Genomic DNA, 57,671 nt, shown 5'->3' on the forward strand with positions numbered 1-57,671 from the left:
AGAGAAGCCATACGTGATCGCTCATCAGGCCTGGAGGGAAGAAGTAAGGACATCGAAGTGGATCGCCCTCGAATGGCTCATAGGGCATCGAGGAGATCCAAGACGGCGCGGGCACGACCCAAGATCCCGGCGAACCACCTCGGTGGGGCATGGGGCGCTCGGCGAATTTGCGCTAGTTCGCAAACCGCCATGCCCCAAAAAAAATGCCGCTCGCCCCCCGGAGAGCGGCATCAAGCCATCGCGCTACGGGGAGTAACGCAATGGGATCCTATGTCGCCAAAGAGTGCTGGCGACGGATCGGAGCTAGGCGCTCTACCATTCGACGTGGCGGAGCATGAAGTACAGTGCTTTCGCCCCAGGTGACGCGATAACAATGGCGGGCCTCCCGGGAATCAGACGCGGCCTCACCGATTTATGAGTCCGCCGCGCTAACCACACATGAACTAGAGGCCCGTGAACTGGGGCAAGAGGCATTTTTTCATTACACCCTGCCTGCTTCAATCGGACTTTTCTTAAATTCCATCACGCTTGTTCAACGCGTCGTCCGCGCGACGTCTGACAGCGCGTTACGCGCGCAACCGACGCGGCGACAAATTGAAGCCGACAGAATGAGTTTTGCGGAACAGGTAGGATTTTGCTGAACAGAAAATCGGCAACAATCGGGAATCAAAAACCGCCGAAAGCCTGATGGCGGAAAGCAGCCGGAGTCGAACCGACCTGGGAGCGACTGACGCCCCCAACCGGGTTTGAAGCCCGGCCGCATCACCGGATACGGATGCCTTCCTTTAGACGAAGCAATTTCACTTGCTCGATGATGACGCAGGCTCGCCTGCATTGCACAGACTACCTGACGATTGCGCTGCGACCGACTTACGCCGCCTCCCACTCCACACCGGGACGCCGCACATGCAAATCGCCAACGCGGCGAGTATATCCCGCACGATCGAAGAACTCCAGAATCTGAATCGCACGCTTGCGTCCCAACCCCGTGGCATCGCGAAACGCGCCCGCTTCGACCTTGCCGTCTGCGCCGGCAATCATGCCCGCCAACCGCTGCACACAGGTGGCGTCGTAAAACAGATCCTTGACGATCTGATGTACACGCCCTTGCCGCGCAAGCTTGCGCAACACCGACCGCACCCGGTCTTCCGGAACGTTCAGCTCGCGCCCCATATCGCGCACCCAGGGCGGATCGAAACCGCCCTGCACCACACGAGGCAGCAACGCCTCGGCCAGTGCATTCTCCTCATCCGTCATTTCGACGCGATGCGTCGGCAAATGCAGCCACGCCCCGGTATGTGCCAGCGCGCCTTCGCCTAACATCGTCCGCACCGCAACGCGCCAGCGCGACGCCTCCAGCGACGGCCAAGTCATACGGCCCAGACGCGCAGCATCGAGACCCGGTTCGTCCGGCACGCGGGCGTGATAGTCGCGCAACGCGTCAAGCACGCGGCCGCGAATGTCGTCCCACGCCCGTGGTGCAAACGCGAGCGACGCATCGGCCGTTTCCGCCAGCACTACCGCGTCCGCCGGCCACTGCCATCGCCCGCTCGGCAATCCGGTGAGCGCCACCACTTGCGCACTCGTCAGCCCGAATGCCGACTGCGCCAGAAGCGCATCGAGGCCGTCGCCGTCCAGATATTGCTCGACAGCGTCGAGCCATGCCAATCGCGCCGCCGACCGACGCTTGCGCTGCGGTGCCGCAGGGTCGAGCACGCGTCCCCCACCGACCGTGGCTGTCGCCTGCGGATTGCGAACGATGAAGCGGTCGCCCGGCAGCGTGCAAACCGGAGTGACGAAGACCAACTGCACACGCATCGTGCCGCCGGGCGCCAACGTATCGCCCCCGAGAAGCACCGCGTGCGCCTGCACATGTGTCGTGCCCAGATGAACGTGCAGCGGAAACCATTGCGTCAGCGGGGCGCCGCCTTCGAGCCAATGCAGGTCGACATCCACGTGCGTCGATGGTGCCGACACTCCATCGGCAACGATCCAGTCGCCTCGCCCAAGCTGATCGCGTTCGATGCCCGTCAGATTCAGCGCGCAGCGCTCTCCGGCCACGCCCGCTTCCACCGGCCGGTTCTGCGCATGGATGCTACGCACACGCACCGACAACCCCTGCGGCATCACGGTAAGGGTGTCTCCCACACGCACGGTGCCGGCGAACGCCGTGCCGGTCACGACCGTGCCGTGACCGGCGAGCGTAAAAACGCGATCCACCGCCAGCCGGAACAAGGCGTCGTTGCGGCGTGCTGCATTGCCTGAGTCGCGCAACGCTTGCGCCGCCTGCGTCAACGACTCGCGCAATGCCAACACGCCGGCGTCGCCCGGTGTCGTGGCCGACACCGGTATCACGTCGGCCTGCGCGAGTGGCGTGTTCGCGAGCCATTGCGAAATCTCCAGCGTCACCGCGGCCAGACGCGCCGTATCGACGCGATCCGCCTTCGACAACGCCACCACGCCGCGCCGCACGCCCAACAGGGTGAGAATGGCCAGATGTTCGCGCGTCTGCGGCATGATGCCGTCGTCCGCCGCGATCACCAGCAAGGCGAAGTCGATGCCAACAGCACCTGCCGCCATCGTGTGAATCAACTTCTCGTGACCGGGAACATCGATGAACCCCAACACCTCGCCATCCGGCAGCGGCGTGTACGCGTACCCCAATTCAATGGAAATGCCGCGAGCCTTTTCTTCCTTCAGCCGATCGGTGTCAACACCGGTCAACGCGCGAACGAGGCTCGTCTTGCCGTGGTCGATGTGACCTGCCGTGCCCACGATCATGCGCGCAACTCCGCAAATTGCAGCGCGAGGCGTGCTTCCTCCTCGGCTTCGAGACAACGCAGGTCGAGCCATAGCGTCTGATCGGCAATGCGGCCAATCACCGGATACGGCAACGCGCGCAACGCAGTTTCGAGTTTGGCGAGCGCACGGCCACTGCCGCGCTTGCCACCACCCGCAGGCGCAATCGCCAGCCCATAGCTCGGAAGCTGCTCGACGGGCAAGGCACCGCTGCCGATCTGACTCACCATTGGCGCTGCGGCGACGGTATAAGCATCACCCAGCGACTGCGCGAGCACTGGCGCGAGACGCTCCGCCTGTGCGGCCATGTCGGCGCGAGCTCGCGTGAGCAAGCGCAACGTGGTGAGCCGCTCGGGCAGATGATCGGGGTCGCGGTAAAGGCGTAGCACCGGCTCCAGCGCCGCCAGCGTGAGCTTGCCGACACGCAGCGCGCGCTTGAGCGGATGCTTTTTGATTTTAGCGATGAGGTCCTTGCGTCCGACGATCATGCCCGCCTGTGGGCCACCCAGCAGTTTGTCGCCGGAGAAGGTGACGAGATCGGCGCCCGCCGCAATCGTCTCCTGCACCGTGGTTTCGTGGGGCAAGCCCCAGCGTTCGAGCGGCGCGAGTGTGCCGCTGCCAAGATCCACCGCGACAGGCACACCGTGCGGTCTGGCAATCTGCACGACCTCGGCAACGTCGACACTCTTGGTGAAGCCCGAGACTTCGTAGTTGCTGCAATGCACCTTCATCAGCAACGCGGTCTTGTCACCCATGGCGTTGCGATAGTCAGCCGCATGCGTGCGGTTGGTGGTGCCGACTTCGACGAGCTTTGCGCCCGCGTGCGTCATGATGTCGGGGATGCGAAACGCGCCACCGATCTCCACCAACTCACCACGCGAGACCACGACCTCACGACGTTTCGCGAGTGTCGCCAGCATCAGCAGCACCGCCGCTGCGTTGTTGTTCACCACGGTCGCCGCTTCGCCACCGGTCAGTTCGCACAGCAAGGGCGCCACGAGATCATCACGGTCGCCGCGCCCGCCCGTCGCGAGATCGAATTCGAGGTTGGCCGGCGCGGTGAGGGCCTGCATGACCGCCTCGACGGCGGCCTCCGGCAGTAACGCCCGGCCAAGGTTCGTGTGCAGCACCGTGCCGGTGAGATTGAAGACGGGACGCAGCGTCCCCTGATTCCGCTCGGTCAACGCGCGTGTCACTCGCGCGCCGAACGCCGCCGGGGTCAGCGTGTCATGCATGAGTGCTCCCGCGAGCGCCGCCGCGCGGCATTCGTCGAGATCACGGCGCAAGGCGGCAGTGACCTGCGTGCGCCCGAAATCGGCCAACGCCGACGCAAACGCCGGCGTTCCCAACAGGCGATCGAGCGACGGCAAATCCGCGACCCTCGCCGCCCCCGTGAGCCCACGATCTTGCTCGGTCATCCCCGTCCCCTCAGGCGTCTTCGGCGTTCTGCCAGAGCAACGGATTCCCGTTGGCTCGCGCGTATCCCGCTTCGCCCATCAGTACGTCGAGGGCAAGGCTCGCAAGGTCATCGGCCACCGGCTCGACGAACGGGTCTTTGTCCTGATAGAAAATCTTGCGATAGCTGTGGCAGTCGTCACACGACTCTGCCCGGATCGGCGATGACGCGACGCGCTTGGCAGCCTCATCGAGTGTCGGCCGCCCGTCGGCACGTTTGGCGACATCGCCCCCGGCATCCGCCGCCGTCAATACTTCCGCGCCGGAGACCGCCGCATCGCCCGCCTTGTCGACGACGTGATACGCCACATGCTCGCTCGCTTCGCAATGCGTGCACTTCACGCGAACCATATGCCACTCGGTCGAGCAAAGTCCGCACGCCAGATAACGATAGCCCTCATGCGCGCCGCCAATGCGAACGACGCTCGCCACCGGCAGCGTGCCGCACACGGGGCAGACGTTGGGGACATCGAGCATCGGCACTTCGCCGGCGTCGAACGTGCTTGCCACGCCTGTCCAGAGCACCTGCAACGCGGCCATCAGGAATGGCGCACTCGCGGCGTCCACCCCCTTGCCATGCCCGGCGAGCAACGATTGCGCTCCGGCCTCGAGTGTGGCCGGATCGGCCGCACGCACCCGGTCGAGCACGCCGCGTACCGCTGCGGGCAAGTCCGGCTGCGCCGCCACGGCGTCGAGCAACGGCGTCAGCAGCGGTTGCCAACGACCGGCATCGTATCCGCCGGTGGCGGGCACGAGCGGCATGCAGTGCTGTTGCGCCTGCTCGATCGATTCCGCAGACGGACGTTCCGCCTGGAAGTTGTCGAGCACACGTTGCTGTGCGTCGACCAGTGCGGCCATTAGCCGCAGGTAGTCGCCAAGCGGATGACCGTCGGCGAGTTGACGCAAGCGCGCCGCGCGCGCCGAGAAGACCTCGGCACGTTGCGGCATGCGTAGACGGGGAATGGAAGTGCGATCGAGCGACTCGATCTGTCCGGGTTCAAGAATGCGTTGCAAGGTGGCCGGCCTCGTAGGAGCGTCCGGCCACCTGGGCCGGACTCATTTGTTGAGTTGCTTGTACCAGGCGCGATGATGTTTCCACGCCCAGCCGCGGGTGACGGTCCCGCGCGTCATGGCGCGCACGGAACCCTTGATCCAGATCGCCGCGTAGATGTGCGTAATGATGCCGCAAATCAACACGAATGCACACACCGCGTGTACATCGGATGCCAGACGAATCACCCAGATCGGGAAATAGAACGCGAAGTACGCGCGCCAGATCACGATGCCCGAGAGCAGCAGTCCAATCATGCACAGCACCATCACGTAGAAAAGCAGCTTCTGCCCGGCGTTGTAGCGCCCGACTTCCGGCAGATTTTCTTCGCGGTTGTTGAGCACGTCGCCGATCTTCTTCATCCACTCCGTGTCGCGCGACTCGAACTTGTTGTAGCGGGCAAGCCGCAGCGCGAGCCACACGAAGGCGACGAACATCACCAACCCGACGAACGGATGCAGAATCCGTGTCCAGGGCCCGCCACCGAACAGGTTGGTGAGCCAGAACATCGACGGATGGAACAGCGCCAGCCCCGAGAGCGCGAGCAGAATGAACGTGCCCGCGACAATCCAGTGGTTGATCCGCTCCGCAGCGTTGTAACGCTCGATCAGATCGTCCTTGCGATCGCTTGGTTCATGCGACATGGTCAGACCTCCTCGTGCGTGACGGCGCCCTTCTGCCCATCGGGACCCTCCCCCTTGCGGGATGCATCGTACCGGCGGGCTTCGTCTTCATCCGCTTCGGTCGTCTCGTTCGGACCGGTCTTGATGTAGTGGAAGAAGCCCGCAATCGCGGTGAACGCCATGGCGGCCACACCGAGCGGCTTGGCGATGCCTTTCCAGAACGTCACCATCGGACTGATGCGCGGGTTATCCGGCAGGCCGTGATACAGCGACGGCTTGTCGGCATGGTGCAGCACATACATCACATGTGTACCGCCCACTCCCGCCGGATCGTACAGCCCCGCGTTGTCGAAGCCCCGCGACTTCAGGTCTTCGATACGCTCGGCCGCCTGATCCTTCATGTCGTCTTTGGTACCGAACATGATCGCGCCCGTCGGACACGTCTTCACGCACGCCGGCTCCAGCCCGACGGACACGCGGTCGGAACACAAGGTGCACTTGTAGGCCTTGTGGTCCTTCTGCGAGATACGCGGAATGTTGAACGGGCACCCGGTAATGCAGTACCCGCAACCGATGCAGTTCTCTTCGTGAAAATCGACGATACCGTTGGCGTACTGCACGATCGCCCCGGGCGATGGACAGGCCTTCAGGCAGCCCGGGTCCTCGCAATGCATGCAGCCATCCTTGCGGATGAGCCACTCGAGGTCGCCCTTCGGGTTCTCGTACTCGGTAAAGCGCATGAGCGTCCACGAGTCCGCCGTCAGATCGCGCGGGTTGTCGTACACCCCCACGTTCTCGCCGACCTCGTCGCGCAAGTCGTTCCACTCCATGCATGCCGTCTGGCATGCCTTGCAGCCGATGCATTTCGAGACGTCGATGAGCTTGGCAACGTCGCCCGTGTGCGCCTCGCGCACCGAGGGCGATGGCAAGGTCGTTGCCGAGCGCCGTTTGATATCAAGTGATTGCAATGCCATGGCGCCTCCCTATGCCTTCTCGACTTTCACCAGGAACGACTTGAACTCGGGGGTCTGCGAATTGCCATCGCCAACGATCGGCGTAAGCGTGTTCGCGAGGAACCCGGGTTTGGCCACCCCCTTGAAGCCCCAGTGAATCGGAATGCCCACATGGTGAATCGTCTTGCCGTCCACCTTGAGCGCCCGAATGCGTTTGGTCACGACAGCCTTGGCCTTGATGAAGCCCCGGTTGGACGACACCTTGACCGTGTCGCCCGCCACAATGCCGATTTCCTTCGCGAGCGCTTCGCCGATCTCGACGAACTGCTCCGGCTGGATGATCGAATTGAGCAACGCGTGCTTGGTCCAGTAGTGGAAGTGCTCGGTCAGACGGTAAGTCGTTGCCACGTAGGGGAATTTATCCGCCGTACCCATCGTTGCCAGATCGTCCGGAAAGACGCGGGCGCCCGGATTGCTGGTGGCCTTGGGCTGCTTCGGATGCAACGGGTTGTAGCCCAGCGGCGTCTCGAACGGCTCGTAGTGCTCGGGGAACGGCCCTTCGGCCATACCCGCCTTCGCGAAGAAGCGCGCCACGCCTTCGGGGTTCATGATGAACGGGCCCATGCCGCCGGCCGGATCTTCATCCACCTTGAAGTCGGGCACATCGGAACCCACCCACGCGCGGCCGTTCCACGAAATGAGCTTGTGCTTCGGGTTGAACGGCTTGCCCGCTACGTCGGCCGAGGCGCGGTTGTACAGAATGCGCCGGTTGGCCGGCCAGGCCCAGGCCCAGTTCAGCGTCTGGCCGATGCCGGTCGGATCGCTGTTGTCGCGCCGGGCCATCTGGTTACCCGCCTGCGTCCATGCCCCTGCGAAGATCCAGCAACCCGACGACGTGCTGCCGTCGTCCTTGAGTTCCGCGAAACCGGACAATTGCTCGCCGGCCTTGCGCGTGACCTTGGTCGGGTCCTTCGGATCGACGATGTCCTTGAGTGCTCGGCCGTTGTATTCCTTGGCGATTTCCTCCGGCGACGGGCTCGCCGGCTGTGCATACGGCCACGAGAGGTTGACGATCGGGTCGGGATACTTGCCGCCCTGCGTCTTGTACATCTCGCGCAGGCGCAGGAACAGCCCGCTCATGATCTCGATGTCGGTGCGCGCTTCGCCCGGCGGCTCAGCCCCCTTCCAGTGCCATTGCAACCAGCGGCCGGAGTTGACCAGTGCACCGTCTTCCTCGGCGAAGCAGGTCGTCGGCAGGCGGAAGACTTCCGTCTGAATCTTGCTGGAGTCGACGTTGTTGTGCTCGCCGAAATTCTTCCAGAACTCCGACGTTTCGGTCGCCAGCGGATCCATGACGACGAGGAACTTGAGCTTGGCAAGCGCCTGATCCCACTTGAACTTGCCCGGTGCAGCGGCGATCGGGTTGAAGCCCTGCGCGATGTAGCCGGTCATCTTCCCCTGGTTCATCAACTCGAGCACCTGCAGCAGGTCATACGGCTTGTCGAGCTTGGGGAGATAGTCGTAGCCCCAGTGGTTCTCGGCAGTCGCCGCATCGCCCCACCACGCCTTCATCAGGCTCACGTAGAACTTCGGATAGTTCTGCCAATAGCTGAGCTGGTTCGGACGTAACGGCTTTTGCGTGCGTGCCGTCAGATATTGCTCAACGCTCTGCTCGGCCTGCTTCGGCAAGGACATGTAGCCCGGCAACAGGTCGGTCATCAACCCCAGATCGGTCAGACCCTGGATGTTGGAGTGACCGCGCAGCGCATTCATGCCGCCGCCGGCCACACCGATGTTGCCCAACAGCAGTTGCACCATCGCGCCGGTGCGAATCATCTGCGAGCCGATGGAGTGCTGCGTCCAGCCCAACGCGTACATGATGGTCATGGTGCGCGTAGGCGTGGAGCACTCGGCAATCTGCTTGAAGATGTACTCGACCTTGTCTGCCGGTGTGCCGCACACCCGCTCGACCATATCGATCGTGTAGCGCGAGTAGTGCTGCTTCATCAACTGGAAGACGGTACGCGGATGTTGCAGCGTGGGGTCGGTGAGCACGAAGCCGTCCGCGCCCTTCTGGTAATCCCAGGAGCTGCGGTCGTAGGTGCGTTTCTCGGCGTTATAGCCCGAGTAGATGCCGTCTTCGAACGTGAACTCGTCTTTCACCAGGAAGGTGAAGTCGGTGTAGTTCTTGACGTATTCGTGCTGAATCTTGTCGTTCGTGAGCAGGTAGTTGATCAACCCGCCAAGGAAGACGATATCCGTGCCGGTACGAATCGGGGCGTAATAGTCCGCGACCGATGCCGAACGGTTGAAGCGCGGGTCAACGACGATCAGGCGCGCCTTGTTGTGCGCCTTCGCCTCGGTCACCCATTTGAAACCGCACGGGTGTGCCTCGGCGGCGTTGCCGCCCATGATAAGTACCAGATCCGCGTTCTTGATGTCGACCCAATGGTTCGTCATCGCTCCACGGCCAAACGTCGGGGCAAGACCTGCCACCGTCGGGCCATGTCAGACACGTGCCTGATTGTCGAATCCCAGCATCCCGGTACTGCGGATGACTTTGTGCGTGAGATAACCGACTTCGTTGCTCGACGCCGACGCGGCCAGCATGCCGGTCGTCGTCCAGCGGTTGACCGTCATGCCATCGTCGGTCTTTTCGACGAAATTGGCATCGCGATCCGCCTTCATCAGCTTGGAGATGCGATCGAGCGCGTCGTCCCAGGAGATGCGTTCCCACTTGTCGGAGCCCGGCTTGCGGTACTCGGGGTACTTCAGGCGGTTCGGGCTGTGGATGAAGTCGATCAGGCTGGCACCCTTCGGGCACAGCGTGCCGCGGTTGACCGGGTGATCGGGATCGCCTTCGATGTGGAAAACGCTTTTCTTCGCGTTCTTGGCACCGTCGCCGTAGCTGTACATGAGGATGCCGCAAGCGACGGAACAGTACGGACAGGTATTACGGGTTTCCGTCGCTCGCGCGAGCTTGAACTGGCGGACTTCTGCCAGCGCCGCGTCGGGCGCGAACCCGAGCATTGCCAGGCTGGACCCTGCCAGCGTTGCGCCACTCACTTTGAGAAACTGGCGCCTGGACATGTTTAGCATGGGGAATTCTCCTCAAATCTTTTGAATCTGTGCGGGAGTTTGTCGAGTATAGAGCAAACACATCATGTTTTCCGTGACTTAGCACAAATCGTGCCGCATCATGCGTTGAGCCTGACTTCGAGGGAACTTCCGTGCCAATTTGGTATTCTGAGCGTCACTTTGGTCGCGCCCCCCGGTAATGGACACATTGCCCCCAGAAGATGACGTGACGAACCTGATCGCCTGTCCGAACTGCGACACGCTGCATCGTCGCATGGACTTGCCGCCGCACGAGACTGCGCGCTGCGTGCGCTGCCATTCGGTTCTTTACCGCTCCCCCGATCTGCGCCTGTCGCGCGTGCTGGCGCTGACGGTGACCTGCCTGATCGTGTTCGCGATTGCGAATGCCTTCCCCATTGTCGAAATCGAGGTGCAGGGCATCTATACAGAGACCACCCTCGTGGGCGCCGCCTGGGCGCTCTACCGCGAGGGCATGTGGCTCGTCGCCCTGCTGGTCTTCGCCACGACCGTGCTGTTTCCCCTGTCGCAACTGCTCGCCCTGGTGCATCTGATCGCCCCGCTCTCGATGGGCCGGCGCCCTTACGCGGTCTTCGAGGTCATGCGGGCCATCGAATTCTGCCGCCCGTGGGGCATGATCGAAGTCTTCATGCTGGGCGTACTGGTTTCGCTGGTCAAACTCTCGGCCATGGCGAGCGTGCTGCCCGGCGTGGCGCTCTGGGCCTTCGGCGCCCTCACGATGCTGCTGGCACTGGTGCTGTCATACGACCTGCGCAATCTCTGGATCGTGATCGACCGCACGCCGGACCCGAACGCGGCCCGCGCCTCACAATCGCGGGTGGAGCAACGATGAAATACCTTTCCGCCAAGGATGCAGGCCTCGTGGCATGCCACGCGTGCGGACGGCTCTCGCGCGAAGTCAAGACCGTCGAAAAGGAGCGCTGCCCGCGCTGTGGCGCCGTTCTGCACCAGCGCAAGGTCGACAGTCTCGCCCGCACCTGGGCCTTGCTGATTGCCGCCGCGATCCTGTACATTCCCGCCAACGTACTGCCCATGATGCAGACACGCTCGCTGCTCGGAAACTCCAGCGACACCATCATGAGCGGGGTGATCTATTTCTGGACGAGCGGAGAATACGATCTAGCCATCGTCGTCTTCACGGCGAGCATTCTCGTCCCGATGCTCAAGCTCATTGCGCTGTCGCTGCTGTGCTTCACCGCGCAGCGCGGCACCGGCTGGAAACCCCATCAACGTACCAAGCTGTATCACATGGTCGAGTTCATCGGCCGCTGGTCGATGCTCGATGTCTTCGTCGTCGCGCTGATGGTCGCGCTCGTGAACATTCAATCGCTGGCCGTGATTCAGGCCGGCCCGGGCATCGTGGCCTTCGGCTCGGTGGTGGTGCTCACGATGCTGGCCTCCATGCAGTTCGACCCTCGCCTGATCTGGGATCAGATTCGAGACGACGATACCGAACAGGACGATCATGACTGACCCGAAAGATACCCAGGACCCGAAGGCTGCGCCGCCCCCCGGCGCCAACGAACTCCCCACGCCGGCCATCGAGCCGCGCAAGCGCTGGGCACCATCGCTCGTCTGGCTGATTCCGCTGGTGGCCGCACTCATCGGCCTGTCGCTCGTTGCCAAGGTGCTCATCGAGCGCGGGCCGAGCGTCGTCATCGACTTCAAGTCGGCCGAAGGCGTCGAAGCGGGAAAGACCAAGGTCAAGTACAAGGATGTCGACATCGGCACGGTCAAGAGCATCGAGCTGTCCGACGACCTGTCGCATGTGCGCGTGACCGTCGATCTGACCAAGAACGCGAAGAAGTTCGCCGTCAAAGACTCGCGCTGGTGGATCGTGCGTCCGCGTGTGGCCGGCGGCAGTGTCTCCGGTCTCTCGACGCTGCTCTCCGGGGCCTACATCGGCGCCGATGCGGGCAAGTCGGGCGACACCGCGAACCATTTCGTCGGCCTCGAGGTGCCGCCGGTCGTCTCTACCGGCCAGCCCGGCAAGCCATTCATCCTGCATGCCGCGGACATCGGTTCGCTCGACATCGGTTCGCCGATCTACTACCGCCGCATTCAGGTCGGACAGGTCGAAGCCTACTCGCTCGATCAGGATGGCAAGGGCGTGACGCTGCGCGTCTTCGTGCAAGCTCCTTACGATCAGTATGTCGGCTCCAATACCCGCTTCTGGCACGCGAGCGGCATCGATCTGCGGCTCGATTCGAGCGGTTTTCAGGTCAACACGCAGTCGCTGGCGTCGGTGGTCATTGGCGGGATTGCCTTTCAGGCACCGGGCGACGCGGGCGCTGGTGTGATGGCCAAGCCGGGTCAGGAATTCCGTCTCGCGCCAGATGAAACAACCGCCATGAAAGCGCCCGACACCCATCCGGTGACGGTCGTATTCCGCTTCCAGCAATCGCTGCGCGGTCTGGCCGTGGGCGCGCCGGTGGATTTCCGGGGCATCACGCTCGGCGAGGTGACGTCGATCGGCGTGGAGTTCGACCGGGCGAGCAAACAGATCAGCATGCCGGTGACGGTGCTGGTCTATCCCGACCGTCTGCGCCGCCGAGATCCGAAAAACAATCTCGAGCCCGGCGAGGACATCCGTCATCAGATTCTCGATGCGCTCGTGGCGCGCGGCCTGCGCGGCCAATTGCGCACGGGGAATCTGCTGACCGGTCAGTTGTATGTGGCGCTCGACTTCTTCCCGAACGCAAAGCCCGCGAAGGCCGAGCGCGTTGACGACGTGCTGGTCATGCCCACCGTGCCCAACACACTCGACCAGTTGCAGCTTCAGATCGCCGACATTGCGAGCAAGCTCGACAAGATTCCGTTCGACAGCATCGGACAGAGCCTCGACTCGTCGCTGCGCAAGCTCGACAAGACGCTCGATAGCGCGCAAGGTCTGTTCCGTCAGCTCGATGGCGAAATCGCCCCCGAAGCGAAGGCAACGCTGGGCGAAGCGAAGAAGAGCTTCGGCGCCGCCGAACGCACGCTCTCCGAAGACGCCCCGGTGCAGCAGGACGTCCGTCAGGCGATGCAGGAACTCACCAAGACCCTGCGCTCACTCAACACGCTCGCCGACTATCTGCAGCAGCACCCCGAAGCGCTGCTGCGCGGCAAACCGAAGGACCCGCAACCATGATGAGGCCCACCGAGATGATCCGCAGCCCGCGCCGCCATGCGACCCCGATGGCCGGTGCCGCCCTGGCCGCCCTCGCCTTGACGCTTGCCGGCTGCGCATCGTCGCCGTCGAGCTTCTACACCCTGACGGACACCAGCGGCGTCGCCACGTCAGGCAGCGCCACCACCGGTGCCAACGCGCCAGCCGCCCCCTACGCCATCGAAGTCTCGCCGGTGGCCGTGCCCGAGCAGGTCGATCGGCCGCAAATCGTCGTAACCCGGGGGGGCGGACGTGTCGACATTCTCGAGGAATCGCGCTGGGCCGCGCCGCTCAAGAACGAGTTGACGTCGACGATATCCCGCGACCTCACGCAGCGCCTCGGCGCCATGGACGTCTACGGGCTGCCGCGTGCCGACGGGCTTGCCGTGTACCGGGTATCGACATCGGTGCAGCGCTTCGAGTCCGCACCGGGCGAACAGGCCGCGCTCACCGCCGTGTGGAGTGTTCGCCGGGTACCGGGCGAGATCGTACTGACGTGCCGCTTTGCGGGGACGGAACCCGCCTCGGGCGGCGTCACCGAGGTGGTTGCCGCCCAACGCCGGCTCGTCGACCGGCTTGCGGACGGCATCGGCAACGCCATTGCCACCAGCGCGCAGGGCGCCACGCCGCGCTGCCAGGGCTAAGCTCACACGCCCCGCTCATCCGGCCCCCAAAAGAACGGCCGGCCTTGCCCCTAAGCAAGACCGGCCCGTTCACGTCGGGATCGGAGCATTCCCCCCGAAACGCCTCGTCCCACCGTCTTTACAACGTCATACTCAAGGCTCGCCACCAACGCGCGCCGGGTGCGCCAACACTCGCGCCGGGCAGCGAACCTGTCAGATATCGTAGTGCTCCGCCGCACGTCGCGCATTGGACTAAAGTCTCATGCGCAGCGGAATTTTCTATGGGAGACTCGGTTTTCGTCCGATGGCGGGCCATCCCGGTCAGCCCAGGCTTAACGCTGCCCTCCCGTGACACCACACGCTCCCGACACCGCTTCGCCTGTTTCGCCTATGTCGTCTGCTGTCCCGGCCCCCTCAGCGGCGTCCGCGACCCACGCGCCACCGGCCGACAACGTACCGACGGGGATGCATGCGAGCGACGTCTACGTTGCAAGGCTTGGTGCGCTGCGAGCCAACCTGCCCGTCTCGCTGGCCGGGTCGTTCCTGACGGTATGCCTGATCGTTGCGGTACTGCGCGAGGTATTCCCGTTGCGGGATCTGCTCATCTGGGCCACCGCGCAGGCTGCCCTGACCCTCTGGCGAGCCACCGCCCTGATCCACTATCCCGGTCTGTCGCGCAAGCAGGTAGGCCGCACCGTCCGGGCCGATACCCGGGGCATCGACGTCGCCGCCCTGCGGCGCTGGGACTGGCGCGTTCGCACCGGATCGCTGGCGGCTGGCCTGTTGTGGGGCATTCCTTACGCCTTCTGGCTCTGGCAAGCGCCGCCCCTCCATCAGATGTTCATGATCGTCGGCCTGCTCACGCTGGGCACAGGTGCCATTTACGCGTACTGCATTCACCCCCCCGTGCTGCTCGCGTTCGAAGTGCCCTATTACGCACCGAGCTTCGTTGCACTGGGCTTGCTGGGCGGCACGATTCCGACAACGCTGGCCCTTGCCGGCGTGGTGTACCTGGGCGTGACGTTTGCGTTCGCGTATCGGATGTACCGCACGCAGATCGACTCGCTGTCGATGCGTTTCGAAAACGACGACCTCATGGCGCGACTGGCCGTCGAGCGTGACACCGCCGAGCGCAGCAATCTGGCGAAATCGCGATTTCTCGCCGCCGCGAGTCACGACCTGCGCCAGCCGGTGCATGCGTTGAGCCTGTATGTCGGTGTGCTGCGCGAACAACAACTCAACGCCCGCAGCCGTCAACTCGTCGATCACATCGGCCGGGCAACCACCGCCATGGGCCAACTCTTCGACGGCCTGCTCAACATCTCACGACTTGACGCGGGCGTGATCCAGCCCAAGCCGCGCGTGCTGCGTCTGGCCCCGGTCATCGAACAGCTTCAACTGGAATACGCACCGCAGGCCGCCGCAAAAGGCTTGATCCTGCGCGTTCATCGCACGCGCAGCGGCGACACGCTGGCAGTCCGTTCGGACCCGGTGCTGCTCGAGCGTATTCTGCGCAATCTGCTGGACAATGCCATTCGCCACACCCCCAAAGGCGGCGTGCTGATCGGCTGGCGCAGACGCCACCAGACCGTGCGTATCGAGGTATGGGATACCGGTGTGGGCATTGCCGATGCCGACCTGGACAAGATCTTTCTGGAGTTTCATCAGGTCGGCAATCCCGAGCGCGACCGCTCGAAGGGACTCGGACTGGGTCTCGCCATCGTGCGACGCACCGCCGACCTGCTCGGCCACCCGCTGACGCTGCGCTCCGTCACGGGACGTGGCAGCGTCTTCGCGCTGACGGTGCCCCTCGCCGACGCCCACGCGGCCCGCCAGCCGCTCGATCCGGCCCCGGCGCCATCGATGCCCGCGCGCAGCGAAGCGGCGGCGTCTCGGCCGCTGGTATGCGTGATCGAAGACGATACCGAGAACCTCCACGGTCTTTGCCTGCTGCTGGATGCCTGGGGCTATCGCACCGTGGCCGGGAGCAGTGGCGACGAGATCGTATGCGCCGCCGTCGCGGCGCAGGCCAAACCCGCGTTGATCGTCAGCGACTTCCGGCTACGCGAGCATGAGACCGGCATCGATGTCATTGACCGGTTGCATGAGGAATTTGCCGACGACACCATTCCGGCGATTCTGGTGAGTGGGGATACCGACCCGCAACGGCTCATCGAGGCTTCGGCGCGCGCCTGGCCCCTGCTGCACAAACCGGTGGATGCCCAGTTGCTGCGACGGACGATCGAGCAAGTCCTTGATGCTGCGGGCAACGGGGTTGGGTAGCTTGCGACGGGTTGCACTCAGGCGGGTTTGCCCAGCAGTCCGCCGCGACGCGCCAGCGAGGCCGCTTGCGTTCGATTGAGTGCGCCCAGCGCGCCAAGTACCGCCGACACATGCGCCTTGACGGTCTTTTCGGTCATCCCCAGTCGAGCAGCGATCTCACCGTTGCGCAAACCGTCGCAGACCAACACGAGCACCTCGCGCTGACGCGGCGTCAATGTCGCCAGCCGTTTTGCCACCGACATGTCGTCATCCTGAGCGTCGCCCCCGCCTCCCGAGCGCTCGCCATCGTCAACCGCCAGATCCCCCGCGTCCTGCCAGGGCGACAGATAGCGCTCGCCGCGCAAAACGGTCTGCAGGGCATCGAGCAGTGTCCGGCTGTCGGCCGACTTGTGGACAAAACCATGGGCACCGGCCGCGAACGCCGAACGCACATCCTGCCGGTCTTCGGAAGCGGAAATCACGAGCAGGCGCAGATCGGGGCGCACGGCACGAAGGCGCCCGAGCAGCGCGGCGCCGGCCAAGTCCGGTAAATAGTAGTCCGCCATGACGGCGCGCACGTCGGGGCGTGCGTCCAGTGCAGCGACCGCCTGCGCACCGCCGGCAAATGCTTCGAAATCCAGTTCCGGCGCGGCCGCACACAGCGCGAGCAGCAAGCCTTCGCGAAACATCGCATGGTCATCGATCAGGAAAACGGTCGGCACTTTGGGGGGCGCTCACGGGCGTAGCGGGGGTTGGCGGTGCGGCCGATTATGTCGCATTACTGACCAAAAGTCGTGATTTCGCTTCCGAGCGAACGCCACGATTCTCGCCAGCCGCCAACATCGCGCCCGGAAGGGGTGCATACGCCGTCCGACAGAAATGCGAAAGGTCAGGAAAATCCCGATGCCCCTGACGGGCATTACGGATTGCGCAATCGATTACGAGATGTTTAAGATGTTCGAGACCTCGCGGCGTCAGCGATCCTCAAGAGATGGCCGCCGACGGGGCGTCATTACTCGAATATTGGAGACAAGACATGCCCAGCCTCACCGGCCACCTGCGCCGTGCGATTGCCGTCGCCGCTTCCTGCGCCTTCACCGCCCTCGCCGTCGTCCCGCCCTCGGTCCATGCTGCCCCGGCCGCCATCTCAGACGGCGTGGTGAAGATCGGCGTGCTGACCGACCTGTCCGGCGTGTCGAGCGACAACGCGGGCAAGGGCAGCGTACTGGCCGCCACCATGGCCATCGACGACTTCTCGCGCGACCATAAAGTGCTGGGCGCACCGATCGAATTGATCTCCGCCGATTCGCAGGGCAAAACCGATACCGGCGCGACCATCGCTCGCGAGTGGTACGACCGGGGCAAGGTCGACATGATTACCGATCTCACGTTCTCGAACGTCGCCCTTGCGGTCGATCGCATTGCCGACGAAAAGAAAAAGATCGCGCTCGTGACCGGCGCCGGGTCGTCCGCCATCAGCAACGAACAATGCACGGCGCATAGCGTGCAATGGATGTACGACACTTACGCGCTCGCGAATTCGACCTCGCAGGCGCTGCTGCGTCGCGGCCTCAAGTCGTGGTACTTCATCACCGCCGACTACGCGTTCGGTCAGGCGCTGGAGAAGGACGCCAGCGAAATTCTCACGCGTCAGGGCGGCAAGGTCGTCGGCTCGGTAAAGCACCCGGTGAACTCGCCCGATATGTCGTCGTATCTGCTGCGCGCGCAGACGTCCGGCGCACAGGTCATTGCGTTGGCGAACTCGGGCACGGACACGCTCAACACCGTCAAGCAGGCGTCGCAGTTCAACATGATTCAGGGGGGCAAGCAGGTCTTCACACCGCTGCTGTCGTTGATCACGGAAGTCCATGGCATGGGCTTGAAGAACGCGCAAGGCATGATCCTCACCAACGGCTTCTACTGGGATCAGGACGAGCGCTCGCGCGCCTTCGCGCAGCGCTTCCATGCGCAGCACAAGAAGATGCCGACGATGATGCAGGCCGCCGTCTATTCCGCGGTGCTCAACTATCTGAAGGCCGTGCAGGCCGCCGGTACCGATGACGCCGACGCCGTCATGGCTAGGCTCAAGTCGATGAAGATCGACGATCCGGTGATCCGCAACGGCCAGATTCGCGCCGACGGCAAGCTGGTCCACGACATGCTGCTGGTGCAAGTCAAGACACCGGCCGAGTCGAAGTCGGAATGGGATCTGTACAAGATCATGGAGACGATTCCGGCCGACAAGGCGTTTGCCCCATTGGCCGAATCCAAGTGTTCGCTGGTGAAGAAGTAAGCCGCGCCCTCAGCGCTTGAGATCGGTGGCAGACGCACTGGGCGTCTCGCCACCGTCGGTGGCTGCGCTCGCCGCCGGATCCTCCACGCGACGAAACACGAGTGCCGAGGCGAGCGTAATCAGGCCCACGCAGACGAACGTCATGCGAAAACCCGCCACGGTGCCGCCCCCCCCTACCGCCCCCGCCTGCCCGGCCAGATGACCGAACAGCGCCAGCAACTGGCCGCCGATGGTCACCCCCAGCCCGAGCGCCAGCATCTGCGCCATCGAGAACAGGCCGTTGCCGGCACTCGCACGACGCGCGCCGAGGTCCTTGAGCGTCACGCTGTTCATCGCGGCGAACTGCATCGAGTTCGCGCCGCCGAACACGGCCAGTTGCACCAGTCCCAGCCACACTGGCCAGCCCGGACCAAAGAGCGCGAAGCTCGCGATCGAGCCACCGACGACCGCCGTGTTGACCATCAGAAAACGCGTATAGCCGTGACGTTGTACCAACGGCGTGACCATGCGCTTGACCACCACGCCCGCCAGGGCGACCGGCAACATCATCAGCCCCGAGGCGAGCGGGCCGTAGCCCATGGCCACCTGCAGCAGCAACGGCAACAGGAACGGTACCGCGCTGCTGCCGATACGGGCGACGAGATTGCCCAGCAGGCCAAGACTGAAGCTGCGTGTCTCGAAGAGTTCCAGCGGGAACAGCGGCGCGGCGCGACGCCGGGCATAGGGCCAGTACCCCAGCGTGGTGACGGCACAGAGCAATGCCAGCCCTAACGACACGCCCCATCCCGTATCCGAAAACGGATGATCGAGCGCCAGCGTGAACGACACCATCGCGACCGAAAGCAAGGCAAACCCCATCCAGTCGAATCCGGTGTCAATCACCTCATCCTGAGTGGGACGCGGCAGGTAGTGCCGCACCGCCAGACTGCCGATGACGCCGATTGGCACATTGATGAGAAAGATCCAGTGCCACGAGGCGGCCTGCACGAGCCAGCCGCCGAGCACCGGACCGATCATCGGCCCCACCTGCCCGGCAATCGACACGAAGGCAAGCGCGGCGAGATATTCGCCGGCCGGAAACGTGCGCAGCACGGCCAGACGCCCAATCGGCAGCAGCATCGAACCGCCAGCCCCCTGCAAGACCCGCGCAAGCACCAGTTGCGGCAGCGTGTGCGCCATTGCACAGCAAATCGAGCCGAGGACGAACAGCAGAATCGCCACGAAGTAGACACGACGCGTACCGAACCGGTCCGCCAGCCAGCCGGACGCCGGGGTCAGCATGGCCATCGTGAGCGAATACGAGACCACCACCGGCTGCATGCGCAACGGGTTCTCGCCAAGACTCGCCGCCATGGCAGGCAGCGCCGTGTTGACAATGGTCGTGTCCAGCGCCTGCATGAAAAAACCCGCCGCGACGATCCATAGCAGGGCGGTAAGTGTCTTGTCTTGCTTCATGCGGCACGTTGGCGAGGCAGGGCGGCGAGGCCATGCCTGCTTGAAGAATTAAGCGAAAGCAGAATTCTAGCGCGCCTGGCCTGACCGAATGATGCGAATCTTGCATCGGCCGGCCATGCCAAACCGCTCAGGCGGTCGTGTCGACGTTCGTGCCTTTCGCCTTGGTCGGGTCCATCAGCGCGAGAATCTGCGCCTGAATCGACATCGCCTGCGCGGACAACGCCGTCGTCTGCTGGAGCTTGTCTTCCGGCGGGAGCCGATCGTTGTTGCGTACCGCGTCCAGCTGGGCCATGACCTTTGCCAGCATCGCCTTGAGCTTCCTGATCGTCTCGTTCACGATGGCATCGCCGCCGACGGCGCCGTCCCCCCCACTTACCGCCTTGCCGGTCTGCTTGGCGCCATCCCTGGCGGCACGCACCAGATCGACCATATGGGTATCGATACGGCGCGAGCCCGTCTCGTTGCTTGTGCTGGCGTCGCTGCCGCTGCTGTCGGACGCATTGGCTGCATTGGCTGCATTCGACGAATTTACCGAATCCGACGACTTTGCCGCAGGGGATGCGTCCGGGGCACTGACTGACGCGGCGGTTCTGGCCACATTGGCCGTCGCCTGCGCCTTTTCGGCTTGTTGCTGTCGGATATGCGATTGCCAGACGTCCAGCAAGTTGGACGACGCGCTTCCCTTCGTGGGGATGATGATGGTCATAGGAACCGGGGGCTCGGCAAAAGAGAAAATTGTAAGGATTCGAAAGTATTTACGGCAATCCTCACGACTTCCTTGAGCCGGTTCCGGCCACCGGCACAACGGACAGGCCACCAGCGGCAGGACCAACGAGGGGCCGTGCGGCGCACGCCGCAGCGGCCCCTCCCGCCCTGCGTCAGGCCCGGGCGGTGCGATAGCCCACGTGTTCGAAGCGGGCTTCGTCTTCGGCCGCGCGTTCTTCTGCGGCGTCGTCTGCACGATCGTCGTCGGCCAGCGCTTCGAGGCGAATCGCGGCGTGCACGAGCGCAATGTGCGAGAACGCCTGCGGGAAGTTGCCGACCTGACGCCCGTGATGGGTGTCGTACTCCTCCGCTAGCAGCCCCACGTCGTTGCGCAACGACAACAGCCGCTCGAACAATTTTCTGGCGTCTGCCTGACGGCCGATCATCACCAGACAATCGACCATCCAGAAACTGCAAGCGAGGAACGCGCCCTCGCCCGCCGGCAAACCGTCGTCGACGCGGCTCGTGCGATAACGCTGTACCAGTCCGTCGCGCATCAGTTCACGCTCGACCGCTTCGATGGTGCCGATGACGCGCGGATCGTCAGCCGGCAGGAAACCCACCAGCGGAATCATCAGCACGCTCGCATCCATCTCCGGCGAACCGTAGGCCTGCATGAACGCATTGCGCTCCTTGTCGAAGCCGTGGGTGCACACGTCGGCGTGAATCTCCCTGCACAGGCTGCGCCAGCGATCGATCGGGCCGGGCAATCCGAAACGCTCGGCCGACTTGATCGCGCGATCGAACGCGACCCACGCCATCACTTTCGAATACGTGAAGTGCTGACGACCGCCGCGCACTTCCCAGATGCCCTCGTCCGGTTTGCGCCAGACGGTTTCAAGATGGGCCACCAGCTTCGTCTGCACTTCCCATGTCGCGTCGTCGGGCCGCAGACCGCCCAGACGGGCCTGATGCAGGGCATCCATGACCTCGCCGTAGACGTCGAGTTGCAATTGTCCAACCGCTCCATTGCCCACACGCACGGGCTTCGCCCCTTCGTAGCCGGGCAGCCAGTCGACCTCCCATTCGGGAAGGCGTCGCTCGCCCGAGAGCCCATACATGATCTGCACCTGCGACGGCGCGCCTGCCACGGCACGCACCAGCCAATGGCTCCAGTCGCTCGCCTCGGTGTAGTAGCCACCGAGCATCAGCGCTTGCAAGGTCAGCGTGGCATCTCGTAACCAGCAATAGCGGTAGTCCCAGTTCCGCTCGCCACCGAGTTGCTCTGGCAGCGATGTGGTCGGCGCGGCCACCACACCGCCCGTCGGCACAAAAGTGAGCGCCTTGAGCACAATGAGCGAGCGGCGAATCGCCTCGGCCCAGCGGCCGTCGAGCTGACAACGGTTGGCCCAGGTGCGCCAGTAACGCTCCGTATCGGTGAGCGCGGCGAGCGGATCGATCGCGCGCGGATCGGCGTGATGCGACGCCACGCGCGAGAGCACGAACGGCACGGTGTCGCCGGCCTTCACGTCGAATCGTGCACGCAGACTGCCCGGCACGTCCTGAATCTCGACCGGTGTGCGTATGACCACCTTATCGGGGCCGGCGATGAGCCGCATGCCCGGCCCGGTCGGATCGTCACTGTCGAGCGGACGCGCCCAAGGCACCGACGCGCCGTAGTCGAAACGCAGGATCAGCTCCATCGACATCGAAACGGTGCCGTGAATGCCCCTGACCAGCCGCACCAGATCGGCCGCCCCGTCGCGCAACGGCATGAAGTCGATCACGGCAACGCAGCCTTCCACCGTCTCGAAACGGGTTTCGAGAATCAGCGTGTCGTCGTGATAGCGGCGCGTGGTAGTCGCGCGGGGATCGTCGGGAGCGAGTTTCCATCGGCCATGCTCGGGGCCACCGAGAAGCGCAGCGAAGCAGGCAGGGGAATCGAAATAGGGCCAGCAGAGCCAGTCGATCGAGCCGTCGCGCGCGACGAGCGCGGCGCTGCGGCAATCGCCAATCATTGCGTAATCTTCAATACGTGCCGGCATGCTCACCTCGCGAGAAGGGGAGGAACGGTGCCCCCGGCTGCCGTCGCGAACACGGCGCAGGGAGAGGGGACGCGTAGGACGCGGGAGTCGCTGGATACGCGAGCGCGTGAAGCCCTATGGTACGCGCGTCGCCGGTACGCGGCCATCGGGCAAATGGCGGGAAGTGTGGGTGGCCGGGATTGCTGCCGGCGTCTCTGCCGATACTGCTTCCAAACGTCATGCATTCCCTCCTTGCGACGTTGCCGTCGTGTCAGGTTGATCGGTGGCCAGTCATGCACCCGTCTCAAAACCGACCGGCCACCGGGAGGGAAGTTCTACGCAATTTGCGAAGACGCGGGGAATCCGCATCGCCGCCGCGACACATACGTCATGCGCTCGCCTGTGCCGACGTCTCCAACGCATGCACCGCCCCCTGCGCGATCAGGTCGCGGACCTGCCGAGCATCGAAGCCATACTCGCCCAGCACGTCGTAGGTGTGCTCGCCCAGACGCGGCGCGGGACCGCCCGTGCACTTCGGCGTTTCGGAGAAGCGGATCGGCAGGCCGATGCTGCGCGTCGGACCGTCCAGCGGATGCACGGTCTGCACCACCATCTCGCGCGCCACGATCTGCGGGTGCGACACCGCATCGGAGATCGGCAGCACCGGGCCGACGGGCAGGCCGACCGCATCCAGACGCTCGACCCAGTTCTGCGTGGTGTCGCGCGTGAGATACGTGGTGAGTCGCTCGACGAGTTCGGCGCGGTGTGCAGTGCGGCCAGCATTCGTGGCGAAGCGCGGGTCGCCGGCGATCTCGGGCGCGTCGAGCACCTGAAGCAGACGCTCGTAGTTCGCCTGATTGGCCGCACCGATGTTGATCCAGCCGTCTTGTGTGCGAAACGCCTGATAGGGAGTGCTCGTGGGATTCGCCGAGCCGAGTTTCGGCGGATTCTCACCGCTTGCGAAGAAATTGGCAGCGGCCCAGTACATCTGCTGAAAACCCGCTTCGAGCAGCGACGTATCGACAATCTGGCCCTGCCCCGTGCGCAGTCGATGCGCATAGGCAGCCGAAATACCGAGCGCCGCCAGAATGCCCGCGTTGATGTCCGCAATCGGCGAGCCTGCCTTGATGGGCGCCTGCCCCGGCTCGCCCGTCACGCTCATCAACCCGGAGAGTCCCTGCGCGATCAGATCGAAGCCGCCTTTGTCCGCATACGGGCCTGTGCGACCGTAGCCGGAGATGCAGCAGTAGATCAGACCGGGGTTCGTTTCGCGCAGCGTTTCGTAGCCGAGGCCGAGCTTCTCCATGGTTCCCTTGCGGTAGTTCTCGGTCACCACGTCTGCGCTCACAAGCATCTTGCGCAGTACCGCCTTGCCACCGTCGGTCTTGAGGTTGAGCGCGATGCCGCGTTTGTTGCGATTGAGCATCATGAACGACGCCGATTCACCGTGCGGGAGAATCGGGGCGAAACGACGCGCATCGTCCCCTTCCATCTTCTCGACCTTGATGACGTCGGCGCCCATGTCCGCGAGCATCATGCCGCACACCGGTCCCGACATGATGTGCGACAACTCGATCACCTTGACGCCCTGCAACGGCCCTGCCTTCTTCTCGGGATGGGTCATGTCAACGCCCCTCGAACACCGGGGCTGTCTTCGCCAGGAATGCGCGATAGCCCGTCTGAAAATCGGCGGTGCCGAAGCACGCGAAACCCTCGTCGATCTGCGCGGGCGTGAGCGGCTGGCCGCTCGCCAGTTCGCGCACGAAACGCTTGTGCCAGCGCGCGACCAGCGGCGCACCGGCGGCAATACGCTGCGCACTTGCCAACGCCTCTCGTGTCACGTCGGCGTCTGCCACCACACGCGTGACGAGGCCAATGCGCGACGCCTCCTGCGCATCGAAGATCCGTCCCTCGAGCAGGATTTCGAGCGCTCGCGTGGGGCCGAGCAAGCGCACGAGTCCCGACAGTTCCGCATGCGCCATCACCAGCCCGAGCTTATTGATCGGCGCGCCGAACCGGCTCGATTCTCCGCAAATGCGCACATCGCAGGACGCCGCGATTTCCATGCCCCCGCCTACGCAAATGCCATGAATCATCGCGACGAGCGGCACCGGGCAATTGGCGAGCGCGTCGAGCGTGCGGTGCATCAACGCGCCATAGGCACGCGCCTGCGCCACGTTGGCCCGGTCCGTCTCGAACTCCGCGATGTCGTTGCCCGGCGCGAACGACTTTTCCCCCGCACCGCGAAGCACGATGCAGCGCACATCGGGCGTCTCGGACAAGGTCAGGATCGTGTCGCCCAACGCTTGCCACATCGGCTTGGTCAGCGCATTGAGCTTCTCTGGGCGATTGAGCGTCACCAGCGCAATTGCGCCGTGTCGCTCGGTCAGAACGGTCGATGTCACAGGGCCTCCTTCATACGCCGGCACGCACCCGATGTGGGCCAGCCTTGATTTTTGGTATACCAATTTTCTGTAAACGATAGATTCATCGTTGTCACATTGGCAAGAGACAAACCTAAAAATCAGGGTTAACGTGCAAAAACACGAGATTGGCGATTGACGACGTCATATATCGCCATCAGAATTGGCATTCCATTTTCATGACATTGACGCATGGCCACGTCCGCCTCGCTGAACGCCGCCGCTTACGAAGCCCTCAAGGCGCGCATTGTGCGCGGCGATTTGCGCCCCGGCGCGCCGCTCTCGGAGCGCGCACTGTGCGACGAACTTGCCGTCTCGCGCACGCCGCTGCGCGAAGCCCTCAAGCGGCTCGCGAACGAAGGGTTGGTGGAAATCTCCGACACGCGCCGCTCGCGGGTAGCACGCGTGAGCGTCGATGAAGTCGTGAACCTGCTCGCCGTGATGGCGGTGCTCGAGGGGCTCTCGGGAGAACAGGCGTGCGAGAAAGCGTCCGACGCCGATCTGGAAGCGTTGACGCAACTACAGAATGCAATGGAAGCGGCTTACGCGCGCACCGATCACGCCGCCTACTTTGCGCTCAATCAGCAGATCCATCTGAGCATTCTTCGCATGGCGGACAACGGCCCGCTGGCGGAGTACTTCCACAATCTGAATGCGCGTTTGCGACATGTGCGCGAACGTCTCACACCCACGCCCGAACGCTGGCGTCAGGCGGTCGACGAACATGCGGAAATGCTTGCGCTGCTGCGCCGACGCGATGGCAAGCGTTTGCGTTCGCTGATGGAAGCGCACCTGCGCAGCAAGACCGACGCCTACGTCGCAGCCATGCTCAATGAAGGGTTGGTGAGTATGAGTCGCGCGGCATAAGTCCGCCGCGCGATGATTCGCGTGGCCCCGCCTGCCGCCTCTGCGGATCAGGCGGCAACTCGCACATTGGCGAGTACGGTGGCGCATTTGGCCATCAGGTGAGCCCGTAACAGTCGCCCAAGGGTCGCGCCGTCGCGCTGGCGCAGCGCGCGCAACATCGCCACATGCTCGTCGACGGCTTGCTCCCATTTGCCCGCATGCAGATTGGAGCGGAATCGAAGGGCTTGCAGGCGCTGATTGACGGATTGATACATCTGCGTGAGCGCAGGATTGCGGGCGGCCGCATTGATCCTGTCGTGAATCCGTTGATTGCAGTCGAAATAGCCGGACAGATCGCCATTCGCGTGACACGCGTCCATCGCGTAGTGCAGTTCCTGAATCTCGTCGATTTCCGCTTGCGTGATGCGCTCGCAGGCCAGTTCGCCCGCCAGCGCTTCGAGTCCGCTGAGCAGTTCGAACGCGTCGGCAATATCGCTGGCCGACAGCGTAACGACGCGAGCCCCCCGATTCGGCAACAGTTCGATCAATCGTTCGACGGCGAGCATCTTGAGCGCCTCGCGCAACGGCGTGCGCGACACGCCGAGTTGCTCGCACAGGGCACGCTCGTTCAGATGTGCTCCCGGCAACAGGACGCCTTCGGTAATCATCTTGCGCAGACGATCCATCACGGCGTGATGCAGCGCCTGACGGCTGATCGGCTGCGCGGCACCGGTGTCAGGCGGATGGATGAGGGTATCGCGCACGGCGTTCAGGGTCACGGAGTGCATAGGCTCGGGTCGTTCACTTTGAAAGGAAGGCCATCGACTGCACGCACTGCACCTTCGCGGGCAACGGCGTTCGCCATCGCTGCCAGGCCGCACGAAATATTACGAATTATTACGAAGTCCGATTCTCTCAGATCAACGCGACTTTGACTACGTTAGGTGGTGTTTTCACTGAGTAGCCATCACGTTCGCTGCACTGCGCAATGGGGCGTGAATTTTGTATACGATGTGGGACAACGTGCCGCCGCCCCGTTCCGGCGCATCGCCCTACCCTGAGGAGACCTGCAAGATGTTCGAGAACCAAGCCGCTGTCGAATCGTTGGCCCGTTTGCTGGCCGACACCCGCCGCGGCGATACGCCGATCGATTCGCCCGCACCCGCCCTGCTCCCGGTCGATGCCCGTGCGGCCTATGCGGTGCAACTGCGCACGCTCGACCTGCTTGGCGAGACGATTGCCGCGTGGAAGGTCGGGGCCAAGACGCCGTCGGATCTGCCCAATTGCGCACCGATTCCGGCCTCTGTCGTGAGCGACGCCGGGGGCACACTGGCCCTCGACGACTTTTTCCGTCCGGGACTGGAGCTGGAAATCGCGTTTCGTCTGTCGCGCGACATCAAGCCCGGCAACTACGACGAGCGCGAGGCAATGATGTTCGTCGGCGAGATGCTGACCACGATTGAAATTACCGATAGCCGCTTCGCATCGAAGGGCCTCGACAGCCGATTCGCACTCGCCGACTTGCAGAACAACGGCGCGCTCGTGATCGGCAGTGGCCGCGACTACGATGCGTCGTTCAACTACCTGAAGCCGACGCTCTCGTTTTCGCTCGACGGCGCCAACATCGCCCCGGCGCACATCGTCAACACCGGTGGCGACCCGCGCGCCCTGCTTACGTGGCTCGTCAATCACAACGGCAAGCGCGGCATCACGATGCGTGCGGGGGCGATCGTCACTTGCGGCTCTTACGTCGGCATGATCCCTGCCAGCGGCAAAGGTGAGTTGCGCGGCGCGATCAACGGCATTGGCGAAGTGGCCGTCACGCTGAAGTAGAAATGCACGGCGGGTTCAGTGCTGATGGGTGCGCCCGTCAGCCCCCGCCAGCATCTTCGGCGCGAGCAACGCAATCGGCACAATGCAGAGCAACCCCGCGCCCAGCGCCACCGGCAAGCTGATGCCGTGGGCAATCGCTCCGATCAGCACCGGCCCGATGAGCAGACCCAGATAGGCGAGCCGGGCCATCACCGCAATGGCTTCGGCACTTGCCATGCCGGCGCCGCGCGCGACCTCGCCCGAGGCGGCAAACATCACCGGCATCACATTCGACAAGCCGAGGCCGGCGAGGGCAAAGCCAGCGACTGCCGCGGCGGGCACACGCCAAAGCAGTGCCAGCAGAACGCCACCCACACAGAGCAGACTGCTCACACGCAGCAATCGCGCACCGCCCATTCGTGCCCGCACCGGGTCGCCGCCGAAGCGTCCGCCCGCCATCCCCAGCGAAAAAGCGGCGTAGCCTGCGCCGACCCATGCCCCTTGCGCGGCAACCACCTCTCGCATGTACACCGCCGTCCAGTCATACATCGCGCCCTCTACCACCAACCCGAGAAACGCGAGGATGCCGAAGCCCGTGAGCTTGCGATGTAGTTTGCGGCGTGCGGCGTCCCCCAGCGCGGGAGGCGGCGTATGGGCGCGCGGCTCGGCATTGTCGGTGCCATCGCGTGCGACCGGCGCTTCGCCCGGCATCATGTCGGGCTGCATGAAGCGCGCGCCCACAACGATCACGACCGCGCACCCCATCGCCGCAAGACCGATATGCCATTGCGGCGAGCCGTGATGCGCGAGCCATGCACCACCGACGAGTGCTCCCGCCATGCCGCCAAGGCTGAAGCATCCGTGAAGCGACGCCATGATCGGCTGGCGGTAGCGCGCTTCGAGCGTAGCGGCCTGCGCATTGACGGCGACGTCGTAGGTGGCGTTCGCCGCGCCATAGAGGGCAAGCCAGCCCACCAGGCCCCAGTAGCTCGGCATCGACAGAATGAAGGCGCTCGTCACCGCCAGTGCGATGCCCGAATGCAGGCTCGCGCGCTGGCTACCGACGCGCCCGACCCAGCGCGCCATGTGCGACATCGTGACGAGCGCGCCGCCCGCCACGGCGAACATTGCCACGGACAAGCTGGCGTCGTTCAGGTCGAACATCGCCTTGACGGTGGGGACATGAACGCCCCACGTCGCATACAGGAATCCGCTGCAAAACAGCAATGCCATCGTCGCCGCGCGTGCAGGCCAAAAGCCCGTGCGTGGCTTCGTTGTTTCAGAAGTCATGGGAATCGCAGGAAAAGCGGGAATGACGCGGCAGAGACATCTGCGTTGTCGTTTGAAGAGACATGCGGTGCGGCCCCGGCAAGATGCGGAGCCGTCCATGCCGAGAATTCTAACGCACTATATGTGACCGTGCAGTCTATCGGCCGCACGACGCGTCAATGTGGCGTTGAAGCCATCGGGCCAACTGACGGCCTCATTGCGCTAAACGTTACGGCCTACCGATCATCACATGCTGCGCTTCGGCAGCTGCATGCGGAGCGTCCAAATGGCGTCGTCCCGATTGTCGCGTGCGTTGACTTCGCCGAATGCGACGACGCTCGAGTTATCCACCGTTTTTGTTCACAAGGCTGTGGACAACGATCGGAGGAGAACCGCCAAGCGATTGATCGGTATGGAGTTTTTGACGGAAGGGATCAGACCGGGGCACCCGCAGGCAGATGGCCTGCAAGCGCCGCCGATTTATCCACAGATTTTGTGTTCAAGTCTGTGGAAAAGTCTTTGATGACAGGGTGCAAGTCGTTGATTCGAATCAGAGATTCATTCCCCCGAAGCCGCCGCAGCAGCCAGGTGGCGCTCGGCGCCCATTGCGAATCCCTTGTTGCGTTCACGCACGACGCGGTGAATCAGTTCCCATACCGTGTGCGCCACGGGCGAGAGCGAACGGTTCTTGCGACGCACGAGCACGATGTTGCGCTCGAAGGCCGGCAACAACGGACGCACGGCCAGCGTGGAGTTCTCCGGCAGCGGCAACGCCAGCGGCGGGAGCACGCTCACCCCGAGCCCTTCCTGCACCATGCGGAAGATGGTGCTGACATGCCCCAGCTCCTGCGTGATCGTGCCCTGCACTTTTTGCGTCGTGAGTGCGCGGTCGATCAACGGGCGGCTGCCCGAACTCTGATTGAGCAGCACCAGATTCTCGCCCGAGAGTTCCGACCAGTGCACGGCCGCCTGCGTGGCGAGCGGATGATCGCTACGACACACCAGACAGAACGGCTCGCTCATCAGATGTTCGGTCGTCAGATCGTCTGCGCCTTGCGGGGCGACAACGATGCCGAAATCCACATCGCCCGCGCGCACGCTGTCGAGCACCGCACGCTGCATCTGGTCGACGAGCGCCAGTGCAATGTCAGGATACGTCGCCTGCGACGCGAGCAGCACGCGCGGCAGCAGCGTGGCCGAAATCGTCGGCGCGGCGCCGATGCGAACGCGCCCGGTCGTGCGTGCCTCGGCACCGTGGGTCTGCAACAGCGCGATCTCGAGTTCGTCCAGTACGCGATCGAGATTGCCGGCCAGCGTCACCCCGGCATCGGTCAGGGCGACCTCACGCGTGGTGCGGTCAACCAGACGCAAGCCAAGCTGCCCTTCCAGTTCGTTGATGCAACGGCTGATGGCCGGTTGTGTCAGGCCGATCTCGGCGCCCGCGCGGCTGAAGTTCTTGCTGCGCGCCACGACCATGAAGACCTTGAGTTGTCTCAGCGATACGTTCATGTGCTTGTGCCCTGCCAGAAAGTGAGCAAACGAGTCATGTCAATGACTTTGGCGCGCCGCATTGGGCGGCGCGCCCCGTGATTCCCCGATCCCGTCCTTCGATCGGGTCAAGCCGCCGCTTTGACCATCTCCTCCACGACCTTCTTGGCGTCGCCGAACACCATCATGGTCTTGTCGAGATAGAACAGGTCGTTATCCAGCCCGGCATAGCCCGCTGCCATCGAACGCTTGTTGACGATGATCGTCTTGGCCTTGTAAGCCTCGAGAATCGGCATGCCGGCAATCGGCGATTGCGGATCATTCTTCGCAGCGGGATTGACCACGTCGTTCGCGCCAAGCACCAGCACCACGTCCGTCTGGCCGAATTCGCCGTTGATCTCGTCCATCTCCAGCACCTGGTCGTAGGGCACTTCGGCTTCGGCGAGCAGCACGTTCATATGCCCCGGCATGCGACCTGCCACCGGGTGGATCGCGTACCGCACGCTCACGCCCTTCTCGACCAGCTTGTCGGTCAGTTCCTTGAGCGCGTGCTGTGCACGCGCCACGGCCAGACCGTACCCCGGCACGATCACCAGCGATTCGGCGTTGCTCATCAGGAACGCCGCGTCATCCGGCGAGCCCGACTTGACCGGACGTTGCTGCTGTTCGCCGCCGGCGGCACTTGCGCCGGGCGTTGCACCGAAGCCACCGAGAATCACGTTGAAGAACGAGCGATTCATGGCCTTGCACATGATGTAAGACAGAATCGCGCCCGACGAGCCGACCAGCGAGCCCGCGATGATGAGCATCGGGTTGTTCAGCGAGAAGCCGATCCCTGCGGCGGCCCAGCCGGAGTACGAGTTCAGCATCGACACCACGACCGGCATGTCCGCACCGCCGATCGGGATGATGATGAGCACGCCGAGCACGAAGGCGATGGCCGTCATGATCACGAACGGCGTCCAGCTCTGCGAGACGAAGAACGCACCACCAAAACCGAGCATCGCAATCGCCAGCGCCAGGTTCACCATGTGCTGGCCTTTGAAGACCACCGGCGCGCCCTGGAACAGACGGAACTTGTACTTGCCCGAGAGCTTGCCGAAGGCGATGACCGAACCCGAGAACGTGATGGCGCCAACGAACGTACCGATGAACAACTCGATGCGGTTGCCCGGCGGCAGCGGTTGACCCGCCGCGACGATACCGAACGCCGCCGGCTCGGCGACAGCCGCCACTGCGATACACACCGCTGCCAGACCGATCAGCGAGTGCATGGCCGCGACTAGTTCCGGCATCTTGGTCATCTCGACCTTGCGCGCAACATAGGCTCCGATGCCGCCACCGACCACGAGGCCCGCGAGAATCAGACCGAGGCCCGAGAAATTGCCGTTCGAGAGTTTGCGCAACTCAAAGATCAACGCGAGCGTCGTGAGGGCGGCGATGGTCATGCCGATCATGCCGAACGCGTTGCCGCGCCGCGCCATGCGCGGATTCGACAGGCCCTTGAGCGCCTGAATGAAACAGATCGACGCGACCAGGTACAACAGCGTCACAAGATTCATGCTCATGTCAGTGCGCTCCCTTTGCGGCTTCGTCATTGGCCGCAGCCTTTGCCGGCTTGTCTTTTTTCTTGAACATCTCGAGCATGCGCTGTGTCACGAGGAAGCCCCCGAACACGTTCACGGCGGCCAGCGCCACGGCGACCACGCCCATCGTCTTGCCGAGGTTGCCTTCGGTCAGCCCGGCCGCGAGCATGGCGCCCACGATCACGATGGCCGAGATCGCATTGGTCACCGCCATGAGCGGCGTGTGCAATGCCGGCGTGACGTTCCACACCACGTGGTAGCCGACGTACACCGCCAGCACGAAGATGATCAGATTGATCACCGTGTGATTGATCATTTCCATTTGCGTCCCCCTCCCTTATGCCGCACGCAGCACTTCACCGTCGCGGCACATCAGGCACGCGGCAACGATGTCGTCGTTGGTATCGATCACGAGCTTGCCTTCCTTGTCGATCACCAGCTTCAGGAAGTCGAGCACGTTGCGTGCATACAGCGCGGACGCATCGGCGGCGACCATGCCGGCGAGGTTGGTGTATCCCGCTATCGTCACGCCGTGGACTTTCACGACCTCGTCGGCCACCGACAGCGGGCAGTTGCCGCCGCCGTTCGCGCCGCGTCCGGCGGCCAGATCGATGATGACCGAGCCGGGCTTCATTGCCTTGACGGTGTCCTCAGCGATCAGCGTAGGTGCGGCACGACCCGGAATCAGCGCGGTAGAGATCACGATGTCCGCCTGCGTGAGGCGGGTGTGCACCAGTTGTGCCTGACGGGCGAGCCACGCGGCGGGCATCGGACGCGCATAGCCGCCCACACCCTTGGCGATCTCGCGTTCTTCGTCGGTCTCGAAGGGAACGTCGATGAACTTGGCGCCGAGCGATTCGATCTGCTCGCGCACGGCCGGACGCACGTCCGACGCTTCGATCACCGCCCCCAGCCGCTTGGCCGTGGCAATGGCCTGAAGGCCTGCCACGCCCGCGCCCAGCACGACCAGACGCGCGGCCTTGACCGTGCCGGCCGCCGTCATGAGCATCGGCATGAAGCGTTGATACAGATTGGCGGCGAGCATCACGGCCTTGTAGCCGGCGATGTTGGCCTGCGAGGACAGCACATCCATGCTTTGCGCGCGCGTGGTCCGCGGCGCTGCTTCCAAAGCGAAGCCAACGATGCCGGCCGCCGCCATGCGAGCATTGTTCTCGGCATCGAACGGATTGAGCATGCCGACAACCACACTGCCGCGCGGAATCAGGGCGACTTCTGCGACCGATGGCGCGCGAACCTTGAGCACCAGTTCGGCGCCAAGGGCCTGCGCCGCAGTACCGCTCGACGCGCCCGCCGCGACATAGGCCGCATCGGGTACGCTCGCGGCCTCGCCGGCGCCACGCTCCACGGTGACGCGATGCCCTGCGCTCACCAGCTTCTTCACCGTTTCCGGTGTGGCCGCGACGCGGGATTCGCCGCCGGCCGTCTCCTTTGGAATGCCAATATGCATAGTTATTGTCTCGGGGTCTGAGCCCCTGTCGTGTTGTGAAACTCAGGCCACGGCGGCTCGCGCGGGCTGCATCGAGCGCCCGTCATTGGCCGCTTCGAAGCAACGCACCTTCGTGCAATGAATCAGGTCGCACAGGAATTCCGGCTCGTAGGCGCGCAGCAAATGCGGCTGGTGTCCGTCGAGATAGGCCCCGATCAGCAGCAGCTCAGCCATGCGCAACGCCTGCGCCGAAGCGCCTTCGAGGTACGCCAGCGGCAAATCTTGATTCCCGGTCATATGCAACAGACGGGTGTACGTGGGGTGATCCCAATACCAGTCCAGCCCCAACTCGACGAATGCGTTGTTGAACGCGTGCAGATGGGCATTGGCAACCGGTGCCAGGGCGGCGGGTTTGATGTGCGTTTCGATGACAGACATGATGGCGCTCTCCCAAAACAGTGATCGTCTCCAGAACACGCAAACCCGCTCTCGCCTGACGCGACATGTCACCGACGCTTGGTTTGTCACATCACCTTCATGCGGGCTGCCATTGCAGATTACGCAGCCCAACCCATAAAAGACAGTTAAAGTTAATTATGCAAACCATCAACGATTACTTATACTTCGTGAGCCACACTTCGCGAGTGGAAATCGTTCCACCGTCCATCCCGATCTCTGGAAGCCTGCCGCATGAAACACGCCACGCTCCGTCAGTTGAAGGTCTTCGAAGCGGTAGCGCGCCATCTGAGTTTTTCACGCGCCGCCGAAGAACTGCACCTCACCCAACCGGCCGTCTCAACGCAAGTCAAGCAACTTGAAACACACGCTGGACTCCCCCTCTTCGAGCAACTCGGCAAGAAGATCTTCCTGACCCCGGCGGGCAGCGAAATGCTTCACTACAGCCGCGCGATCATCGCGCTCTTTCGCGAAACCGAAGAGGCGATGGATCACCTCAAGGGCATTACGGGCGGCAAGCTCAATGTGGCGGTCATCAGCGCCGGCGACTACTTCTTTCCGCGTCTGCTCGCCGCATTCACCGTGCGCCATCCCGGCGTGACGCTGGGTCTCACGGTGCATAACCGCGAGGAGCTATTGCATCAGCTCACCGAAAACCTCACGGATCTGGCCGTAATGGTGCGACCGCCCCACGAGATCGACACGATCAACGAGGCCTTCGCACCGCACCCCTATGTCATCGTGGCGCCACCCGATCATCCGCTGGCCGGCCAACGCCAGATTCCGTTTTCGCGTCTGACGGAAGAACCGTTCATCAGCCGCGAACGCGGGTCCGACACCTGGAATTCCTTGCAAGACGCCTTCGGTCACCGCACCCAGCAACTGAAGATCACGATGGAAATCGCCAGCACGGAAACCATCAAGCAAGCGGTCGTAGCAGGCATGGGCATCAGTTTCCTGTCAGCGCACACCGTCGGCATGGAGTTGCAGACCGGTCAGTTGACGGTGCTCGACGTGCAGGGCTTTCCGGCGTGGCAAAGCTGGTACGTCGTGCATCGCCGCAGCAAGCGGCTACCGCCGGTCGCGCAAGCCTTCCGGGAATTCCTGCTGACCGACGGCGCGGCACTCATCGACGGCATGATGGCCTACAAGAGTCCGGTGCCGCCGCCCGAAAGCCGCGGAAAATCGCCTGCGGCTCCGGGGATCGGCCCGGATGCCTCGCGTCAGACCGACACCTGATCCGCTGGCTGAATCCGCTGAATCGGCCAGATCGGCCAAAGCAGCCAACGTTGCCACATCGGCCAAATGAAAAAGGGCGATCGACTCAGGCCATTGCCACCCCGGCCGACCACCGTGAAATCGGTTGCCTCGTTAGCCGCCCATGCGGTTGGCGAGCGTGCCCAGTCCGTCGATGCTCACTTCCACCAGCGCGCCCTCTTTCATCGAGCCAACGCCAATCGAGGTGCCCACCGCGATCACGTCGCCCGGCAGCAGGGTCATGTCCTGCGAGAGACGCGCGACGAGTTGCCACGGGTTGAAGATCATGTCCGCAAGCGGGTAGCGCTGACGCTCCGTGCCGTCGAGTCGCGTGACCAGTTCGGCTTCGTGCCAGTCGAAGTCCTGCGCAATCACCGGGCCGATGCAGCCAAACGTGTCGAAGCCCTTGGCGCGCGTCCACTGCGCGAAATTACCGTCCTGCTCGATGATTTCAGCGGCGGTGACGTCGTTGACCAACGTATAGCCGAGGATGTGATCGCGCGCGGCTTCCTCGCTCACATGGCTTGCGCGCTTGCCGATCACCACGCCCAGTTCGCCCTCGAAAACGATCTTGCCGGCATACGACGCCGGACGACGAATCACTGCGTCGGGCCCGGACAGCGACGTCGCAGGCTTGATGAGGAAGAGCGGATGCGACGGCGCGGCTTTGCCGAGCTTCGCGCCGAGCGCGTGAAAGTTGTTCCACAGCGCCACGATTTTCGAGGGCTCGCAGGGGCACAGCAGATCGACGGCGTCGCGCGCAATCGTCGCGCCCGTGGCAATCGGCTGCTCGAAGAGACTGCCGCGATGTTCGAGAATGTGGTCGCCCTGCAGCAGGCCGAAGCCGATGCGGCCATGGGCGGTCTTGAAACGGGTCCAGAGCTTCATGCGTTTGCCATTCCTGTAACGTCCCGGCGGTGCGGCAGGTTTCGCCGCGCGCACGCCGGGCACGATGTCTTGAAGTCATTCACATCTGCCTTGTGCAGACACTTGCGCGCGTGCGCCGTCGCTTACAACGCGCCGACTTCGCGCAGCGCCGCAATCTGTTGCGCGCTGTAGCCGAACTCCGCGAGCACATCGTCGGTGTGCTCACCCAGCAGCGGCGAGCGCTCCACATGCGTGGGGCTGTCCGAGAGCTTGATCGGGTTGCCGACGGTGAGGTATTTGCCACGCTTCGGGTGATCGACTTCGACGATGGTGCCGGTCTCGCGCAGCGACATGTCTTCCGCGATTTCCTTCATCGAGAGAATCGGGCCGCACGGAATGTCGTACTCGTTGAGAATCGCCATGACCTCGAACTTGGTCTTCGTCATCGTCCATTGCTCGATCGTGTCGAAGATCTCGCGCAGACGCGGCAGACGGGCACGCGGCGTGGCGTATTCCGGATGCTCGACCCATTCGGGCTTACCGATCACCTTGCAGATCGATCCCCACACCGGAGCCTGCGTAATGAAGTAGATGTAGGCGTTCGGGTCCGTCTCCCAGCCCTGGCATTTGAGAATCCAGCCCGGCTGGCCACCGCCTGACGCATTGCCGGCACGCGGCACCGCATCGCCGAACTGGCCGTTCGGGAACTGCGGATACTCTTCCATCACGCGTGCGCGCTCGAGACGCTGCTGATCACGCAGCTTCACCCGGCACAGGTTCAGCACACCGTCCTGCATGGCGGCCAGCACGCGCTGCCCCTGCCCCGTCATCGTGCGCTGATACAGCGCCGTGACAATGCCCAGCGCCAGATGCAAACCCGTGCCCGAGTCACCGATCTGGGCGCCCGTGACCATCGGCGGACCATCGTCGAAGCCGGTCGTCGATGCGGCTCCGCCCACGCACTGCGCCACGTTTTCGTAGACCTTGCAGTCCTGATACGGCCCCGGCCCGAAACCCTTGACCGACGCCACGATCATGCGCGGATTCAACGCGTGAATATGCTCCCACGTGAAGCCCATGCGATCGAGCGCGCCGGGCGCGAAGTTTTCCACCAGCACGTCGCAATCGCGAATCATGCGCTCGAGCACCGCCTTGCCTTCGGGGTGCTTCGTATCGAGCGTGATCGACCGCTTGTTGCTGTTGAGCATCGTGAAGTAGAGGCTGTCCGCATCGGGAATGTCACGCAGTTGCTCGCGCGTGACATCGCCATGACCGGCGCGTTCGATCTTGATCACGTCGGCGCCGAACCAAGCCAGCAACTGCGTGCACGTCGGCCCGGACTGCACGTGCGTGAAGTCGAGAATGCGCACACCTTCAAGTGCCTTGCCCATGGTCGTCTCCGTTCAGCAGGCCGCCAGGGCGATCGCGCCTGGGACAGACACCGAAAGTTGGCTCGCGGCACACGCCGAGGTCTGCTGTGCGTGTGTGCCACACGCGGGGCTGGCTTCGCGCCGGAAGCTGGCGACGGTGAACATGGTTTGTCTCCTCCTGATGCGACGGCGTTTATGTAATCGGTATGCGAAACGTTTCGGTGCGCAGGTCTCGCGGATCTCACGATGGCCGTCGCATCTTCGGGCGCCATGCCTATCGTCGATCGATTGTTGTGATATACGGTATTTCATACACGATATTTTATCAACGGCTTTTTGTTGCCGATGGCTTTTGCTGTGGCGCCGCATAGGAGCCTCAAAAATGACCGAAACCCTCATGAATAAAGGGAAAATGCAGTGCACCATTGCCCTGGGCGAACGGCTTGCCTACGGGTTTACAGGCATGCGAGGTGAACCAGAAATTCGCGCCTCAGTAGGGCCGTTTCATCAAATTGCCTTTCAATATATTGAATACAAAATACCCACGGAACGATCCCGCGCCCTCTTCGCCCGACCAGAATGCAAAAAGCACCGATTCGCGACACCGGCCCCAAGGGGATGTCGCGAATCGGTGCTTCGTCGATGTTCAGGTGACGGCAGGACGCCGTCGAGCGATCAGCCTGCCGTGGCCGCCAGCTTGGCCTCCAGTTCGGCCAGGCGCTTGCGCAACTGACGGTCCTCCTGGAAGCGTGCCGTCTCGTCGCGGATCACCGCGACGATGCCGGTCACTTCGCCGTCGGCACCATGCAGCAGCGCTACCGTGAACGCGATCGACAGGCTCCGGCCGTCCTTGTGCGCGGCAGGCACTTTCAACAGATCGCTGCCGTACTTCGTCTGCCCGGTCTCCATCGTCTTGGCATAGCCTTCGTTGTGACGCGTGCGCAGCCGCTCGGGAATGATGATGTCCAGCGGCTGACCGACAGCTTCGGCCGCTGAGAAACCGAACATCTTTTCTGCGCCGGAATTCCACAGCGTGATGACGTTGTGCGGATCGGCGACCACGATGGCGTCGCCTACCACCTGCACCAACTGATTGACGTCGACGGATGCACTCATGATGTCTCCAAGACTTTTGTGGGGAATGCGCCTGGCATGACTACCAAACATGCAAATAAAGTACATCAATTAGAGGACAACACAGTCCCGAAAATGAAAATGGGTGCTCGCTCCGAGCGGAGCCGCACCCATGAACACCGTCTCGCGCTCGCACACGCCGTCGCCACCCTGGGGCGGCTTCAGCGCGTGCGACGCACCGTACGTGTGTCGAACTTACACCGAACGCGACGAATGCAGGTTCGCGATCTGGTCCTTGCTGTAACCCAGCTCGGCCAGAATCTCGTCGGTGTGCTCACCCAGCAGCGGCGAGCCCGTGATTTCCGGCTTCAGGCCCGAGAACTTGATCGGGCTGCCAACGGTCAGGTACGAACCACGTTCCTTGTGCGGCACTTCCACGATCGTGCCCGAAGCGCGCAGCGACGGATCGTTCGCGATTTCCTTCATCGACAGCACCGGTGCGCAAGGAATGTCGAACTTGCGCAGGATGTCGACCGCTTCGTACTTCGTCTTGTCGGCAAGCCACTCTTCGATGGTCGCGAAGATGTCGAAGATGTGCGGTTGACGGGCTTGTGCCGTGGCGTAGTTCGGATCGGAGATCCATTCCGGCTTGCCCAGCGCGCGGCAGATCGGCTCCCAGGCGTGTCCCTGAATCGTGAAATAGATATACGCGTTCGGGTCCGTCTCCCAGCCCTTGCACTTGAGCACCCAGCCCGGCTGGCCGCCACCGCCTGCGTTGCCGCCACGCGGCACCACGTCGCTGAACTCGCCATGCGGGTACTGCGGATACTCTTCGAGGTAGCCGACACGATCCAGACGCTGTTGGTCGCGCAGCTTCACACGGCACAGGTTGATCACCGAGTCCTGCATCGAGACGGCGACCTTCTGACCGCGGCCCGTCTGACCACGGCCGATGAGGGCCGTCAGAATGCCGATCGCCAGGTGCATACCGGTGTTGCTGTCGCCGAGTGCGGCGGCCGACACCGTCGGGGGACCGTCCCAGAAGCCGGTCGTCGAAGCCGCACCGCCGGCGCACTGCGCCACGTTCTCATAGACCTTCAGGTCGTCGTAGTGGTGACCGTCCGAGAAGCCCTTGACCGATGCCACGATCAGCTTCGGATTCAGTTCGTTCAGACGCTCCCACGTGAAGCCCATGCGGTCGAGCGCGCCCGGAGCGAAGTTTTCGACGAGCACGTCCGATTCCTTCACGAGCTTCTCGAGCACTTCCTTGCCTTCCGGCGTCTTCGTGTCCAGCGTCAGCGAGCGCTTGTTGCTGTTGAGCATCGTGAAGTACAAGGCATCGGCGTCGGGGATGTCGCGCAGTTGGCTACGCGTGACGTCGCCCGAACCGGGGCGCTCCACCTTGATGACGTCCGCACCGAACCAGGCCAGCAACTGCGTGCAGGCGGGGCCGGCTTGAACGTGCGTGAAGTCGATGATCTTGATACCTTCGAGGGGTTTGCTCATGTCATGTCTCCTTGATTGACTCGGATTACTTTTTCATCGCCGCGCTTTGCGGATTCAGATTCGTCAGACGGCCGCTTTCGGTGCCCGCAGCTTCGTCGATGACGGCGTTAATCAGCGCCGGCTTGCCTGCCGCGATAGCTTCCTTGAGCGCGTTCGTCAGTTCTTCCGGCGTGGTGACGTTGTAACCAATGCCACCGAAGGCTTCGATCATCTTGTCGTAGCGCGCGCCCTTCACGAACACGGTCGGTGCCACATCCTTGCCGCCCGTCGGATTGACGTCGGTGCCGCGATAGACGCCGTTGTTGTTGAAGATGATGGTGGTGACCGGCAGCTCGTAACGGCAGATGGTTTCGAGTTCCATGCCGCTGAAGCCGAACGCGCTGTCGCCTTCGATGGCCACAACCGGCTGACCGCTCGTCACGGCAGCGCCGATGGCAAAGCCCATGCCGATGCCCATCACGCCCCACGTACCCGAGTCGAAGCGCTTGCGCGGCTGGTACTGGTCGATGATGGCGCGGGCGTAGTCGAGCGTGTTCGCGCCTTCGTTGACGAGATTGATGTCCGGGTGCTGCTTGAGCACATCGCGAATCGCGCCGAGTGCGCTGTGGAAGTTCATCGGCGACGGATTCTGGGCAAGCGTTGCCGCCATCTTGGCCAGGTTCTTGTTCTTGCGCTCGGCAATGGCGCCAGTCCACTCGGCGGACGGCTTGCCGAACTTGCTGTCGACACCGGCGAGCAGTGCCGACACGCACGAACCGATATCGCCGATGACCGGCGCGGCAATCGCGACGTTGCTGTCGATTTCCGTCGGCGAAATGTCAATCTGCACGAACTTCTTCGGTGCCGAGCCCCACGTCTTGCCCTTGCCGTGTGCGAGCAGCCAGTTCAGGCGCGCGCCGATCAGCACGACGACGTCGGCCTCTTGCAGCACGAACGAGCGCGCGGCCGATGCCGATTGCTCATGCGTGTCGGGCAGCAGCCCCTTGGCCATCGACATCGGCAGGTACGGAATGCCGGTCTTCTCGATGAGGGCACGGATGTCGGCATCGGCCTGCGCGTAAGCCGCGCCCTTGCCCAGCAGAATCAGCGGACGCTTGGCGCCCTTGATGACGTCGAGCGCGCGCTGGACGGCATCCGGTGCCGGGATCTGACGCGGTGCGGCGTCGATCACGCGAATCAGCGAGTCCTTGGCCTTTTGTGCGTCGATGGTCTGCGCGAGCAGCTTGGCCGGCAGATCCAGATAGACGCCGCCAGGACGGCCGGACACGGCCGCACGAATCGCGCGGGCCAGGCCAACGCCGATGTCTTCGGCGTGCAGCACACGATATGCCGCCTTGCAATACGGCTTGGCCGCATTGAGTTGGTCCATCTCTTCGTAATCGCCTTGCTGCAGGTCGACGATCTCACGCTCGCTCGAACCGCTGATCAGGATCATCGGGAAGCAGTTGGTCGTCGCGTTGGCAAGTGCCGTCAGGCCATTCAGGAAGCCAGGTGCGGAGACGGTCAGGCAGATGCCGGGCTTCTGCGTCATGAAGCCGGCGATGGCGGCCGCGTGGCCGGCATGTTGTTCATGGCGGAAGCCGATGAAACGCATACCTTCGGCTTGCGCGAGGCGGGCCAGATCGGTGATGGGAATCCCCACCAGACCGAAGATGGTGTCGATGTCGTTCGCTTTCAGGGCATCGATGACCAGATGGAAGCCATCCGTCGTTTCTGCCTCGGACACGATGTTCGCGTGTCGGCTGGTGTCTTTGAGCGTGTCGCCCGCGGTATCGTTTTCCGCCTTGCCGACTGGCACGGTCATCGCAATGGACATAATTCTCTCCTCCAAATTTTCCGGTTTCAGTGTTGCGTCGTCTTGTCTGACGATTAGTGGGTATTCCTGTACTGCTTCTCTACTTGCTCACCCGGCCGTGCAACCGCACCCGCGAGGGCACGGATTGCACGCCGGTCAAACATTTCTCTAATCAAGCCAGCCAGTCTGCTTCTTCACATCGTCAGTGCGCGTTACGTGGTGCTGCGGCTCAGATCCGCAGCTTTCACGACCGGCTCACTGGATTGCGCCTTGAAATCACTCGCGTAACGCTGCGCCAGACGGGCACGCATCGGCTTGAGGACGAACAAGGCAAGGAAGGCAGCGAAGGCATTCATGGCGCAGGCGACCATGAACACGGCCTGCCAGCTACCGGTCATCGAGGTGATGACACTGGAGAAGGGCACCAGCAAAGCGGCGGTCCCCTTCGCGGTGTACAACATCCCCGCATTGGTAGCGGCATACTTCGAGCCATACGTATCGGCGCAGGTCGCCGGGAACAAGCTGTAGATCTCACCCCAGGCAAAGAACACCAGACCGGTCAGCAGCACGAAGGCCACCGGATGCTGGCCATACTTCGCCAGTGCGTAGATCCCCACGGCTTCCATCGCAAAGGCGATGAACATCGTGTTTTCGCGACCGATCTTGTCCGATATCCAGCCGAACACCGGACGCGTCACCCCGTTGAGCACACGGTCGATAGCCAGTGCGAAGGTGAGTGCGGGCAGTGTGAGACCGAGAAGCGAGACAGGTGCCTGATCCAGACCGTAGTCCTTGGCAATCGGGCCGAGCTGTGCCGTTGCCATCAGACCGCCGGCGGCCATCAGCACGAACATCAGATACATCAGCCAGAACACCGGGGAGCGCATGACTTCCGTCGGCTTGGCGTTGTAGCGCATCGCGCCGGGCGCCAGCTTCTTGAGCGCTTCGATCGATGCGGGCGGACTGGCGAGCGCCAGACCCAGCACCAGCACGATGATCCCCTGTCCCAGCCCGAAGGTCAGGAAGGTGTTCTCGTAGCCGCTCGACTTGATCATGTTGGCGATCGGTACCACGGTCAGTGCCGAACCGGCGCCGAAACCGGCAGCGGTAATCCCTGCGGCAAGACCACGGCGGTCCGGGAACCACTTCAGCGCGTTACCCACGCAAGTGCCATACACCGCACCAGCGCCCACGCCACCCACCGCCGCTGCGAAATACAGCATCGGCAGCGAGGATGCATAGGCATTGAGCACCCATGCGATACCGCACAACAGACCACCCCCGACCACCACCGGGCGCGGGCCGAACTTGTCGACCAGATACCCTTCGATCGGCACCAGCCAGGTTTCGGTCACGACGAAAATCGTGAATGCCACCTGAATGGCGGTACGGCCCCAGTGATACTTTTCATCGATCGGGTTGACGAACAGCGTCCACCCGTACTGCAAGTTGGCGATCATCGCCATGCAAATCACGCCGAACACGAGCTGAACCCAAGGGCTCGCGAACACGGATTGTTTGCCGTGTTGATTTGTCGTCTCCACTTGTACCTCCTCCATCGGTTTCCAGTTGTTTGGCAGCTTCACAACAACAACACCTTCCGGATGGGGTCTATGCCCCCTGGGTATGCTTTACGAGGTCTTCGCCTCGTCGACTTGTGTCTGATGCTCACGGGAATCCATTGCCTTTCCCGTAAATATACCGAACGAAATATACGATATATCAGATATAAGTCAACACTAATTTATCGCTGTCCTCGCTTTCCCCCTCGCGTGCCGAAGTCGTTTTCGTCCATTGCAGCGAAAACAACTACGGCACGCGAGGCACTGTCCTAAGTGGCGGCTAGATACAGTAACGCCACTGTAGGACGGAGCGGCGCAACAACGCAATGCGAAAACACTAAGGAGTTAACCTGATCCGCGAAGCCTGCCAGATAAGGCGCTCAGCCCTTTTATATCGGGCTCCTTGCTATTTTTTAAAACCAGCACAAGGCGATATTTTTGTGAATTTTTCTCACAAAATGTCCATGTGCCTGGCGGCCCGCCCTCGCTGTAACACACCGTAATAATTCACTCATCGGAAGCCGAAAGCGTTTTTCGAGGCGCTCTTCATGCCGGTCGCGCTCACACATCGGCGCCACAATTTTCCGGAGCACCTGCGGGGAAACCATGACGGCAATCGCCCGGAGAATGCTTGGCGCTCCTCGCCTTGTGATATACGATATACAACATTTGGTATTAGAAAAATAAATGGCCAGTACCAGGCCCCAGGTTTCGATTGACCTTTGGAGGGAGAGACTTCATGAAGATTTGCATCTATGGCGCTGGTGCCATCGGTGGCTATCTCGGTGTGCAACTCGCGCGCGCCGGAGCCGATGTCAGCCTGGTGGCGCGAGGCCCGCATCTGGCGGCCATGCGCGAACACGGACTCAAGCTGCTGATTGACGGCGAGGAACGCGTCGCCCAGTTGCGTTGCACGGACGATCCGCGCGAACTCGGTCCGCAGGATTACGTGATCATCGCCCTGAAGGCGCACTCGGTCCCTGCGGTACTCGACGCGATGCAGCCATTGATCGGGCCGAACACGGCCGTCGTCACTGCCGTGAACGGCATCCCCTACTGGTACTTCTACAAGCATGGCGGCGCGCTCGAGGGCTCGACGCTGGAAAGCATCGACCCCGGTGGCCGTCAGTGGCGTCAACTCGGGCCGGAGCGCGCCATCGGCTGTGTGGTCTATCCGGCAACCGAAGTGGTCGCGCCGGGCGTGATCCAGCACGTCTACGGCAACAAGTTTCCGCTGGGCGAAGCCAGCGGCGAGCGCACCGAACGCGTGGAGAAACTCTCGCAGTTGATGATCGCCGGCGGACTCGACGCCCCGATCCGCGAGAACATCCGCGACGAAATCTGGCTCAAGCTGTGGGGCAACCTCTGCTTCAACCCGATCTCCGCGCTCACCCACGGCACGCTCGACATTATTGCGAGCGACCCGGGCACGCGAGCCATCGCCCGCGCCATGATGCTCGAAGCCAAAGCCATCGGCGACAAGTTCGGCGTGCACTTCCGTGTCGACGTCGAACGCCGCATCAACGGTGCCGGGGCGGTCGGCGCGCACAAGACGTCGATGCTTCAGGACCTTGAGCGCGGCCGCGCCATGGAAATCGATCCGCTCGTCTCTGTCGTCCAGGAGATGGGGCGTCTCGCCGGCGTGCCGACGCCGACCCTCGATGTCGTGCTGGCACTCATTCAGCAACGCGAATTCATGACGCAACCCGACGCCGTTGCCGCTGCGCAGGCACGACTGGCCAAAGCCGCCTGAGTCTTACGCCATTGGTTCGTTGATTTGAGATGGCGGCGTGCGGGGCGCGCAACGGTGTCCCGCCGGATGATTCGACGCTATCTATATAGAGAGCAGAAAAATGGACGGCACGGTCAGTGAAACGGATCGCGCCGCCACCCTGCCCCGCAAGCGCTCAAACGTGCCGCCGCCGGTCTCCCGGTCGCGGCCGATTTTTTGCCGAAGACCGCCGGTTTGTCCGGCCGATGCAAGCAATACCGGATGTGGTTTCGCGGCAACGCAATAACCCTCATTAGCCTCACCCCGGGAGCCTGACCGCTTCCCTCGAAAACCGGACGCGCCACCCGCGTCCCGAAATCCGCACTAATGTAAGCCCGACGGACATCTGAGGAGGTGCACTGCCATCATCAATCCCATGAACACTATCGGAAAAAGAGACAAATTCAGGCAGCCGACACGCAAGGTGACGTAAGGAACGTCCCGAAAAACGATAAATTTTGATATTCGGTATGTGGTATATCTTGAGACTTGTTGCGGCGCGACATACAATGCAAAGCAAGTTCTCCCCCACATTACGACCGTTAAACATTTATCAGGAGTGTCACCATGTTAGTCGCTGCGCTTACTCTGCTTGCCCTTGCTTCCGCACTTGCTGCCGGTGTTGCGATGGTTCACCTCTTCGTCGCCCTGCCGGCCTCGATGCTCGAAAAGGCCGAAACGAATGGCCGTTTCGCTTATGTCGCGGAAACCACGCGGGCAAACGAATCGGGTAAACTCGTGACCAAGCCGGCAACCATCGTGGGGCAACAAGCATTGCGCCTCTGAAGGGGCCGTAATACCTAGGAGACTATTGCATGTCCCTGATCACCCCAACTCCGGCGCGCGTGACTCCACTCGTGCTGGAGCCGATCGACACCACGACGAGTTTTCGCAATCAGGCGTATGCGCTGCTGAAAAAAGCCATCGCCGATGCCGATATCTATAACCAGAAGGAAGAAATTCGCCTGGATGAGCGTCAGCTCATCCAGGTGCTTGGCGTTTCGCGCACGCCGATTCGCGAAGCCATGACCCTGCTGGAACAGGAAGGCTTTCTGCGAACGGTGCCGCGCCGGGGCATTTTCATCATCCGCAAGACCAAGCGTGAAATCGTTGAAATGATTCAGATGTGGGCCGCCCTCGAAGGGATGTCCGCGCGATTGGCCACGTTGCACGCGAGCGACGAAGAAATCGCAAAGCTGCGTCATTTGTTCGACGAATTCGTCAATGCACCGCCGACGGATCATATCGAAGAGTATTCGGACGCGAACATCGACTTCCATCAGGCGCTGATCAATCTCGGCGGCTCGCAAGCCATCGCCAACACGATCAAGAACCTGTTCATTCATGTGCGCGCCATCCGCAAGGTGACGATCGCTCAGAATGACCGGGCCGCACGCTCGATCGTCGATCACCTGAAGATCATCACCGCGCTCGAAAAGCGTGACACGGAACTCGCCGAGAAACTCGCGCGCGATCACACGTTGGGCCTGGCTGCCTTCGTGGAAGAGCACTGCGACTTCCTCGAGTAATCGAGTCACCTTAGCGTTAGCCAGCAGCGTCGTCCGGCAACGGACGACGCCAGTCGAAGAGCCAGTGGCATGCGAATGTCGCTGGCTTTTTCTTTATCCCGGTAGCCCCGCCTCCCGCGCACGGCCCGGCGCCGTCCACGCGCCGGTCAACGTCCGCCGACCTTCCTCCCCCTCGACTTCGGGTAAACGAGCCTGCCAAACCGGGCTTCAATCTATTGCACGTATACCGTATATCATATATCGTGTTTCACATACTGATGCTTCGCCACACGGGCGGCAGCGGCCTGCCGAGCGATCCAAAACGTGTGACGGGGCACCGCCACACGTTGGGTGAATCGATGGGTGGCGAGCGGTTTTCGAGTCGAAGGGCTCGCAGGACCGAAGCGTTGACCAAAGTTAACGGAAGTAAGCAACGGGCGAGAGGCCGAACCCGTGCGGCATATGGTGGGGGCTATGTGCCGCATGCTCTTCCGGCGCCGCGCTGATCGCTAGACCCGAGCAGCGTCGCCGGATGTGACCATTGGGCCTCTCGCCCCGGGGCAGGACAAAAACAGATAACCCATACCCTCAGGCGCACCGTTCCCCACAGTGCGCCAAACAGGAGACAACAGCCATGCGCGAGGCTTTTTCCATCGCGACGGTGCAAGCGATTCTGGATGCTCATGCGGCTCAGGAAGGCCCTCTTCTGCCGATCCTCCATGACGTTCAGGAAGCTTTCGGCTACGTACCCCCGGATGCCGTGCCTGTCATCGCCAACGCCCTCAATCTCTCTCGCGCCGAAGTGCATGGCGTGATCACGTTCTATCACCACTTCCGCACCAGTCCGCCGCCGCGTCACGTCGTGCAGATCTGTCGCGCCGAGGCGTGTCAGAGCATGGGCGCCGATGCGCTCGTCGCGCATGCGGAACGTGTGCTGGGCTGCGCCATGCATAGCCACGGCGGCGATGTCGCCCTCGAGCCGGTGTATTGCCTCGGACAGTGTGCGACGTCGCCCGCCATCACGATCGACGACAAGCTGCACGCGCGCGTCACCCCCGAGAAATTCGACCGTCTGGTCGCCCGCGCCAAGGATGCCGCATGAGCCAGTCCTCCACTTCCGCCAAGACGCCTGCAACGGTTGGCAAGACCGGCAAGGTGCGCCTCTATCTGCCGCGCGACTCCGCCGCCCTCGCGCTCGGCGCCGATGACGTCGCCGACGCCATCGCCGCGCAAGCGGCTCAGCGCGGCATCGAGATCGAACTCGTGCGCAACGGTACGCGCGGCATGCTCTGGCTCGAGCCCCTGCTCGAAGTCGTGACACCGGCAGGACGCGTTGCCTATGGCCCGGTCGAGGTCGACGACGTGGCCAGCCTCTTCGATGCCAACGTCACCGCCGGCGGCGATCACCCGCTCGCGCTCGGACTCACGGAAGAGATCCCGTATTTCAAGAAGCAGGAACGGCTGACGTTCGCCCGCGTGGGCGTCACCGACCCCGTGTCGGTCGACGATTACGTGGCGCACGACGGCTATCGCGGCCTGCGCAACGCCCTCGCGCTGGATGGCGCCGCCATCGTCGCGCAAGTCACCGAGTCCGGCTTGCGCGGACGCGGCGGTGCGGCGTTCCCGACCGGCATCAAATGGAAGACGGTGCTCAACACGCCGGCGGCGCAGAAATACATCGTCTGCAACGCCGACGAAGGCGACTCGGGCACGTTCGCCGACCGCATGCTGATGGAAGGCGATCCGCTCGTGCTCGTCGAGGGCATGACGATTGCCGGTATCGCAGTGGGCGCCACGCGCGGTTATATCTACGTGCGCAGCGAATACCCGCATTCCATCGACGTCCTCAACGAAGCCATCGTCAACGCCAACAAGGCGGGCTATCTCGGCGAGAACATTCTGGGCTCGGGGCACACGTTCCATCTCGAAGTGCGAAAAGCGGCAGGCGCCTATGTCTGCGGCGAAGAAACCGCACTGCTCGAGAGCCTCGAAGGCAAGCGCGGTGTCGTGCGCGCCAAGCCGCCGTTGCCCGCCATCGAAGGTCTCTTCGGCCTGCCGACGGTCATCAACAACGTGATTTCGCTGGCCTCGGTGCCGATCATCATGGATCGCGGTGCGGAGTTCTACAAGAACTTCGGCATGGGACGCTCGCGCGGCACGTTGCCCATTCAGCTTGCCGGCAACATCAAATACGGCGGCCTGATCGAGAAGGCATTCGGTGTGACGTTGCGCGAGATCCTGTACGACTACGGCGGTGGCGCCATCACCGGCCGCCCGCTGCGTGCCGTGCAGGTCGGTGGCCCGCTCGGCTCGTATCTGCCCGAATCGCAATGGGATACGCCGCTCGACTATGAAGCGTTCGCTGCGCTCTGGGCCGTGCTGGGTCACGGTGGCATCGTGGCGCACGACGACACTGTCGACCTGGCCAAGCTCGCGCGTTACGCGATGGAGTTCTGCACCATCGAATCGTGCGGCAAGTGCACGCCATGCCGTATCGGCTCGACGCGTGGCGTCGAAGTGATGGACCGGATCATCGACGGACGCGACCGTCCGAAGCAGATCAAGCTGCTGCGCGACCTGTGCGACACGATGCTCGCAGGCTCGCTGTGCGCCATGGGCGGCATGACGCCCTACCCCGTGCTGTCTGCGCTGAACCATTTCCCCGAAGACTTCGGCGCGGCCGAACCGTCGAATCTGCCGACCAAGGCCGCCTAGGAGAGTGCCCACCATGATGGACCCGATGTTTGAAAAGGATTACGGCACCCCGCGCCGCGAATCGACGAAGGAAGTCACGCTGGAGATCGACGGCGAACAGGTCACGGTGCCCGCAGGCACGTCGATCATGCGCGCGGCGTCCGAGAGTGGCGTGAATGTGCCCAAGTTGTGCGCCACCGATTCGCTCGAGCCGTTCGGCTCGTGCCGTCTGTGCCTCGTCGAGATCGAAGGCCGTCGCGGCTTCCCGGCGTCTTGCACAACCCCCGTCGAGCCGGGCATGAAGGTGCGCACGCAATCGCCGAAGCTCCAGGAACTGCGCAAGGGCGTGATGGAGCTGTACATCTCCGACCACCCGCTCGACTGCCTGACGTGCGCCGCAAACGGCGACTGCGAACTGCAGGACATGGCCGGTGTGACGGGCCTGCGCGAAGTGCGTTACGGCTTCGACGGCGCCAATCACTTCGACACCCAGAAAGACGAGTCGAACCCCTACTTCACCTACGACGCCTCGAAGTGCATCGTGTGCAACCGCTGCGTGCGCGCCTGTGAGGAAACGCAGGGCACGTTCGCGCTGACGATCTCGGGACGCGGCTTCGAAGCCCGCGTCTCGCCAGGTCAGGACCAGCCGTTCATGGACTCGGAATGCGTGTCGTGCGGCGCCTGCGTGGCCGCTTGCCCGACCGCGACGCTCCAGGAAAAGTCGGTCATCCATCTCGGTCAGGCCGAGCACGCCAAGATCACCACGTGCGCGTATTGCGGCGTGGGTTGCTCGTTCAAGGCGGAGATGAAGGGTAACGAAGTCGTGCGCATGGTGCCGCACAAGGACGGTCAGGCCAACGAAGGCCACGCCTGCGTGAAGGGCCGCTTTGCCTGGGGTTACGCCACGCACAAAGACCGTATCCTGACCCCGAAGATTCGCAAGAAGATCACCGATCCGTGGCAGGAAGTGTCGTGGGACGAAGCGCTCGATTACGCCGCGTCGGAGTTCAAGCGCATTCAGGCCAAGTACGGACGCGACTCGATCGGCGGCCTGGTGTCGTCGCGTTGCACGAACGAAGAAGACTACCTGGTGCAGAAGCTCGTGCGCGCCGCGTTCGGCAACAACAACGTCGACACCTGCGCCCGTGTGTGCCACTCGCCGACCGGCTACGGTCTGAAGGCAACGCTCGGTGAATCGGCCGGCACGCAGACGTTCAAGTCGGTCGAGCAGTCGGACGTGATCCTCGTGATGGGGGCGAATCCGACTGACGGCCACCCGGTGTTCGGCTCGCGCATGAAGAAGCGTCTGCGCGAAGGCGCCAAGCTGATCGTGATCGACCCGCGCCGCATCGATCTGGTCAAGAGCCCGCACATCAAGGCCGAATTCCATCTGCAACTGCGTCCGGGTACGAACGTCGCCATGGTCAACGCCATCGCGCACGTCATCGTGACGGAAGGCCTGATGGCCGACGCGTTCATCGCCGAGCGTTGCGAAGACCGTGCGTTCCAGCAATGGCGCGAGTTCATCGCGCGTGCCGAGAACTCGCCCGAAGCCACCGAAGCGCATACCGGCGTGCCCGCGCATCTCGTGCGCGACGCCGCACGACTGTACGCCACGGGCGGCAACGCGGCGATCTACTACGGTCTGGGTGTGACGGAGCATGCGCAAGGCTCCACGACGGTGATCGGCATTGCCAACCTCGCCATGGTGACCGGCAACATCGGCCGCGAAGGCGTGGGGGTGAACCCGCTGCGCGGTCAGAACAACGTGCAGGGCTCGTGCGACATGGGGGCATTCCCGCACGAACTGCCGGGCTACCGGCACGTGTCGGACTCGACGGCGCGCGCGCTGTTCGAAGCCGAATGGGGTGTCGAGCTGCAATCCGAGCCGGGGCTGCGTATCCCGAACATGTTCGATGCCGCGCTCGCCGGCACCTTCATGGGGCTGTACTGCCAGGGCGAAGACATTGTCCAGTCCGACCCGAACACGCAGCACGTGACCCACGCGCTGGAACAGATGGAATGCATCGTCGTGCAGGACATCTTCCTGAACGAAACGGCGAAGTACGCGCACGTGTTGTTGCCGGGCTCGTCGTTCCTGGAAAAGGACGGCACGTTCACCAACGCCGAGCGTCGCATCTCGCGTGTGCGTCAGGTCATGCCGCCGCGCGCCGGCTACGCCGATTGGGAAGTGACGATTCAACTGGCCAAGCGTCTCGGCTACGAGATGAATTACTCGCATCCGTCGGAAATCATGGACGAGATCGCTCGCCTCACGCCGACGTTCAAGGGCGTGAGCTACGAGAAGCTCGACCGGATGGGTAGCGTGCAATGGCCGTGCAACGAAGACGCACCGGAAGGCACGCCCGTCATGCACATCGACGAGTTCGTGCGCGGCAAGGGCAAGTTCCTCATCACGCAGTACGTGCCGACGGACGAGAAAGTCACGCGCCGCTTCCCGCTCATTCTCACGACCGGGCGGATTCTGTCGCAATACAACGTTGGCGCGCAGACACGTCGCACCGACAACAACCACTGGCACAGCGAAGACCGCCTCGAACTCCATCCGCACGATGCCGAGGAACGTGGCATCAAGGACGGCGACTGGGTCGGCATTCAGAGCCGTGCCGGCGAGACCGTGTTGCGCGCGATCATCAGCGACCGCATGCAGCCGGGCGTGGTGTACACGACGTTCCACTTCCCGGAGTCGGGCGCGAACGTGATCACCACCGACAACTCGGACTGGGCGACGAACTGCCCCGAGTACAAGGTGACGGCAGTGCAGGTCACGCCGGTGGCTCAGCCGTCGGCATGGCAGCGTCAGTACTCGGACTTCAACCGTCAGCAGGAGGCGTTCCTCGGACACGCCCACGGCCAGGCGGAAGCCAGCACGAGCTGAGTCGTCAAAGGAAGCAAACGCGCGCCGCGTCGACGCAGATCTGCGCAGTCGGCAATCTCGGCGAGGTGCGCGCGGTAACGGACAATCCGCGTCCGGCGCCGGAGCACTCCGGCGGGCTTCACCGTCTATTGCCAGAAGACGGTGCGGCGGACGCGAGATTGGCCACGCAACGCAGCCAGTCACACGGCATCACACCGACAGAGAACGATTTCAGGGGACAGAACAGATCATGGACACCGACAACCTGGTCAAGATGGCCAATCAGATCGGGGACTTCTTCGAGACGATGCCCGATCGCGGCGAAGCGCTCGAGAACATTGCAGGCCACCTGCGACGCTTCTGGGCCCCGCGCATGCGCATGACGATTCTCGAACACCTCGAAGCCACCGACGGGCACGGCATGCGCGAGATCGTGGTGGCGGCGATCACGACGCACCGCGCCGAACTCTGGCCACGCGGCTAAGCCGTGTGACGCTCGGTAGCGCAGACTGCTACGCGCCCAGCTTGATGAGTACCGCGCCGCCGACCACGAGGCTGCATGCCACGAGGCGGCGGGCGTTGAGCTTCTCGCGCAGGAACAGCCAACCCAGCAACACCGCGAAGATGGCGCTCGACTCGCGCAGCGCCGACACGACACCCATCGGCAGGTATTGCAGCGCAAAGACCACCATGCCGTAGGCGCACTGCGCCACGATGCCCGCGCCCAACGCCTCCGTCACGCGGCGGCGCGGCGCGAGAAACATGCCGCGCCATCCGCCACGCCATGTCCACACTGCGCCCACGAGCGGCACGCTGGCGAACAGGTAGGCCCATGCGATATAGCCGAAACCGTTGCCCGTCGACAGGCGCACGCCGAAGCCGTCGACAATCGTGTAAGCCGCGATGAACACCCCGGTGAGCAATGCCGCAGGCACGCTATCGCCCGACAGGCGGCGCCCGCGCAATGCCAGCGTCAGAATGCCGAGGCAGATGCAGGCGATCCCTGCCACGGCCATCCAGCGAGGCAACTCCCCGGCAAGCAGCAAGGCCGCCCCGGAGATCAGCAGCGGGGAAATGCCGCGCGCAATGGGATAGATTTGCCCGAACTCGCCCACGCGATACGCACGAATGAGCGCCGCCGTATAAGCCACCTGCGCGCAGGCAGAGAGCAGGATGAGCGGCCAGACCTGCACGGGCGGCAGCGGCAGCCACAGCACACCGACCACCGCCGTGAGCAATTGCGGCACGGCCATCATGCCAACCTGCCAGAGACGATCGGGACTCGCGTGGAGAAACGCGTTCCAGGTGGCGTGCATCAGGGCTGAGAGCAGCACCAGCAGCACGATGGGCGTGGTAGTCATGGCGATCGAACGCGGCGGGAAGGTGTCGGAAGACGGCTAACACGGCACGCTTCCGGTAAGGGGCAAAGGGCGTATTGTCGCAGCGCGGGGAGTGTCGACATAGAGCCAGCGCTTCGGATTCCCACAGGGCCAGACGATTTCACCATCCGCCGCTATCGCCGGCTATCGGCTGTCGGCTATCGCCAACGAAACGAGCGAGCCATTGCTTCGGGTAGCGAAGGACAGCCAGCCGGCGGGTGAGGCATAACCACCTCGAAAGTTGTCCACACCCTTTGTGGATAACCCACTGGATAACCTGCCATCGCCTTCCCGAATGCCCCATGAACAGGGGCTGTCAAGATCCTTGCCCAAAAAACGATCAGCAACGGAACAAATATTCGGCTTGACGGTCTGCCCCCTCCCTGCTCAAGCGCCATTCCCCTGGTTTGCCGACGCATCGGGGTCCTGCCGGATCGATGCATCGGTCTTGCCGTTGGTATCGGGCGGCGACTGCGGCACGCTGCGCAGCGCCGCCACCACCTGACTCTGGCCGAGCACTGCCTCGGGCGCCTGCTGCAAGGCCAGCCGGTAGCGTTCGCCGAACTCAGCGTCAGTGTTGCGGAAAAGCTTGGCGGCTTCGTCGGCGAGCGCAATGCCCGCGTCGCCCAGTGGCGGCGTCTGCTCGAGCCATTCGTCGAGGGCGACGATCAGCCGCGAGAGCGGATCCAGCCAACGAAACCAGGCATCTTCCGTCAGCAACTGCACGAAGCGTCCGGTCGGCACAGGTCCGAAGACTGCTTCGTATTGCTGACGATCGTTCGCAATCAGCACCTTGTGCTGGGCGAGCAGCGCCGCGCGCAACGCCTGCATGGCGGCGATCTGGGCAGCGGAGGCTGGTGTGATGTCGGTCGGTTCGGTCATCTATCGCCCCGTGAACGTCAGAAAGGTTAAGAAACGGAAATGGAAAGTGTCTGACATGGACTTTAGGACTTGGCCCATAGCCAACAGACGTCTGGATCACGATACTACACGGGTCTCGCAAACACCTCGCGAGATCAGGCTTTCACTTCCCCGTGGGAGGCCTGCTTCCTCACCCGCCCATTCGGCGGGTTTTTTTTGCCCGTTTTCTTTTGCCTGCTTCCTTCACGCTTCCTTCACGCTTCCTTCATGCTGCCGAGCTACCGCACCGGCACGCCCGCGTTGCGCCCGCCTTTCATTTCCTTCCCGCGGTATCCGATACGTCGACGCCATTTCGTTTATCATCGGCAGCGCTCTGGCCCGCCTACCGATATGACCTCCGCCCTGCGTTCCAAAACCATTGGCGTCATGGGTTCCGGCAAACAGCCGTGGACCGAACTCGCTGCGCCCCTCGGACGCGCACTCGCGCTCGCCGGCTACCATCTGCTCACCGGTGGCGGACAGGGCGTGATGTCCAGCGTGAGTGAAGCGTTCTGCGCCGTACCCGAGCGCGCAGGACGCTGTATCGGTATCGTGCCGACCGAGGCCGTGACTGCCGGAGACGAAGGTCTGACGTTCCGCCCCCTGCCCGGCTACCCGAATCCGTTCGTGGAAGTGCCCATCGTGAGCCCGTTACCGCGCCATCTGCCCGACGCGCCCGCCGGTACGCTCTCGCGCAATCACATCAATGTGCTGTCGAGCGACGTCATCGTTGCGTTACCCGGCAATCACGGCACACGCGACGAAGTCGGGCTCGCCGTGCATTACGGCAAGCCCGTCATTCTGTTCGGGGAACGTGAGCACTTCGCGGACATGCCCGCTTCGCTCGTGCGAACGGTATCGCTCGATACCGTGATGGACTTCGTCAGAACGGCACGGTGAGTTTCGCGTCGATCGACTGGAAGCGATACGACCAGCCCGGCGGTCCGCTCGACGCAGGCATCCAAGGCGCGTTCAACCGCTGCATCACCGACAGATCGAGCTTCGACGTGCCCATATAGTGGGTGTGGCTCAGTCCCACTTCGGCGTAACTGTCATACGTGTGGATGGCGTTCGGGTCTTCGGTGCGACTGCGGTTGTAGCGAAGTTCCAGCCCTGTCGAACCATTGGCGGTGAAGTCGAACGCACGGCGCACACGCCACTGCAATGTCTGTGTCTGCGTGGTGCCGGCGGCGATCTGGTCCGTGGCCGCGTTGGTCTTGCCGGTGATCCCCACGGTCCAGTCCGCGTCGATCGGCAACGAGTAGTTGGCCGTGACATCGCGGTTCGTTGCATCACGACGCGCGTTCTGCAAGTCCTGACTCAGTGTCGTATTGAACTTGCCGTACATGCCCAGCGGGTTGTTCATCAACAGGTTCGCCGTGCCCTGCATCTTGCCCGTGGTCGTCATGCCGCTGTTGTTCATGCCGACGTTGAACTGATACGGCTGCTCGTTGAACACCTGAAAACCCACCGCGCCCTCACCGGGGGTACGACTGCGCGTGGCTTGGAGCGGTAACTGCTCTTCGCGCATCACCAGTCCCCGGCTCATCAGCATGCGCAGGTTCCGGTTCGCCAGACTCTCGTGACGCGGCATCCCCCGCAGGCACGAAGCGCGCGCGAGGAAAGCGTTGGGCGGCGCGACCTCAGGGGCCGGCGGGGGATCGCTTGCCGCCGAGGCGGCAGAGGCTGCGCCGTCCAGATCCACAGCGACGATCGCCGTGCCATCGGCACTCAATTCCGGCGCGACCGCAAAATCGGCGGCAGGCAAGGGAGGCGACGGCGGCGAGGCAGGCGTGACGTCTGCTAGCGCTGCGCTCGCGGCGCCCTCGGCACCCGGCGTCATCTGCGATGGATCGGCGTTCGAGGCGTTCGGCACCAGCGCCGCCGAGCCGGTCTGCGGCGTGGCGACGGCGCCCGCCGCCGCCCGCTCAGCGGCCTCACGATCGACGGCAGCGGCAACCGCGTTCGGATCGGCGCCCGCAAACAAGGCGATCGGGTCCGACGCAGCCCCCGGGTCCTGCACGACAGGGGGTGGCGGCGGAGGCGGCACGAAATACTGAGGCGCAAGTCCGCGATCCCACAATCCGTAGGACACGGCGTTCTGCTCAGTGAAACATGGCGGATTGGGGTCCGAAAACAATTGTGCGTGCGCAAGCACCGGAACTCCGGCGCTCAGGCACGCGGCCAGCAGGAGGCGACTCCGCACGGCCGGCTTTACCGACGACATTCGACACCTGAAATCCCACCCCACGCTGATGCCGCCCAACGGCGCCGTGCGCCGTGTCCGACATGAGGAGGTGTTTTAGCGACAAGGGGTTATTTTACGTCGATCGAATGACGCGCTGCCAGTCACAAAATGTCGGGAACTCTTTCCCAACATCGCCACTCATATCGCGTGACTTCCCCTGTAGTGATTTTTGCCCGCCTCGTGCGGGCATTTTTATTGGGTCACGCAAACGACACACGGGCGCCGGAAATTGCCGAGCCGTCGACGCACTTTGCGCCCATTCACAAGACAGACGCCCCGCTTCGATTTCACATCATAAAAAAAGCCCGGAAAACGCATTCCGGGCAATGGTCGATCGCCATGGAGGGGCGACCGAGGGGGGGCCAGCGGGTGCCGGACGATCAGATCCGGCACCGGATTCAACGGGCGACGCTCCGCGCGGCTTACTTCTTCTTGCCGCCCTTGCTGCCGCCAGCGAGGAAACGCTCGTTGTACTCGTCCATCAGCTTGCGCACCGTCACGCCGATCTGGATATAATCCGGCTCGTTGAGGTTGGCGAGCGACACGCGCCCCGACGGGTGCAACGTGCCGAAGCCGCGGCCCGGCAGCAGCACCACGCCGCTTTCCTTGGCCAGACGGAACAGCACCTCCGACGGATCGATGTTCTTCATGAACCAGTCCACGAAGCCCTTGCCGTAGATCTTCGTTCCCAGCACTTCGAGATCGAGGATGTTGTAGTAGTCGACGGCCGTCGGCCCGGTCTCCTCCTCGATACCCGCCGCCCGATACATCGCGCGCTTGCGGCGGTGGATGATGCGCTTCACGGCGTGCTTGTAGGCGTCCGGCTCGTCCATCAGGCAGAACAGCGAGAAGAGCGCCATCTGCACCTGCTGAGGCGTGGACAGACCCGCCGTGTGGTTCAGCGCCACGGCACGGCTATCGGCCACGAGACGGTCGATGAACTTGAGCTTCTCCGGTTCCGTCGTGATCGACGAATAGCGCGCGTTGAGCCCTTCGCGCTGCGCCTTGGGCAGCTTGGCGATCTTGT

The 57,671-nt window shown here is 63.2% G+C and carries 46 protein-coding genes and 1 tRNA gene (1 of these 47 cut by a window edge); 17 read left to right on the forward strand and 30 right to left on the reverse strand.

The window, feature by feature from the left end; all coding sequences use genetic code 11:
• Positions 1 to 688: 688 nt before the first annotated feature.
• The 7 genes from PI93_RS19875 to fdnG all read right to left on the reverse strand — a co-directional run bounded on the left by PI93_RS19875 (position 689) and on the right by fdnG (position 9,980).
• Positions 689 to 784 (reverse strand) — tRNA-Sec (locus PI93_RS19875).
• An 86-nt stretch (positions 785 to 870) separates the two neighbouring features.
• Positions 871 to 2,781, reverse strand: a complete 1,911-nt coding sequence (gene selB / locus PI93_RS19880; RefSeq protein WP_039375120.1) for a selenocysteine-specific translation elongation factor — start codon at positions 2,779 to 2,781, stop codon at positions 871 to 873.
• Entirely contained in the window at positions 2,778 to 4,217 is a 1,440-nt protein-coding gene (gene selA, locus PI93_RS19885) for an L-seryl-tRNA(Sec) selenium transferase (protein WP_039375118.1), read from the reverse strand. Before selA ends, selB begins: the two co-directional genes overlap by 4 nt.
• A 10-nt stretch (positions 4,218 to 4,227) precedes the next feature.
• The gene (gene fdhE / locus PI93_RS19890) at positions 4,228 to 5,268 is read right to left on the reverse strand and encodes a formate dehydrogenase accessory protein FdhE (RefSeq protein ID WP_039375116.1); all 1,041 of its coding nucleotides are present in this window, start codon (positions 5,266 to 5,268) and stop codon (positions 4,228 to 4,230) included.
• A gap of 42 nt (positions 5,269 to 5,310) precedes the next feature.
• Positions 5,311 to 5,949 carry a formate dehydrogenase subunit gamma gene (locus tag PI93_RS19895; protein WP_039375115.1) on the reverse strand — a complete coding sequence of 213 codons (639 nt, stop codon included), beginning with the start codon at positions 5,947 to 5,949 and terminating at the stop codon, positions 5,311 to 5,313.
• Positions 5,950 to 5,951: 2 nt separating this feature from the next.
• Entirely contained in the window at positions 5,952 to 6,902 is a 951-nt protein-coding gene (gene fdxH, locus PI93_RS19900) for a formate dehydrogenase subunit beta (RefSeq protein ID WP_039375113.1), read from the reverse strand.
• 9 nt (positions 6,903 to 6,911) lie between these two features.
• On the reverse strand, positions 6,912 to 9,980 hold the full coding sequence (fdnG, locus tag PI93_RS19905; protein WP_144400526.1) for a formate dehydrogenase-N subunit alpha: 3,069 nt from the start codon (positions 9,978 to 9,980) through the stop codon (positions 6,912 to 6,914).
• Positions 9,981 to 10,185: 205 nt separating this feature from the next.
• On the opposite strand from fdnG, the gene PI93_RS19910 reads away from it, so the two are divergent.
• From PI93_RS19910 to PI93_RS19930, 5 genes are all read left to right on the forward strand, one after another.
• The gene (locus tag PI93_RS19910) at positions 10,186 to 10,830 is read left to right on the forward strand and encodes a paraquat-inducible protein A (protein WP_224785804.1); all 645 of its coding nucleotides are present in this window, start codon (positions 10,186 to 10,188) and stop codon (positions 10,828 to 10,830) included.
• Entirely contained in the window at positions 10,827 to 11,471 is a 645-nt protein-coding gene (locus PI93_RS19915; RefSeq protein ID WP_039375107.1) for a paraquat-inducible protein A, read from the forward strand. Before PI93_RS19910 ends, PI93_RS19915 begins: the two co-directional genes overlap by 4 nt.
• Positions 11,464 to 13,128: a PqiB family protein gene (locus tag PI93_RS19920; RefSeq protein ID WP_039375106.1), complete on the forward strand. Its 1,665-nt coding sequence runs from the start codon at positions 11,464 to 11,466 to the stop codon at positions 13,126 to 13,128. Before PI93_RS19915 ends, PI93_RS19920 begins: the two co-directional genes overlap by 8 nt.
• Positions 13,125 to 13,790, forward strand: a complete 666-nt coding sequence (locus tag PI93_RS19925) for a PqiC family protein (protein WP_080759483.1) — start codon at positions 13,125 to 13,127, stop codon at positions 13,788 to 13,790. The genes PI93_RS19920 and PI93_RS19925 overlap by 4 nt, the downstream gene beginning before the upstream one ends.
• A gap of 369 nt (positions 13,791 to 14,159) precedes the next feature.
• Positions 14,160 to 16,052 (forward strand): ATP-binding response regulator, encoded by a 1,893-nt coding sequence (locus PI93_RS19930; protein WP_039375102.1) that lies wholly within the window; start codon positions 14,160 to 14,162, stop codon positions 16,050 to 16,052.
• A gap of 17 nt (positions 16,053 to 16,069) precedes the next feature.
• Here PI93_RS19930 and PI93_RS19935 read toward each other — a convergent pair whose 3' ends face one another.
• On the reverse strand, positions 16,070 to 16,753 hold the full coding sequence (locus PI93_RS19935; protein ID WP_080759482.1) for a response regulator: 684 nt from the start codon (positions 16,751 to 16,753) through the stop codon (positions 16,070 to 16,072).
• Positions 16,754 to 17,067: 314 nt separating this feature from the next.
• On the opposite strand from PI93_RS19935, the gene PI93_RS19940 reads away from it, so the two are divergent.
• Positions 17,068 to 18,324, forward strand: coding sequence for an ABC transporter substrate-binding protein (locus tag PI93_RS19940; RefSeq protein WP_039375099.1), 1,257 nt, complete (start codon positions 17,068 to 17,070; stop codon positions 18,322 to 18,324).
• 9 nt (positions 18,325 to 18,333) lie between these two features.
• Here PI93_RS19940 and mdtD read toward each other — a convergent pair whose 3' ends face one another.
• From mdtD to PI93_RS19965, 5 genes are all read right to left on the reverse strand, one after another.
• Positions 18,334 to 19,779, reverse strand: coding sequence for a multidrug transporter subunit MdtD (gene mdtD / locus PI93_RS19945; protein WP_039375097.1), 1,446 nt, complete (start codon positions 19,777 to 19,779; stop codon positions 18,334 to 18,336).
• A gap of 127 nt (positions 19,780 to 19,906) precedes the next feature.
• Positions 19,907 to 20,485, reverse strand: coding sequence for a hypothetical protein (locus PI93_RS19950; RefSeq protein ID WP_039375095.1), 579 nt, complete (start codon positions 20,483 to 20,485; stop codon positions 19,907 to 19,909).
• A 172-nt stretch (positions 20,486 to 20,657) separates the two neighbouring features.
• The gene (locus PI93_RS19955) at positions 20,658 to 22,529 is read right to left on the reverse strand and encodes a glycoside hydrolase family 15 protein (RefSeq protein WP_039375093.1); all 1,872 of its coding nucleotides are present in this window, start codon (positions 22,527 to 22,529) and stop codon (positions 20,658 to 20,660) included.
• A gap of 367 nt (positions 22,530 to 22,896) precedes the next feature.
• Positions 22,897 to 24,132, reverse strand: a complete 1,236-nt coding sequence (locus PI93_RS19960) for a CaiB/BaiF CoA transferase family protein (RefSeq protein WP_039375091.1) — start codon at positions 24,130 to 24,132, stop codon at positions 22,897 to 22,899.
• Position 24,133: 1 nt separating this feature from the next.
• Entirely contained in the window at positions 24,134 to 24,913 is a 780-nt protein-coding gene (locus PI93_RS19965; RefSeq protein WP_039375089.1) for an enoyl-CoA hydratase-related protein, read from the reverse strand.
• A 210-nt stretch (positions 24,914 to 25,123) separates the two neighbouring features.
• On the opposite strand from PI93_RS19965, the gene PI93_RS19970 reads away from it, so the two are divergent.
• Positions 25,124 to 25,798, forward strand: a complete 675-nt coding sequence (locus tag PI93_RS19970; RefSeq protein ID WP_039375088.1) for a GntR family transcriptional regulator — start codon at positions 25,124 to 25,126, stop codon at positions 25,796 to 25,798.
• 47 nt (positions 25,799 to 25,845) lie between these two features.
• On the opposite strand, the gene PI93_RS19975 is transcribed toward PI93_RS19970, so the two are convergent.
• Positions 25,846 to 26,565, reverse strand: coding sequence for a GntR family transcriptional regulator (locus PI93_RS19975; RefSeq protein ID WP_052241082.1), 720 nt, complete (start codon positions 26,563 to 26,565; stop codon positions 25,846 to 25,848).
• A gap of 286 nt (positions 26,566 to 26,851) precedes the next feature.
• Here PI93_RS19975 and PI93_RS19980 point away from each other — a divergent pair, with 286 nt between their 5' ends.
• A complete protein-coding gene (locus tag PI93_RS19980) occupies positions 26,852 to 27,610 on the forward strand; it encodes a 2-keto-4-pentenoate hydratase (protein ID WP_039375086.1) in 759 nt (252 codons plus the stop codon).
• Between the two features lie 15 nt (positions 27,611 to 27,625).
• Here PI93_RS19980 and PI93_RS19985 read toward each other — a convergent pair whose 3' ends face one another.
• The 6 genes from PI93_RS19985 to PI93_RS20010 form a co-directional block, all read right to left on the reverse strand.
• Positions 27,626 to 28,822, reverse strand: a complete 1,197-nt coding sequence (locus PI93_RS19985; RefSeq protein WP_039375084.1) for an MFS transporter — start codon at positions 28,820 to 28,822, stop codon at positions 27,626 to 27,628.
• Positions 28,823 to 29,416: 594 nt separating this feature from the next.
• The gene (locus PI93_RS19990) at positions 29,417 to 30,367 is read right to left on the reverse strand and encodes a LysR family transcriptional regulator (protein WP_039375083.1); all 951 of its coding nucleotides are present in this window, start codon (positions 30,365 to 30,367) and stop codon (positions 29,417 to 29,419) included.
• Positions 30,368 to 30,474: 107 nt separating this feature from the next.
• Positions 30,475 to 31,914, reverse strand: coding sequence for an NAD(P)(+) transhydrogenase (Re/Si-specific) subunit beta (locus tag PI93_RS19995; RefSeq protein WP_039375081.1), 1,440 nt, complete (start codon positions 31,912 to 31,914; stop codon positions 30,475 to 30,477).
• A gap of 1 nt (position 31,915) precedes the next feature.
• Complete coding sequence (locus tag PI93_RS20000) at positions 31,916 to 32,254, reverse strand: NAD(P) transhydrogenase subunit alpha (RefSeq protein ID WP_159372142.1); 339 nt, start codon at positions 32,252 to 32,254, stop codon at positions 31,916 to 31,918.
• Between the two features lie 15 nt (positions 32,255 to 32,269).
• Positions 32,270 to 33,400 carry a Re/Si-specific NAD(P)(+) transhydrogenase subunit alpha gene (locus PI93_RS20005; protein WP_159372141.1) on the reverse strand — a complete coding sequence of 377 codons (1,131 nt, stop codon included), beginning with the start codon at positions 33,398 to 33,400 and terminating at the stop codon, positions 32,270 to 32,272.
• Between the two features lie 42 nt (positions 33,401 to 33,442).
• Positions 33,443 to 33,817: an HAD family hydrolase gene (locus PI93_RS20010; RefSeq protein ID WP_052240438.1), complete on the reverse strand. Its 375-nt coding sequence runs from the start codon at positions 33,815 to 33,817 to the stop codon at positions 33,443 to 33,445.
• 252 nt (positions 33,818 to 34,069) lie between these two features.
• Between PI93_RS20010 and PI93_RS20015 the strand changes: the two genes are divergently transcribed.
• Positions 34,070 to 35,074 carry a LysR family transcriptional regulator gene (locus PI93_RS20015; RefSeq protein WP_039366684.1) on the forward strand — a complete coding sequence of 335 codons (1,005 nt, stop codon included), beginning with the start codon at positions 34,070 to 34,072 and terminating at the stop codon, positions 35,072 to 35,074.
• A 132-nt stretch (positions 35,075 to 35,206) separates the two neighbouring features.
• On the opposite strand, the gene PI93_RS20020 is transcribed toward PI93_RS20015, so the two are convergent.
• The 6 genes from PI93_RS20020 to oxlT all read right to left on the reverse strand — a co-directional run bounded on the left by PI93_RS20020 (position 35,207) and on the right by oxlT (position 43,263).
• Positions 35,207 to 35,980: a fumarylacetoacetate hydrolase family protein gene (locus PI93_RS20020; protein ID WP_039366687.1), complete on the reverse strand. Its 774-nt coding sequence runs from the start codon at positions 35,978 to 35,980 to the stop codon at positions 35,207 to 35,209.
• 122 nt (positions 35,981 to 36,102) lie between these two features.
• On the reverse strand, positions 36,103 to 37,350 hold the full coding sequence (frc, locus tag PI93_RS20025) for a formyl-CoA transferase (protein WP_039366690.1): 1,248 nt from the start codon (positions 37,348 to 37,350) through the stop codon (positions 36,103 to 36,105).
• A gap of 654 nt (positions 37,351 to 38,004) precedes the next feature.
• The gene (locus PI93_RS20030; protein WP_039366693.1) at positions 38,005 to 38,445 is read right to left on the reverse strand and encodes a PAS domain-containing protein; all 441 of its coding nucleotides are present in this window, start codon (positions 38,443 to 38,445) and stop codon (positions 38,005 to 38,007) included.
• A 213-nt stretch (positions 38,446 to 38,658) separates the two neighbouring features.
• Complete coding sequence (frc, locus tag PI93_RS20035; RefSeq protein ID WP_039366697.1) at positions 38,659 to 39,909, reverse strand: formyl-CoA transferase; 1,251 nt, start codon at positions 39,907 to 39,909, stop codon at positions 38,659 to 38,661.
• Positions 39,910 to 39,934: 25 nt separating this feature from the next.
• Positions 39,935 to 41,725, reverse strand: coding sequence for an oxalyl-CoA decarboxylase (gene oxc, locus PI93_RS20040; RefSeq protein WP_201278404.1), 1,791 nt, complete (start codon positions 41,723 to 41,725; stop codon positions 39,935 to 39,937).
• 191 nt (positions 41,726 to 41,916) lie between these two features.
• Positions 41,917 to 43,263, reverse strand: a complete 1,347-nt coding sequence (oxlT, locus tag PI93_RS20045) for an oxalate/formate MFS antiporter (RefSeq protein WP_052240439.1) — start codon at positions 43,261 to 43,263, stop codon at positions 41,917 to 41,919.
• 742 nt (positions 43,264 to 44,005) lie between these two features.
• Here oxlT and PI93_RS20050 point away from each other — a divergent pair.
• The 7 genes from PI93_RS20050 (at position 44,006) to PI93_RS20080 (ending at position 52,601) form a co-directional block, all read left to right on the forward strand.
• Positions 44,006 to 45,019, forward strand: coding sequence for a 2-dehydropantoate 2-reductase (locus PI93_RS20050; protein WP_039366699.1), 1,014 nt, complete (start codon positions 44,006 to 44,008; stop codon positions 45,017 to 45,019).
• 585 nt (positions 45,020 to 45,604) lie between these two features.
• On the forward strand, positions 45,605 to 45,823 hold the full coding sequence (locus tag PI93_RS20055) for a hypothetical protein (RefSeq protein ID WP_039366701.1): 219 nt from the start codon (positions 45,605 to 45,607) through the stop codon (positions 45,821 to 45,823).
• A gap of 29 nt (positions 45,824 to 45,852) precedes the next feature.
• On the forward strand, positions 45,853 to 46,566 hold the full coding sequence (locus PI93_RS20060) for a GntR family transcriptional regulator (RefSeq protein WP_039366703.1): 714 nt from the start codon (positions 45,853 to 45,855) through the stop codon (positions 46,564 to 46,566).
• Between the two features lie 613 nt (positions 46,567 to 47,179).
• Positions 47,180 to 47,647, forward strand: a complete 468-nt coding sequence (locus PI93_RS20065; protein ID WP_039366706.1) for a formate dehydrogenase subunit gamma — start codon at positions 47,180 to 47,182, stop codon at positions 47,645 to 47,647.
• Positions 47,644 to 49,260, forward strand: a complete 1,617-nt coding sequence (locus PI93_RS20070) for a formate dehydrogenase beta subunit (protein WP_052240440.1) — start codon at positions 47,644 to 47,646, stop codon at positions 49,258 to 49,260. The genes PI93_RS20065 and PI93_RS20070 overlap by 4 nt, the downstream gene beginning before the upstream one ends.
• Positions 49,261 to 49,273: 13 nt before the next feature.
• Positions 49,274 to 52,138 (forward strand): formate dehydrogenase subunit alpha, encoded by a 2,865-nt coding sequence (gene fdhF, locus PI93_RS20075; RefSeq protein WP_039366709.1) that lies wholly within the window; start codon positions 49,274 to 49,276, stop codon positions 52,136 to 52,138.
• 229 nt (positions 52,139 to 52,367) lie between these two features.
• Entirely contained in the window at positions 52,368 to 52,601 is a 234-nt protein-coding gene (locus PI93_RS20080) for a formate dehydrogenase subunit delta (RefSeq protein ID WP_039366712.1), read from the forward strand.
• 28 nt (positions 52,602 to 52,629) lie between these two features.
• Here the strand turns inward: PI93_RS20080 and PI93_RS20085 are convergent, their stop codons facing one another.
• Both PI93_RS20085 and PI93_RS20090 read right to left on the reverse strand, forming a co-directional pair.
• On the reverse strand, positions 52,630 to 53,478 hold the full coding sequence (locus tag PI93_RS20085; RefSeq protein WP_039366716.1) for an EamA family transporter: 849 nt from the start codon (positions 53,476 to 53,478) through the stop codon (positions 52,630 to 52,632).
• A 405-nt stretch (positions 53,479 to 53,883) separates the two neighbouring features.
• Positions 53,884 to 54,378 carry a hypothetical protein gene (locus PI93_RS20090; RefSeq protein WP_052240441.1) on the reverse strand — a complete coding sequence of 165 codons (495 nt, stop codon included), beginning with the start codon at positions 54,376 to 54,378 and terminating at the stop codon, positions 53,884 to 53,886.
• A gap of 405 nt (positions 54,379 to 54,783) precedes the next feature.
• Here PI93_RS20090 and PI93_RS20095 point away from each other — a divergent pair, with 405 nt between their 5' ends.
• Positions 54,784 to 55,296: an SLOG cluster 4 domain-containing protein gene (locus PI93_RS20095; protein WP_039366811.1), complete on the forward strand. Its 513-nt coding sequence runs from the start codon at positions 54,784 to 54,786 to the stop codon at positions 55,294 to 55,296.
• Here PI93_RS20095 and PI93_RS20100 read toward each other — a convergent pair.
• Complete coding sequence (locus PI93_RS20100; RefSeq protein WP_144400216.1) at positions 55,280 to 56,491, reverse strand: ShlB/FhaC/HecB family hemolysin secretion/activation protein; 1,212 nt, start codon at positions 56,489 to 56,491, stop codon at positions 55,280 to 55,282. The genes PI93_RS20095 and PI93_RS20100 overlap by 17 nt on opposite strands.
• A gap of 575 nt (positions 56,492 to 57,066) precedes the next feature.
• Positions 57,067 to 57,671, reverse strand: partial view of a bifunctional aspartate transaminase/aspartate 4-decarboxylase gene (locus PI93_RS20105; protein WP_039366721.1) — the 3' portion only. The gene runs 1,009 nt beyond the window's last position; the window shows 605 of its 1,614 coding nt (coding positions 1,010-1,614); the start codon falls outside the window, past its right edge; it ends in the stop codon at positions 57,067 to 57,069.

The sequence above is a fragment of the Pandoraea fibrosis genome (assembly GCF_000807775.2).
Classification (GTDB): domain Bacteria; phylum Pseudomonadota; class Gammaproteobacteria; order Burkholderiales; family Burkholderiaceae; genus Pandoraea; species Pandoraea fibrosis.

Excerpts from the sequence above, each read along its gene's own strand:
- selB (WP_039375120.1), bottom strand. The coding sequence starts at position 2,781 with ATGATCGTGGGCACGGCAGGTCACATCGACCACGGCAAGACGAGCCTC.
- selA (WP_039375118.1), bottom strand. The coding sequence starts at position 4,217 with ATGACCGAGCAAGATCGTGGGCTCACGGGGGCGGCGAGGGTCGCGGAT.
- PI93_RS19895 (WP_039375115.1), bottom strand. The coding sequence starts at position 5,949 with ATGTCGCATGAACCAAGCGATCGCAAGGACGATCTGATCGAGCGTTAC.
- fdxH (WP_039375113.1), bottom strand. The coding sequence starts at position 6,902 with ATGGCATTGCAATCACTTGATATCAAACGGCGCTCGGCAACGACCTTG.
- PI93_RS19915 (WP_039375107.1), top strand. The coding sequence starts at position 10,827 with ATGAAATACCTTTCCGCCAAGGATGCAGGCCTCGTGGCATGCCACGCG.
- PI93_RS19920 (WP_039375106.1), top strand. The coding sequence starts at position 11,464 with ATGACTGACCCGAAAGATACCCAGGACCCGAAGGCTGCGCCGCCCCCC.
- PI93_RS19925 (WP_080759483.1), top strand. The coding sequence starts at position 13,125 with ATGATGAGGCCCACCGAGATGATCCGCAGCCCGCGCCGCCATGCGACC.
- PI93_RS19930 (WP_039375102.1), top strand. The coding sequence starts at position 14,160 with ATGTCGTCTGCTGTCCCGGCCCCCTCAGCGGCGTCCGCGACCCACGCG.
- PI93_RS19940 (WP_039375099.1), top strand. The coding sequence starts at position 17,068 with ATGCCCAGCCTCACCGGCCACCTGCGCCGTGCGATTGCCGTCGCCGCT.
- mdtD (WP_039375097.1), bottom strand. The coding sequence starts at position 19,779 with ATGAAGCAAGACAAGACACTTACCGCCCTGCTATGGATCGTCGCGGCG.
- PI93_RS19950 (WP_039375095.1), bottom strand. The coding sequence starts at position 20,485 with ATGACCATCATCATCCCCACGAAGGGAAGCGCGTCGTCCAACTTGCTG.
- PI93_RS19955 (WP_039375093.1), bottom strand. The coding sequence starts at position 22,529 with ATGCCGGCACGTATTGAAGATTACGCAATGATTGGCGATTGCCGCAGC.
- PI93_RS19960 (WP_039375091.1), bottom strand. The coding sequence starts at position 24,132 with ATGACCCATCCCGAGAAGAAGGCAGGGCCGTTGCAGGGCGTCAAGGTG.
- PI93_RS19970 (WP_039375088.1), top strand. The coding sequence starts at position 25,124 with ATGGCCACGTCCGCCTCGCTGAACGCCGCCGCTTACGAAGCCCTCAAG.
- PI93_RS19975 (WP_052241082.1), bottom strand. The coding sequence starts at position 26,565 with ATGCACTCCGTGACCCTGAACGCCGTGCGCGATACCCTCATCCATCCG.
- PI93_RS19980 (WP_039375086.1), top strand. The coding sequence starts at position 26,852 with ATGTTCGAGAACCAAGCCGCTGTCGAATCGTTGGCCCGTTTGCTGGCC.
- PI93_RS19985 (WP_039375084.1), bottom strand. The coding sequence starts at position 28,822 with ATGGCATTGCTGTTTTGCAGCGGATTCCTGTATGCGACGTGGGGCGTT.
- PI93_RS19990 (WP_039375083.1), bottom strand. The coding sequence starts at position 30,367 with ATGAACGTATCGCTGAGACAACTCAAGGTCTTCATGGTCGTGGCGCGC.
- PI93_RS19995 (WP_039375081.1), bottom strand. The coding sequence starts at position 31,914 with ATGAGCATGAATCTTGTGACGCTGTTGTACCTGGTCGCGTCGATCTGT.
- PI93_RS20000 (WP_159372142.1), bottom strand. The coding sequence starts at position 32,254 with ATGGAAATGATCAATCACACGGTGATCAATCTGATCATCTTCGTGCTG.
- PI93_RS20005 (WP_159372141.1), bottom strand. The coding sequence starts at position 33,400 with ATGCATATTGGCATTCCAAAGGAGACGGCCGGCGGCGAATCCCGCGTC.
- PI93_RS20010 (WP_052240438.1), bottom strand. The coding sequence starts at position 33,817 with ATGTCTGTCATCGAAACGCACATCAAACCCGCCGCCCTGGCACCGGTT.
- PI93_RS20015 (WP_039366684.1), top strand. The coding sequence starts at position 34,070 with ATGAAACACGCCACGCTCCGTCAGTTGAAGGTCTTCGAAGCGGTAGCG.
- PI93_RS20020 (WP_039366687.1), bottom strand. The coding sequence starts at position 35,980 with ATGAAGCTCTGGACCCGTTTCAAGACCGCCCATGGCCGCATCGGCTTC.
- frc (WP_039366690.1), bottom strand. The coding sequence starts at position 37,350 with ATGGGCAAGGCACTTGAAGGTGTGCGCATTCTCGACTTCACGCACGTG.
- PI93_RS20030 (WP_039366693.1), bottom strand. The coding sequence starts at position 38,445 with ATGAGTGCATCCGTCGACGTCAATCAGTTGGTGCAGGTGGTAGGCGAC.
- frc (WP_039366697.1), bottom strand. The coding sequence starts at position 39,909 with ATGAGCAAACCCCTCGAAGGTATCAAGATCATCGACTTCACGCACGTT.
- oxc (WP_201278404.1), bottom strand. The coding sequence starts at position 41,725 with ATGTCCATTGCGATGACCGTGCCAGTCGGCAAGGCGGAAAACGATACC.
- oxlT (WP_052240439.1), bottom strand. The coding sequence starts at position 43,263 with ATGGAGGAGGTACAAGTGGAGACGACAAATCAACACGGCAAACAATCC.
- PI93_RS20050 (WP_039366699.1), top strand. The coding sequence starts at position 44,006 with ATGAAGATTTGCATCTATGGCGCTGGTGCCATCGGTGGCTATCTCGGT.
- PI93_RS20055 (WP_039366701.1), top strand. The coding sequence starts at position 45,605 with ATGTTAGTCGCTGCGCTTACTCTGCTTGCCCTTGCTTCCGCACTTGCT.
- PI93_RS20060 (WP_039366703.1), top strand. The coding sequence starts at position 45,853 with ATGTCCCTGATCACCCCAACTCCGGCGCGCGTGACTCCACTCGTGCTG.
- PI93_RS20065 (WP_039366706.1), top strand. The coding sequence starts at position 47,180 with ATGCGCGAGGCTTTTTCCATCGCGACGGTGCAAGCGATTCTGGATGCT.
- PI93_RS20070 (WP_052240440.1), top strand. The coding sequence starts at position 47,644 with ATGAGCCAGTCCTCCACTTCCGCCAAGACGCCTGCAACGGTTGGCAAG.
- fdhF (WP_039366709.1), top strand. The coding sequence starts at position 49,274 with ATGATGGACCCGATGTTTGAAAAGGATTACGGCACCCCGCGCCGCGAA.
- PI93_RS20080 (WP_039366712.1), top strand. The coding sequence starts at position 52,368 with ATGGACACCGACAACCTGGTCAAGATGGCCAATCAGATCGGGGACTTC.
- PI93_RS20085 (WP_039366716.1), bottom strand. The coding sequence starts at position 53,478 with ATGACTACCACGCCCATCGTGCTGCTGGTGCTGCTCTCAGCCCTGATG.
- PI93_RS20090 (WP_052240441.1), bottom strand. The coding sequence starts at position 54,378 with ATGACCGAACCGACCGACATCACACCAGCCTCCGCTGCCCAGATCGCC.
- PI93_RS20095 (WP_039366811.1), top strand. The coding sequence starts at position 54,784 with ATGGGTTCCGGCAAACAGCCGTGGACCGAACTCGCTGCGCCCCTCGGA.